Below are 55,206 nucleotides of genomic sequence, written 5' to 3' on the forward strand. Positions count from 1 at the left end.
CGGGCGCTCCTTCGTGCGCAAGGCCATGGAACTGCCGCTGGCGGTCGCGGCGGATTTCGTCTGGAGCAAGCAGCGGCTGATGGAGATCTATCTCAACATCGCCGAATGGGGCCCGGGTATCTACGGCATCGAGGCGGCGGCCCAGCACCATTTCAATGTGCCGGCGGCAAAGCTTTCGCGCCGGCAGGCGGCTCTGCTCGCCGTCTCGCTGCCCAATCCCTACGAGCGCAATGCCGGCAAGCCGGGACGCGGGCTGCAGCGTCTTGCACGGCTCATCGAACGGCGGGCGAGCGGCTCGGGCGATTATATCAAATGCCTTTATGAGTGACGTCAGGGCTTTTCATTGGCGCTGTAGCCGCTGAACCTCTACGGTCCCCGCTCGCAAGGAGCATCCTATGTCGGACCTCATCCTCTATGTCGGCAACAAGAACTATTCCTCGTGGTCCTTCCGGCCCTGGATCGCGATGGAAGCGGCGGGCGTCGCCTTTACGGACCGGGTGATTCCCTTCGATTTTGCCGCTGGCAATCCGCAGTTCCGCGACATCTCCCCGACGGGCAAGGTGCCGGTGCTGCATCATGGCGCGGTGCGGGTCTGGGAATCGCTCGCCATCATCGAATATGTCGCCGAGCTTTTTCCGGAGAAGGGCATCTGGCCGAAGGACGCGGCCATGCGTGCCGAGGCGCGGGCGATCTCTATGGAAATGCTCTCCGGTTTCCGCGCCATCCGTAATGCCTGCCCGATGAACATCCGCCGCAAGCCGGGCGCAATCGACCTGCCCGAGGGCGTGATGGGCGACGTCGCGCGCATCGAGACGATCTGGAAGACGGCGCTTGCCCGCTCCGGCGGTCCGTTCCTCTTTGGCGCGTTTTCGGCGGCGGATGCGATGTATGCGCCGGTCGTCAGTCGCTTCGAGGCCTATTGCCTGACCAGGGACGATACGATACTCGCCTATATGGCTCGGATAAAAGCCCACCCGGCCTGGCAGAAGTGGCAGGCAGCGGCCGAGGCCGAGCCCTGGATCGTTCCGGAAGACGAAGTCTGACCCCGGAATCGAAAAAAACGGTTCGGGGACTGGTCAAGCGGGGTTTTGCTGTGTATAAGCCGGCCCAATTTCCGAGATAAAGACATGTCCCTTGTCAGCCATTCGGTGGCGTGAGGATGTGTTTGCCCGATAAGTGGAGTTAGTGAAATGGCTGTACCTAAAAGAAAAACGAGCCCGTCCAAGCGCGGTATGCGCCGTTCCGCAGACGCTCTGAAGGGTTCGACCTACGTCGAAGACAAGAATTCTGGCGAACTGCGCCGTCCGCACCATATCGACCTGAAGACCGGCATGTATCGCGGTCGCCAGGTCCTGACGCCGAAGGAAAGCGCATAATCTGCGCTTCGGCATCTGCTGAGATCAAGGCCCGCGAAAGCGGGCCTTTTCTTTTGGCCTGGCCTTTCCGGCAGGCGTGACATTTTCTCGAACCGAATCTTCCGCTAAGACCACGGGAACGCCGCCAGATCCGTGCGGCCACTGGAGCCCTTGCCGATGCTTTTGGCTATACCGCTGCTGATCATCCCCTTCGCCCTCTACAACCTCGCCATGACAGGGCTGTTCGGCGATGGCGGCATCGCCGTGCTCGACAACGAGGTGCTGGCGGTCAACATGCTCTCGGGCACGACCTGGACCATGGCCTTCGGCGACCTGCTCATCTTCATCGCACTCGTGCTGCTCTTCGTGGAAATCCTGAAGGCCACGCGGCCGGGCTCGCGGGCTCTTCTCGATCACATGCTGTCGATGGTGCTGTTCGTGGCCGCACTGGTCGAGTTCCTGCTGGTGCAGGCCGCAGCGACGCAAATCTTCTTCATTCTCATGACGATCTGCTTCATCGACGTCATTGCCGGCTTTGCGGTATCGATCCGCACGGCGGGCCGGGATCTTTCGATCGGGCTTTGAGGCGGCGCGGGCTTGCCCGCGCCAACCCGGTTTCCTCAGCTCAGATTGTCGAGCTTCGTCTGGAGCGCGCGCAGCTGTTCCTTCAGCTCGTCGAGATCCTTCGGCTCCGCCTTGCGCGTTTCCTTCGGCGGCGCGGCATTGGCGAAGGGCGTAAACATCTTCATCGCCTGCTGGAAGAGTTCCGTGTTGCGCCGCGTCGTTTCCTCGATGAGCGCCATCGGCACCTGCAGGTTCTTGGCGAGCGGCGTGTCGCCCAGCGCCTTGTTGATCTGCTCGCGCATCTGCGACTGCTGGTCGGTGAAAGCCTGCATGGAGTGCTCGAGATAGCTCGGCACCACCATCTGCATCTGGTCGCCGTAGTAGGAGATCAGCTGGCGCAGGAACGAGATCGGCAGAAGCGTGTTGCCGGTCTTGGATTCCTGCTCGAAAATGATCTGGGTCAGCACCGAATGGGTGATGTCCTCGCCGGATTTCGCGTCCTGTACGGTGAAGTCCTCGCCCTTCTTCACCATGACCGCGAGATCGTCGAGCGTCACATAGGTGCTCGTGCCGGTGTTGTAGAGGCGCCGGTTCGCATATTTCTTGATGACGATCTGACCGTCGTTCCTGGCCATTAGGGTCTCCTCATCCCCGTTTTCTAGTTCTTTTTGATCCGGCGGAGTATCCGCAAAAAGTCGGCGGCTGACAATCGAATTGTGCGATGCGGCGAGGAATGCTGCGCAACATGGATTTTCATGCTGCGGGCCTCCCGCATGAAATTTTAGCGGCACGGGATATCCCGTTTGACTCTCCCCGTTCGCTTTGCCAGTTTTGATTTCGGGAGAACCGCCGGCTCGCGCCGTTCGTGCGTCGAGGCCGGTTCCAAGACCGACCATCCGGTCGCAGAATTGAGGAAGCACACCATGAGCACTCCGTCCATCGTCATCGCCAGCGCCGCCCGTACCGCGGTCGGGTCCTTCAACGGATCCTTCGCCAACACGCCTGCCCACGAACTCGGGGCGACGGTCATTTCGGCGGTTCTGGAGCGCGCGGGCGTTGAAGCGGGCGAGGTCAACGAGGTGATCCTCGGACAGGTTCTGCAGGCGGGCGAAGGCCAGAACCCGGCCCGACAGGCCGCCATGAAGGCCGGTGTCCCGCAGGAGGCGACCGCCTGGAGCATGAACCAGCTCTGCGGCTCGGGGCTTCGCGCCGTGGCGCTCGGCATGCAGCAGATCGCCACCGGCGACGCCGGCATCATCGTGGCCGGCGGCATGGAGTCCATGTCGATGGCGCCGCATTGCGCGCATCTGCGTGGCGGCGTGAAGATGGGCGACTTCAAGATGATCGACACGATGATCAAGGATGGCCTGACCGACGCCTTCCATGGCTACCACATGGGCATTACCGCCGAAAACGTCGCCAAGCAGTGGCAGCTTTCCCGCGACGAGCAGGATATTTTTGCCGTCGCCTCGCAAAACAAGGCCGAGGCCGCCCAGAAGGAGGGCCGCTTCAAGGACGAGATCGCTGCCTTCATCGTCAAGGGGCGCAAGGGCGACGTGTCGGTCGATGCCGACGAATATATCCGCCATGGCGCGACGCTCGAGCAGATGGCCAAGCTTCGCCCCGCCTTCGACAAGGAAGGTACGGTCACTGCCGCCAACGCGTCGGGCCTCAACGACGGTGCCGCCGCGGCGCTTCTGATGTCGGAAGCCGAAGCCTCGCGCCGCGGCATCCAGCCGCTCGCCCGCATCGTTTCCTGGGCGACGGCCGGCGTCGATCCGAAGATCATGGGCACCGGCCCGATCCCGGCGTCGCGCAAGGCGCTCGAGCGCGCCGGCTGGAAGATCGGCGACCTCGACCTCGTGGAAGCCAACGAAGCCTTTGCGGCGCAGGCCTGCGCGGTCAACAAGGATCTCGGCTGGGATCCCGCCATCGTCAACGTCAACGGCGGCGCCATCGCCATCGGTCACCCGATCGGTGCCTCCGGCGCCCGTATCCTCAACACGCTCCTCTTCGAGATGAAGCGTCGCGGCGCCCGCAAGGGTCTCGCCACGCTCTGCATCGGCGGCGGCATGGGCGTGGCGATGTGCGTCGAGAGCCTGTAAGCATCGACTGACATTCTGCTTTACCAAGACCTGCCGCCCGCAGGGCGTCAGGCCGACTCAAAAAAACAGTTTAGGGGAGTGAGCCAGATGAGCAGGGTAGCGTTGGTAACGGGCGGATCGCGCGGCATCGGTGCCGCCATTTCGGTGGCGCTGAAGGCGGCCGGATACAAGGTGGCGGCAAGCTATGCCGGCAATGACGATGCCGCCAACGCCTTCAAGGCGGAAACGGGCATTCCGGTCTACAAGTGGGACGTCGCAAGCTACGAATCCTGCGTCGAGGGCATCGCCAAGGTGGAGGCCGACCTTGGCCCCGTCGAAATTCTCGTGAACAACGCGGGCATCACCAAGGACGCGATGTTCCACAAGATGACGCCGGACCAGTGGGGCGCGGTCATCAACACCAACCTGACCGGCCTCTTCAACATGACCCATCCGGTCTGGACCGGCATGCGCGACCGCAGTTTCGGCCGCGTCATCAACATTTCCTCGATCAATGGCCAGAAGGGCCAGATGGGCCAGGCGAACTATTCCGCCGCCAAGGCCGGCGATCTCGGCTTCACCAAGGCGCTCGCCCAGGAGGGGGCCGCCAAGGGGATTACGGTCAATGCCATCTGCCCCGGCTATATCGGCACGGAGATGGTGCGCGCCATTCCGGAAAAGGTGCTGAACGAGCGGATCATCCCGCAGATCCCCGTGGGTCGCCTCGGCGAGCCGGAAGAAATCGCCCGCGTCGTCGTTTTCCTTGCCTCCGACGATGCCGGCTTCATCACCGGCTCGACCATCTCGGCGAATGGCGGGCAGTTCTTCGTCTGACCGTCGGCCATGAAACGGAACACGGCGCCCTCGGGCGCCGCTTTCACGTGGTATCATGAGAAAAAGCGAGGGCGCCATGAAACAGGAAAAGCTTGATGAAGCGACGATCGCCGAGGCGTTGAAGGGTCTCGATGGATGGACGCGCGCCGATGACGGCATCGCCATCGAAAGGAAATTCAAGTTCAGGACGTTCCGCGAGGCCTTCGGCTTCATGACCGAGGCGGCGCTGGCGGCGGAGAAACTCGATCACCATCCCGAGTGGTTCAACGTCTACAACCGTGTCGACGTGCGGCTCACCAATCACGATGCCGGCGGCCTGACCGAACTCGACTTCAAGCTGGCGAGCGTGATGGACAAGGCTGCGGTCCTTCGCACGAAGAGTTGAAGGCGCGTGAAGGCATCCCCATATGCTTCCGTGCCGGGCTTTGCCGGCGCTGCCACCCGAGGGAGGCCTGAATGGATGATGTGAAGATCGGAGAGATCCTTCTCCCCGGAGACCCGGACGAGCAGGAGCGTCAGAGGGGCCGCGTGAAGAAGCGGTTCTGGCCGGTTTTGAAGCGCGCGATGCGGCAGGTGCCGTTCTCGCGCGATCTCGTTGCATCCTACTATTGCGCGCTCGACCCCCGCACACCGGCAAAGGTGCGCGGTATCCTGCTCGCGGCGCTCGCCTATTTCGTGCTGCCGCTCGACGGCATTCCGGATTTCTTCGCCCTCGTCGGCTTTTCCGATGACATTGCGGTCCTCACCGCCGCCTTCGCGGCCATCCGCGGCCACGTTCGCGAGGACCACTACAGATCGGCCGACAAGGCGCTTCAGGATGAGCCGGACATGCAGCCTGCGGGCTAGTGTGGTTGTGCCGGTTTTGCCCGCAACTTCGCGGGTCAAATTCTTGCCCTAATCGTTGTGCCATTAGTGAGTTTCGACGGGTTCTATCTCACCAAATGGGGACTGGGCATGCTTAGCCTTTCAGGCAAGGGCAAGCGCGGGTTTCAACGCAAATTTGTCCCGGTGCGGCACGGAAGACCTTCGGAAACTGGGTGCATGTTGACGGTTTGGTAACCTGAATTAAGTCAAAATGAACCAAATCGTCATCATGCAAGGCCGACACCGGCGTGGCAGGCATCTGCCTTCGGCCGGCAATCACTGGCAAGACAACCGGCAGGAAAACATGTTCGTAAGAAAGCTCGCAACCGCACTCGCCCTCGTCATCGCGACCGCAGGCGTTGCCTCGGCCCAGTCGCCGACGCGCATTCAGCAGTTCAACGCCTGGGGCGCCTATTCCTATCAGGCGAATGGCGGCAAGGTCTGCTACGTTCTGTCCGTGCCGAAGGAAAAGACGCCCCCCGGCGTCGATCACGGCGATGTCTTCTTCCTCGTCTCGCAGCGCCCGGGCCAGAACATCAGCTACGAGCCGCAGGCGATGATGGGCTATCCGCTGCAGGAAAACTCCAAGGTCAACGTCGTCATCGACGGGCGCACCTTCGTGATGTTCACCAAGGGCAATTCGGCCTGGGTGGAAAACGCCGCCGAAGAGCCGGCGCTCGTCAACGCCATGAGGACCGGCAAGGACATGCAGGTGCAGGCGAAATCGCGCCGCGGCACGGGCACGGCCTATTCCTATTCGCTTTCGGGTATTTCGGCTGCACTGAAGCAGATCGAAGGCTGCCGCTAAGGCACGCACGCATGCACAGCAAAAGGGCCGGCGTAATGCCGGCCTTTTCCGTTTCGAAGCCGGAGTCTTCCATGAAAACCCTTCTGCTGCTGCGTCACGCAAAATCCGCCTGGCCGGAGGGTGTCGACGATCATGACCGCCCGCTCGCCGACCGTGGCCGCCGCGACGCGCCGCGCATGGCTGCCTATATCGCCGAGGTGGGTCTCCAGCCGGATTTCGCTCTGGTCTCGTCCGCGCGGCGAACGCTGGAAACCTGGGCGCTGGTCGAGCCGGCGCTTGGCAAGGCCTGTCCGTCCCAGACCGTAGCCTCGATCTACGAGGCGGAACCGGCAGCCATCCTCGCGGCGATCCATGCGGCTCCACAGCAAAGCGAAACGCTGCTCGTCATCGGGCACAATCCGGGCTTCGAGGATCTGGCTGCGATGCTGGCGACGGCCGGGGATGCGGATGCAATCGGTCGGCTCAAGACAAAGTATCCGACGGCAGGCTTGGCCGTGATCCGCCTGGACATCGAAAGGTGGAGCGATGTCGTGCCGGGAACCGGGACGCTCGATATGTTCGTAACACCGAAGACATTGCCGTAGCGCCGACCATCCGGCGGTACGAAGCCACCGCCGGCGATTGCCGCGAGCGGGACGAATGCCGTTTTGCCGCAGGTTTCTATCAGAAAATGTGATTGATGAAGCTTGATCCGAGAATTGATCTGAAGGGCCGTTTTGCCTAGAACCGCCCTGAAATCATTCTAGGGAGACCCTTCATGCGTCAACTTCTCCTCGCTCTCGCGGCCACGGTCGCGATTTCGCTGCCGGCACAGGCCGAAAACGTCACGGTTGCCGTGACCGCCATCGTCGAACATCCGGCCCTCGATGCCGCGCGTGACGGCGTCAAGGAAGCGCTGGAAGCGGCCGGCTACAAGGAAGGCGAGAACCTGACATTCATCTACGAGTCGGCGCAGGGCAACCCCGCGACGGCCGCGCAGATCGCCCGCCAGTTCGTCGGCGAAGAGCCGACCGTGATCGTGCCGATCTCCACGCCGTCGGCGCAGGCCGTGGTTTCCGCCACGAAGGACATTCCGGTCGTCTTCACGGCCGTGTCCGATCCGCTCGGCGCGCAACTCGTCACCGACATGGACAGGCCCGGCGGCAACGTCACCGGCCTTTCCGACCTGTCGCCGGTCGCCGAGCATCTGGCGCTGATCAAGGAAATCCTGCCGAACGCCAAGACGGTCGGCTTCCTCTACAATTCCGGTGAAGCCAACTCCGTGTCGCTGCTTGCCGTTCTGAAGGCTGAAGCCGAAAAGGCCGGCCTCACGGTCGTCGAATCCGCCGCCACCAAGTCGGCTGAAGTGCAGGGTGCTGCCCGCGCGCTCATCGGCCGCGCCGACGCGATCTACGTGCCCACGGACAACACGATCATTTCCGCTCTCGAAGGCGCCGTCGCCGTTGCCGAAGAGGCGAAGCTCCCGCTCTTCACCGCCGATACGGATTCCGTTTCGCGTGGTGCCATCGCGGCCCTCGGCTTCAACTACAAGGATGTCGGCAAGCAGACGGGTGAAATCGTCGTGCGCATCCTCAAGGGTGAAAACCCGGGCGACATCGCCGTGAAGGTAGCCGCCGGTACGGACCTCGTCGTCAACAAGGGTGCTGCCGCCAAGATGGGCGTCACCCTGCCGGAAGCCCTTGTCGGTCGCGCGACCCGCGTCATCGAATAGGCTTCGATTTTACATCGTTATGAGGAATCAACCGCTGCCGGGTCGCCGGCAGCGGTTGATCTGTTAAAGGACCCATCCCGCAAGACCTGCGGAACGGGTGACAAAGAGAAAGCCGAGAGCCGTGAGCCTGATTGCCTTCTGGGGCGCCGTCGAACTGGGGCTGGTCTATGCCTTCGTCGCCATCGGCGTTTACCTTGCCTTCCGCGTGCTGGATTTTCCCGACCTGACCGTGGATGGCTCTTTCCCGCTCGGCGCGGCCGTCACGGCCGTGCTGATCATCGCGGGCGTGAACCCCTGGCTTGCCGCTTTCATCGCCATGCTGGCGGGTGCGGGTGCCGGTCTCGTCACGGCGATGCTCAATGTGCGTTTCCGCATCCTGAACCTGCTTGCCTCGATCCTGACGATGATCGCGCTCTTCTCGGTGAACCTGCGCGTCATGGGCAAGCCGAACGTCGCGCTGATCAACGCCGAGACGATGCTGAGCCCGTTCTTCGGCCATGGTCTCCGCGATTTCTACGTGCGCCCGCTCTTCATCGGCATTCTGGTCGTCGTCGCCGTGATCCTCGTCTGGCGCTTCCTTGAAAGCGATGCGGGTCTTTCGATGCGTGCGACCGGGGCGAACGCCCGCATGGCGCGCGCGCAGGGTGTCGACACCAACCGCCAGATCTATCTTGGCATTGCGCTCTCCAATGCGCTCGTCGCTCTCGGCGGCGCGCTCTTCGCCCAGACGAACGGCTTTGCCGACGTCACCTCCGGCGTCGGTACCATCGTCGTCGGTCTTGCGGCCGTCATCATCGGCGAGACGCTCTTTGGCACGCGCGGCATTCTCATGGCCTTGATCGGCTGCGTGCTCGGCTCGATCCTCTACCGCATCGCCATCCAGCTCGCGCTGTCCTCCGATGTGCTCGGTCTTCAGGCCTCCGACCTCAACTTCGTGACGGCGCTGCTCGTCACCGTGGCGCTCGTTCTGCCACGCCTTCGCCGTGGGGGAGCCGCCTGATGATTTCCGTCTCCGATATCAAGGTCACCTTCGGCAAGGGCACCCCCCTCCAGAAGCAGGCGCTGAACGGTGTCAGCCTCACGATCGAAGAGGGGCAGTTCGTTACCGTCATCGGGTCCAACGGCGCCGGCAAGTCGACGCTGCTCGGCGTTCTCGCCGGCGACGTCATCGCGACTGAGGGACAGGTGAAGATCGGCACGACCGACGTCACCCGCCAGGGCACCGCCGCCCGCGCCGGCCGCGTCGCCCGCGTCTTCCAGGATCCGCTGACGGGAAGCTGTGGGGCGCTTTCCATCGAGGAGAACCTCGCGCTCGCTGCCCGCCGCGGTGAGCGCCGTGGCCTGTCCTCGGCGCTCGGCCCCCAGCGTCGCGCGCATTTCCGCGAGCGTATCGCCGAGCTCAATCTCGGCCTCGAGAACCGTATGCGCGATCGTATGGATCTCTTGTCCGGCGGCCAGCGCCAGGCCGTCTCGCTCGTCATGGCAACGCTTGCCGGTTCGGACGTGCTGCTGCTCGACGAACATACGGCAGCGCTCGATCCCGGCATGGCGGAGTTCATCATGACCCTCACGCAAAAAATCGTTTCCGAACGCAAGCTGACGACACTAATGGTCACGCATTCCATGCGTCAGGCACTCGACTATGGGCACCGCACCGTCATGCTGCATGGCGGCGAGATCGTGCTGGACGTGGCGGGCGACAATCGCAAGACCCTTCAGGTTGAAGACCTCATCGCCATGTTCCGCAAAATGCGCGGCCAGACGCTGGATGACGACGCCCTGTTGATCGGCTGAGACCGCCGCACGATGTCACAATAGGACAAAGGCCGACTGTCATTGCAGTCGGCTTTTGTCGTTATAGGTATTGTTTCCAATTGGTTAGCCGCAAGCCGAGGAGCGGAATCCGGCTGCAACAAAGGTGCAACAAAACTGTCGCACAGCGCCGCTATAGAGCGCGGATCGTGATGCAAGCTACGGTGTTGGAAGCGCCAAGGGCGGTCTACAGACTGGAGAGGTTTTGTCCGCTCGAGAAGCCTTTGCGTGTCCTGTTCGTGCGCAAGGCCCCGAAAAACATGCTGCAGCAGTATTTTCCCGGTGAACGCGTGCGCTCGCGCAATAGCGTGCCTGCCCCGCTCTGAATTCTACACGAAATGGGCGCCCTGGCTGCTGGCCGATGGCCGGTCGCGCATCTATTACGCAGACAGTCCGCGTCCATGTTTCATTCAGGCATTCTGCGCGCGCTTTCGCAGCCCTACCGTTGATCTCGTGCAGACCCGGCCCGATATTCCACTGAGCTTCCTGATGGTCCCATCCCCCCCCGGCTCGCGCGCATCGGCGGATGCCGAGCGCTCCATTCCCTCGTGGTTCCAATCCCGCCCGACCCTCTATACGAAAATGGCGATCCTCTCGTGAGCGCATCGAAGATCCGGCCTATGAGATTCTACCCTTCGACATCATGAAGAATGTCGACAATAACGAGAACCGCCGCCGCATCCTGCGGTTCGCGCGCTCCAGTCCCAATCTCTATCGCCGGATGGTGGTGCGCCGCCTCGTGCCGATCCGCTCGCCCATCGCGGGCGTGATTGTGACGTTCGATTGGGCGCCGGTCATGCGGACCATCGTGAGCGTCTGCCAGGAGCTTGGCTTCCGACGGTCCTCATTCCGCATGAATCGGTCTTCGTCAACCGGAGCAAGTATTACTGGGCCCCCTCCAGCCAAGCGTCGATCCCGCTTTCGGATGTCATCCTCGGTTGGGGCAGCCTGCAGAAAGAAATCTTCGCCGGGCGTGGTTATGCGCTGATCGATCTCGCCGACATTGTTTTCGTTGTCTCGTCGCTCACCGGTTTCGAGGCGCTGATGGCCGGCCGGCAGGTCTATTGCTACGGCGCGCCCTTCTATTCGGGCTGGGGCGTGACGGTGGATCATTGCGCAACCGGGCGCCGCAGCCGCAGGCGCACGATCGAGGATATCTTCCACTTCGCCTATATCGAAGCGTCGCGCTACGTGAACCCGCAGACCAACGAGCGGGTCGATGTCGAGGAGCTCGTCGATTTCGTGAGCCGGAAGAAAGCCGAGCTTGCCGCCGCCGAAAGACCCGTTCCGGCCCGCCTGCCGGAGCAGCGGAGCCTTGCGGCGCTCAGCGCCTGATGCCGTCCGTCACCGCGCCTGCGTAAGCAGGATTTTCGCCGCGAAGACTGAAAAGACACCGGCGAAGGTGTAGTCGATGCTGCGCAGGATCTTCGGGTTTTGCTGCAGCCAGGTGGCGAGCTTGTCGGCGGCGAGGATGACGATCGTGTTCACGGGCACGCCGATGGCGATGAAGAGCAGACCGAGCACGATGAGCTTGCCGGTAATGTCGGGATCGCCCGCCGAGATGAACTGCGGCAGGAAGGTCATGAAGAAGATGATGACCTTCGGGTTCAGCAGATTGACCCAGAAGCCGGACGAAATGTTGTTGAGGGCCGTGCCGCGCGGGCCGGTCGCGGCCTTGACCGTCAGGGTCGAGCCGTAGCGGATCGCCTGGATGGCAAGCCACAGCAGATAGGCGGCGCCGCCGGTCTTCAGGATCAGGAATGCTGTCGGCGAGGCTGTGATGAGCGCGGAAATGCCGAAGGCGACGAGCAGTGTGTGCACCACGATGCCGAGGCTGGTGCCGACGACCACATAGAGCGCCGGACCGCGGCCCTGCGACAACGCGCGGCTGATCGACAGCGTCATGTCGGGGCCGGGTGTCATCGCAAGCAGCAGGCTTGCGGCGGTGAAGGCGAGAAGCGTTGCGAGCGTGGGCAGGTAGTCCATGGCAAATCCCCGAAAGCCGGTGCGCACCGAGATGTCGTCCGGTCGTAAGCCGGCTTCCGGAAAATTACCAATCAAGCTTTGTGATGGGCGTTTATCGGTCTTCCAGGAAGGTCCGGAAGGCCTCGGAATAGTCCTTGTGCCAGCGCGACAGCGGCGGGCGGTTCTCGATGATATCGCCGATCGCCCAGGCCATGCGGTTTTCATCGAGTTTACGCGATACATCGTTGTCGGGGCACAGAATGTAGAAATCGCCGCGGGCGAGGCTCTCCAGCATGAAATCCACGGTCTGGGCAGGCGTCCAGGCGGCATCCGGTTTTTCCGTGCGGTCGCCCTTCGTCAGCGCGGTATAGACGAAGCCGGGGATGAGGAGATGGGCAGAGAGTTTTGCGCCCTCGGTATTGCGCAGTTCGTGCTGCAAGGCCTCGGTGAAGACCTTCACGCCGGCCTTGGAGACGTTGTAGGCGGGGTTGCCGGGCGGTGTGGTGATGCCCTGCTTGGAACCGGTGTTGATGATGAGGCCGGGTTCGCCATGGGCCAGCATGTTCGGCCCGAAAACCTGCGTGCCGTGAATGACGCCCATCAGGTTGACGGCGAGGATATGGTCCCAGTTGGCTTCGGCACTGAAGATCGAGGTGTCCGGCTGGATGCCGGCATTGTTCATGAGAACATGCACACGGCCGAAGCGCTGCAGCACGGCGCGTTCCAGTGCTTCCAGCTGGTGGCGGTGGGCGACGTCCGTCTCCACCGCCATGACATTGGCCTCGCCGGCGATCGCCTCCAGTTCGAGGCGGGCTTTGCCAAGCCGGTCGCCGCCGAGATCGGCGATGGCGACGGCCATGCCGGCCTCGGCAAAGCGGCGTGCGGCGGCAAGTCCGATGCCGGAGGCGCCGCCGGTAATGACGGCGACGTTGTCGCCCTTGATGATGTCCTTGAGGTCGGTCATGGGTTCATCCCTTTCCATGGTCCAGTCCTCGCGCAATATGGGGTCGCTTGCGGCGGCGTTAAACCCGCTCGAAGGAAGTACAAGCCCTTAATTGCGCTGAAAGCGAGATATGGAAAGAAAGCCGGCTTGATGCCGGCTGAAATGCTGTCGGTCGATCGAATTCAGGCGATCCCCTATAGCTTGTCGCTCATTTCCGGGTCGATCAGGTTTGCAGCCTGTCCGGCCTCTACACCAAACAGCCGTTGGAATGCCTCATCGCCCAGCAGCAATGCTGCCTGGTCGATGAAATGCTGATTTCTGGCATTCAACGCGGCAACGCCGGGTGGTTCGAACCCCGGTACCTTTACGCTTATATAGGCTTGCACCTCGGTCCTGAGATGAAGCAGTGCCCTCAGTTGTTCTGGGTTATCGGCAAGAGCAGCGGAGGCGAGCTCGTCGAAATCGTCCGGTAAATCAATCATGTGCTGTGTTCCCGTCCCTCCGCTGCGTCTGATCAGTCGGGGGGCGACTGCGCCGCAGCCCTGTAGTTTGGCCCGCCAAGCCGTTTGCTGGGCGCCATATGTTCCATAGAGGAACGTGCTTAGCGCGTAGCCTCGAGCTTGCTTGACCGTCAAAGGTCGTGCTGAGCTTGTCCTCGTTGCATAAAGCACTTGATTGGCCAATTGATGGCAGACACCATCGAGGCCATAAGTAAAGATCGTGCCCTGAGCCGGTGGATTGGGTTTGGTCTCGACATTGGGTCGAACGAGGCATTTGGCGAGTGTGCGGGAGCCGGATTGTTTACCCAATGCGCCGGTTGCGTTGGCGGGAACTCCGCCCTTTTCATGATAGGCGCCCCAGCAAAACCAATAGTTGAAGCCTGCTTTTGCAACTTTTGTCGCGTCAGGATATTGGTTCGTTTGATTGTCGAAGTCGGTCACCCATGTGTGGTCTAGCCAAGACTCGCTGAACCATGCAGGAACCGCCCAGGCGTAAAGTTTAGCCATTCCATCCTCCCTTGGTGTGCGAACAGCTTACGCTTGCACCCAGGGATTGCAATTGGCTCTTTTGTCTTTTCGGCTCCAGCCGCCTCCCTTGCGCAGGCGGATAATCTCGCTAAAAGTGCCACGAAATTTCATTTCGGCTGTTGCCGATCCACTGCGGACCTCATCATCATGGCATCACATAAAGACGTGAAGAAAGTCGTTCTCGCCTATTCGGGCGGCCTCGACACCTCGATCATCCTGAAGTGGCTTCAGACCGAGCTCAACGCTGAAGTCGTGACCTTCACGGCCGACCTCGGCCAGGGCGAAGAACTCGAGCCGGCGCGCAAGAAGGCCGAGATGCTCGGCATCAAGGAAATCTTCATCGAGGACGTGCGCGAAGAATTCGTGCGCGATTTCGTCTTCCCGATGTTCCGCGCCAATGCGGTCTATGAAGGCGTCTACATGCTCGGCACGTCGATTGCCCGTCCGCTGATCTCCAAGCACCTGATCGAGATCGCCGCCAAGACCGGCGCCGATGCCATCGCCCATGGCGCGACCGGCAAGGGCAACGACCAGGTCCGCTTCGAGCTTTCGGCCTATGCGCTGAACCCCGATATCAAGATCATCGCGCCCTGGCGCGACTGGTCGTTCAAGAGCCGCACGCACCTGCTCGAATTCGCCGAAGAGCACCAGATCCCGGTCGCCAAGGACAAGAAGGGCGAAGCGCCGTTCTCGGTCGATGCGAACCTCCTGCACTCCTCCTCCGAGGGCAAGGTGCTGGAAGACCCGGCCGTCGAGGCTCCCGAATACGTGCACATGCGCACCATTTCGCCGGAAGCCGCGCCCGACAAGGCGACCACCATCAAGGTCGGCTTCGAGCGTGGTGACGCGGTCTCGATCAACGGCGTGCGCATGTCGCCGGCAACGCTGCTTGCGGCGCTGAACAACTATGGCCGCGACAACGGCATCGGCCGTCTCGACCTCGTGGAAAACCGCTTCGTCGGCATGAAGTCGCGCGGCGTCTACGAGACGCCCGGTGGCACGATCCTGCTGGCCGCGCACCGCGCTATCGAGAGCATCACGCTCGACCGGGGTGCGGCGCACCTCAAGGACGACCTGATGCCGCGTTATGCGGAGCTCATCTACTACGGCTTCTGGTTCTCGCCGGAGCGCGAGATGCTGCAGGCGCTGATCGACCGCAGCCAGGAGCATGTCGAGGGCGAAGTGACACTGAAGCTCTACAAGGGCAATGTCATGGTCACCGGCCGCGAATCCGACAAGTCGCTCTATTCCGACAAGCTCGTCACCTTCGAGGACGACCAGGGCGCCTACGACCAGAAGGATGCCGCGGGCTTCATCAAGCTGAACGCGCTGCGCCTGCGCACGCTCGCCGCCCGCAACAAGCGCGGTTGATTAAGACAATATCGATCAAAAGGCCCGCTGCCGGGGACGGCAGCGGGCCTTTTTCGTTTAAGGAGATTTATTCTGCCGGTTCCGTCGCAAGCTGCGCCTCGCGGCTGCACACCGCGCGATACCAGGCATAGGAGAGGATCGCCATCAGGCCCATCAGGGGAATGATCGTGCCGAAGGCGAAGAGCGGCATGCCGATGGCGGCGGCGATCAGGCCGGCGATGAAACCGGAGCCCATCTGGATGAAGCCCATGGCGGCGGAGGCGGAGCCTGCGATATGCGGGAAGGGCTCCATGGCGGCGGTCATCATATAGGGCATGACGAAGGCGATGCCGAAGGCATAGAGGCCGACAGGGCCCATGACGCTGATGAAGCTCGGGGTGTCCACGAGATGCGAGGCGAGCGCGATGAAAACGCTGGCGACGCCGATGAAGCAGAGACCGGCCGGCACAAGCCGGTCGGGTGCGAATTTGCGCATCGAGAGGCGCACCGCGACGGTGCCGGCGAAGAAGAAGCCCGACTGCATCAGCATGCCGACGCCGAACTGGGTCGGCGTCAGGCCGACGCGGTCGATCAGCACGAAGGGCAGCATGGTCGCCTGGCCGTAGAGCGCGCCGACGGCGCCCGCCATGACGAGCGTGGCGGAGACGAAGCGGCTGCTGGCGGCAAGGTCGCCATAGCCCCGCAGGATCGGGCCGATATGGCCCTTGGCCGGATCGGGCGTTGTCGTCTCGCTCATGCAGAAATAGACCGCCCCGCAGGCGGCAAGCGCAAAGCCGACCATCAGGAAGAAGATCGACTGCCAGCCGAACAGGCCGAGCGCGAAGCCGCCGAGCGTCGGCGAGATCGCCGGGCCGATGGCAAGCATCATGCCCACCATGTTCATGATGCGGGCGGCCTTGGTGCCGGTGAACTGGTCGCGCACGATGGCGCGCGAGACGGTCATTCCGACGGAGGCGCCGATGCCCTGGACGAGGCGTCCGGCGAGCAGCACGCCGACCGTGGGCGCGAAGGCGGCCATCAGGCTGCCGACGAGATAGACGGCCATGAAGATCAGCGTCGTCTTGCGGCGCCCGAGCACGTCGGACATGGTGCCGGAAACCAGCTGCGCCAGCGCGAAACCGGCGAAATAGAGCGACAGCGTCAGCTTGATCGCCGATTCCGTCGAGGAAAAGGCATGCACCAGCTGTGGCATGGCCGGCGTATAGAGCGCCATGGAAACCGGACCGAGCGCCACGAGGAAGGCGGCGATGATGCTGGTGCGCCGTTCGCTCATGCGCGGCAATGTCATTGCGCCAGTTCTTTCACGAGGTTCAGCGCGGCGCTGTCTTCTTCCAGGGCGGACAGGTTGGCGCGCAGCCGCTTCAGCTTTTCGCGCATCGCCTCGAGGTCCTGTTCGCCGATGCCGCTCGTCACATGCCGCATCAGCTCGATCTGCTCGTCGCGGATGTTGCTGATCAGCGCGCCGGCGGTCAATGTCGTGTAGATCAGCTTGGCGCGGCGGTCGGACGGGTCCGGGCGGCGTTCGATGAAGCCGAGGCTCTGCAGCCGGTCGAGATAGGTCGAAAGCGTCATCGGTTCGATGCCCATGCGCTGGGCGATATCGAGCTGGCGGCTGCCTTCCAGCGTGGCGATACGCACGAGCGTGCGGGCTTCGCCTGGTGTCAGCCCGAGGCCGGCGGTGGCGATACGGCGCTCGAAGGCGCTGCGGAGCATGCGGGCAACGTCGATGAGGACGAAACCGAGAGAGTCGGGATCGGGTCTGGAGGGCATGTTCACTTTCTAGCTTATTATAAGCTTAACTTACTATAGGGTGCCCAAACAGACAACTGTCAAGCTAGAGCCGCATTGCATGGCTGCTCTGCGAAACGGCAGATGCACCCTTGACGAAACACGCCGCCCGGATTGGAATGTCTTGCGATTCAAGGGGATTTCTTCATGACCAGCTCGATGCTATTCGGCGCCTTCATGGCTGCCTTGCTTTACGTGCTTATCCCGGGCCCGGCGTTTCTCGCGCTTCTCGGCATCGGGGCGGGACAGGGGCGCAAGGCGGGCGCGCTTTTCATGGGCGGGCACCTTGCCGGCGACCTGCTCTGGTCGACCCTGGCGCTGGTCGCCATCGTCGGCGCCAAGACGATAGGCACCATGGTGTTCGACGTGCTTGGCCTGTTGTGCGGTTTTTATCTCGCCTGGATCGGCTGGTCGGCGCTGCGTGCCAAGCCGCGGCAGGATGGCGGGGCCGTCATGACCGTCGAACGACCGCTGCGCCGCGGCCTCGTTTTCGGCCTTACCAATCCCAAAGGCTATCCGGTGGCGCTGGCGACGTTCACGGCACTGCTCGCGGGCTCCTCCAATGCGCTTGATTTCGATGCGTTGCCGGCGCTTCTCGGCGTCTCCTTCTTCGGCTTCCTGATGGCGGACATCATCCTGATCGGCATCATCGGCGCCGGCATGGTGCGTCGTTTCTATCGCCGGCATGAGCTGGCGATCGTGCGCATGTCCGGCCTGCTCTTCATGGGCTTTGCCGTTCAGGCCGTCTGGCACGCCGCCCCCGGCCTGTTGGGCTGGCGCAAACCCTAAAGCATGTCCGGCCGGAGCGGCTTCGCTTCGGCGGCAGGGAAGCGGATCGTCACGCGAAGACCCCGCTCGTTCGTGCCGCTTTCCAGTGCCATGGTCGCCTCGAAGAGGGTTGCGATTTCCTCCACGATCGGCAGGCCGAGGCCCATGCCGGGTGCATCGCGGTGTTCGCCGCGCGAAAACCGCTGGCGCACGAGGCTGCGGCGCTCGGGTGCAATGCCCGGACCGTTGTCCTCGACGGTGAGCAGCACGGCATCGGCGGCCCGGCGCACGCTCACGGTCACGATCGCGCCGTCGCCGGCATAGGCCAGCGCATTTTCCACGAGATTGCGCAGCAGTTCGCCGAAAAGCAACGGCTCGGCGCGGGCGAAAGCCGGGCCGTCGCCTTCGTAGCCAAGGTCGATGCCGGCTTCGGCGGCCGAAGGCACGCGGTCGGCGGTGAGCTGCTGGGCGAGAGCGGCGATATCGATCGGGGCGGGCTTCTGCGGCTCGTTGGATCCCGCCGCATCGATCTTCGCCATGAGCAGAAGCTGGGCGAGGATGCGCTCCGCATGGGCGACGGCGGCATCTCCCTTGCGGGCCGCCTCCTGCGCCTCGGCAAGCGTGCCGGCACGGCTGGCGAGCGCCAGCTGCGTGCGGATGATGGCGAGTGGCGTTCTGAGCTGGTGGCTGGCATTGCCGGAGAAATGCCGGAGCGCATCGAGTGCCGATTGCAGGCGCACCATGAAGGAGTTGACGGTCTCGACGAGGCCCTGAACCTCGCTCGGCACACGGTGCTCGATCGGGTGCAGGTCGTTCGGGCTGCGCTCGGCGATGGCGTCGCTGAGGCGGTAGAGCGGACGCAGAGACACGGTGACGGCGATCCAGACGATGGTGGCCGCACCCGCGATCATCATGGCGAGGCGCAGTGCCGAGCGGATCAGGATCGCCTGGGCGAGCTGTCGGCGGGCGATGGTGGTTTCGGCGACGGTGACGGCGAAGGGCACGGAGTTGATGCCTGTCGAGGCCGAGCGCTGCAATACGGCGATGCGGATCGGTTCGCCGCGGAAGGTTGCGTCCTGGTAGGCGGTCGATTGGCCTTGCATGTCGGCAATTGTCGGCAGCGTCTGGTAACCGGTGATGAACCGCCCGGGCGGGCCGTCGACACGGTAGAAGACGCGGTCCTGCGCGGCCGAGGTCAGCATTTCCAGCGCGACATAGGGAATGTCGACTTCCAGTGCACCATTTTCCGCCACAACGACGCGCTCCGCGATGGCGAGCGCCGAGCCGGCGAGCACGCGGTCGGAGACGACGTTGGCGGTCTTGACGGCCTCGCGATAGGTGTCGATCAGGGCGACGATACCGATCACCGCCGTCGAGACGAGCAGCCAGGCGAGCAGGCGGCGACGGAGGGAGGAGGCAGGAAAGAGGGTCAAGCGACAGGCGCCTTGTCGAGGTAGTAGCCGATGCCGCGGGCGGTGCGCACGGTCAGCCCATGTGGGGCGAGGCGTTTCCTGAGCCGGCTCACATATTGTTCGATGGCATTGGCGGAGAGATCGTCGTCGAAGGCGGCGAGCGATTGCATGATCGCCTCCTTGGCGACCACCTTGCCGGCGCGCATGAAGAGGATTTCGAGCAGGCCGACTTCGCGGGCGGGAATATCGAGCGGCGCGCCCTCGGCGGAAAACGTGCGGGAATTGAGATCGAGCGCCACGGCGCCGAAGGTGATGGCGGAGGAGCGCAGGCCGGCCTGCCGGCGCAGCAGCATGCGCACGCGCGCCTCGAATTCCGAGATGTCGAACGGCTTGATCATGTAGTCGTCGGCGCCGAGATCGAGGCCGCGCACCCGTTCTTCCGGTGCGCCGCGGGCGGTCAGGATCAGCACCGACGCCTTGTCCTTGCGGGCGCGCATGGCGCGCAGCACGTCGAGGCCATCCATTTCCGGCAATGTCAGGTCGAGGATGACGAGGTCGAAATTTTCCGACGCGATGGCCGCATCCGCAGACGCGCCGTCGCGCACCAGGTCGACGGCATGGCCGGTCCCCTTGAGGATGGCGGACAGGCCGTCCGCCAGGGCTTCGTTGTCCTCGACCAGTAGAATGCGCACGCGTTTCGTCCTCCCGCCAGGACCTTAGCGGCGCCGCGCGCACTTGTGAACGGGCGTGCGCTTTGGCAAGGTCGCGCCATGCGTCTTGTCCTCACCCTTCTCCTGCTTCTTGCCGCGCCGCTTGCCGCCTTCGCCAATGCGACGTCGTATCCCGCCAAGGATGGCAACGCCGACGCGCCTTTGCTTGTCGTGTATTCCTCGCTCGACGAGCCGCTTGCCCGGCCGATGATCCGGGGTTTCCAGGCGGCCAATCCCGATGTCGCCGTGCGCTATGAGGAAATGCTGACCGGCGAGGTCCACGACCGCATCGTGCGCGAGACTGATGCCGGCGAAAAAACAGCGGATTTCGCCTTCTCCTCGGCGATGGACCTTCAGGTGAAGCTGAGCAATGACGGCTACGCCCAGCGCAGCGACCTGCCGATGAGCGAGCGCTGGCCGCAATGGGCAAACTGGCGCAACACGGCCTATGCGCTGACCTTCGAGCCGGCCGTCTTCGTCTACCACAAGCCGAGCTTCAAGGATGAAAAGCCGCCCGCCTCGCGCGCCGAATTCGTCGAATACCTGAAACGGCAGGGCGAGAAGGTCTATGGCCGCATCGGCACCTATGACATCGAGCGTTCGGGGGTCGGCTTCCTCTTCATGGCGCGCGATCAGGAGCAGTTCGGTGATATCTGGACGGTGATCCAGGCGATGGGTGCGGCCGGCGTCAAACTCTATTCGACCAGTTCGGCGATCCTGGAGCGTGTCGCCGACGGACGCTTCGTTCTCGGTTACAACATTCTCGGTTCCTACGCGGCGGACTGGGCTTCGCGCGATCCGAATGTCGGCATCATCCTGCCGAAGGACTATACGGTCGTCATGTCGCGCATCGGCCTTGTGCCGCAGGCGGCGGCGTCTCCCGAACTCGGCCGGCGCTACCTTGCCTTCTTCATGTCGAAGGAGGGCCAGGAGATCCTGTCGCGCGAATTGCAGATCGCGGCCGTCAGCCCCGAAGTCTCCGGCTCCAACACCGCGCGTACGATGAACGCGCTGCTTGGCGCGCAGCTGAAGCCCGTGCCCGTCAGCCCCGGCCTCATGGTCTATCTCGATCAGGTGAAACGGGCGCGGCTGATTGCCCGCTGGAACGAAGTTCTACGCACGCAATAAGTTCGGTTTTGCGCATGCAATAGCCCGTTTTGCCACTCGACAACCGACATCGGCGTCCCATGTCAGTTAGATGTCAGCTTCTTGTGCTGGTTTAGGGCTCTTCATCGTCCGTGGAGGCGGATGGAAGACCGGGAGGAGACTTCAGCCGACATTTGTGCGCCCACGAACCGATGTGTTCGTGCCGGTGTGGTTGGCCATCCTCTCGTCACAAGCAACGACGCGCGAAAAAAACGCGCCTGACGGAGGACACACTCTTGAAACATTTCTTCCTGGCATCCCTGATTGCCGGCGCCATGGCGCTTCCGGCCTTTGCCGCCGATTATTCGATCATCGCACCGGCAGGTCCCGGCGGCGGCTGGGACCAGACGGCCCGCTCGCTGCAGACGGTTCTGCAGGATGAGAAGATTTCCGGCAGCGTCCAGGTGGTGAACGTTCCGGGCGCCGGTGGCACGATCGGCCTTGCCCAGTTCGCCAGCCAGAATTCCGGCAATCCGAACGCGCTCATCGTCGGCGGCTACGTCATGGTCGGCGCAATCCTCACCAACCAGTCGCCGGTGACCCTCAAGGACGTCACGCCGATCGCCCGCCTGACCGGCGAGTACGAAGCGATCGTCGTTCCGGCCGCGTCGCCGATCCAGACCATGGACGATCTCGTCAAGGCGCTGAAGGCCGATCCGGGTGCCGTTTCCTGGGCTGGCGGTTCGGCCGGCGGCACGGACCACATCGCAGTCGGCCTGATCGCAAAGGCAGCCGGCGTCGACCCGACCAAGATCAATTACATCGCCTATTCCGGCGGTGGCGAAGCGCTTGCCGCGATCCTCGGCAACCAGGTGACGGCCGGCATTTCCGGCTACGGCGAGTTCGAAGCCCAGGTCAAGGCCGGCACGCTGCGCCTGATCGCCATCTCCAGCGCCGAGCGTGTCGAAGGCATCGATGCCCCGACCATCAAGGAAGGCGGCCTCGACGTCGTCGTCGAAAACTGGCGCATGGTTGCCGCAGCTCCGGGCCTTTCGGCCGAGCAGGTTGCCGCGGTCAATGCCGATATCGAAAAGGTTGTGAACTCCGACGCCTGGAAGGGCATCTTGAAGACCAAGGGCTGGCAGAACACCTATCTCGCCGGTGACGCCTTCAACGCCCAGCTCGACAAGGACATTGCTTCGACCGCAAGCATCCTCAAGGACATCGGGCTCGTCAAATGAGCGAGGTCCAGTCCTCCAACGAAAAGCGCCGCCCTGACAGGGCGGCGCTGGTCATCGCACCGGTCCTCTTCATCATCGCTGCCGTGATCTGGTGGGATGCCGGCCGCCTTGCGGAGATGAGCAACTATTCGCGCATCGGCCCCGCCACCGTGCCGCATGTCGTCGCCATCGGCCTGGCGCTGCTCGCCATCTGGACGGCGTTTGAAGCCTGGCGCGGCGATTTTCCCGAGCGCGAACCGATCGAGGTGCAGCCGGTGGTCTTCATCGTCGCGGGCCTTGCCGGGCAGATGCTCCTGCTCAAGACCGCGGGTTTCTCCATTGCGACGGGCGTGCTGTTCGCGCTGACGGCCTTCGGTTTCGGCCGGCGCAAGCTGTGGATCTCGTTGCCGATCGGCATCGCCTTCAGCTTCGTCGTCTTCATCATCTTCGGCCGCTTCCTGCAGCTCTCGCTGCCTGCCGGGCCGCTCGAGCACCTGTTCTTCTGAGGGCCTGACAATGGGTACTTTCGAATTCCTGCTGCAGGGCATCGCCATCGCCGCGCAGCCGATGAACCTGCTCTATGCGCTGATCGGCGTCACGCTCGGCACCGCCGTCGGCGTTCTGCCCGGCATCGGCCCGGCACTGACAGTCGCGCTGCTTCTGCCCGTCACCTACAAGCTCGATCCGGCCGGATCGCTGATCATGTTTGCCGGCATCTATTACGGCGGCATGTATGGCGGTTCGACGACGTCGATCCTGCTCAACACGCCGGGTGAAAGTGCCTCGGTCGTCACCGCGCTCGAAGGCAACAAGATGGCCCGCGCCGGTCGCGGCGGCCCTGCGCTCGCGACGGCGGCGATCGGCTCCTTCGTCGCCGGCCTGATCGCGACACTCGGCCTTGCCTTCATCGCGCCCTTCGTCGTGAAATTCGCGCTCTCCTTCGGCCCGCGCGAATATTTCGCGCTGATGGTGCTCGCCTTCGTGACCGTCTCGGCCGCTTTCGGCGATTCGACGCTGCGCGGCCTTACCGCCCTCTTCGTCGGCCTCGCTCTTGCCGTCATCGGTATCGACCAGCAGACCGGCCAGGCGCGGCTTTCCTTCGGTATTCCCGACCTGCTCGACGGCATCGAGGTGACGACGCTTGCCGTTGCCATGTTCGCCATCGGCGAGACGCTCTACGTCGCCTGTCAGGGCTCCCGCATCCCCGAGAAGGTGGAGGCGGTCAAGGGTTCGGTCTGGATGAGCAAGCAGGACTGGGCGCGCTCGTGGAAACCGTGGCTGCGCGGCACGTTCATCGGCTTCCCGATCGGCGCCATGCCGGCCGGCGGCGCGGATATTGCAAGCTTCCTGTCCTATTCGACGGAAAAGCAGTTCTCCAAGCACAAGGACGAGTTCGGCAAGGGCGCCATCGAGGGCGTTGCCGGTCCTGAAGCGGCGAACAATGCATCCGCTGCCGGCACGCTCGTGCCGCTGCTCTCGCTCGGCCTGCCGACGACGGCGACGGCGGCGATCATGCTCGCCGGCTTCCAGCAATACGGGCTCCAGCCCGGCCCGCTGCTGTTTGCCACCAATCCGCAGCTCGTCTGGGGCCTCATCGCCAGCCTGCTGATCGCCAACTTCATGCTGCTGGTGTTGAACCTGCCGCTGATCGGCCTCTGGGTGAAGCTTCTGACGATCCCCAAGCCCTGGCTCTATGCCGGCATCCTGCTGTTTGCAACGCTCGGCACGATCGGCGCCAATCCGTCGGTGTTCGAGCTTGGCATGCTGCTCACCTTCGGCCTGCTCGGCTTTGCCATGCGCCTCTTCGGCTATCCGATCGCGCCTGTCGTCGTCGGTCTCATCCTCGGGCCTATGGCGGAACAGCAGCTGCGCCGCGCGCTGGCAATCAGCCAGGGCGATGTGACCTCGCTGTTTATGTCGCCAATCGCCGCTGTGCTCTTCGTGCTGGCCGTGCTCGCCGTCGTCGTGCCGCTCATCCTGCGGGCGCGCGGCAAGGGTGAAGTTCTCTCGCAATTTGCAGCGAACGAAGACTAGATCTCGGTTCCTCCCGGGATCGAAAGCAGTGCAGGCCGGAAACCCTCGTTTCCGGCCTGCATTCGTTGCATGGCTGGGCTGACAAACCGTCAGTTGTTCTTTCGGGCCGCAAGCATCATCTTCTGCTCGTAAGCTAAAACAGAAAGCGAGCAATCAAATGACCACCCTCCGCAACTCCTTCGCCCAGGGCTTCTTCGGCCGGGCCTTCGCCGTACTGAGCGCTGCCAATGCAGCCGCCGCGGCTGTCGAAGGGCACCGCCGCCCGAAGGAACGCGACCTGAAGACGCTCGGCATCAACCCTGCCGACTTCCCGCGCGTCTAACGCGAAGTATAGAATTCTCTGAATGAAAAGGCCCGCTGATCGCAAGATCAGCGGGCCTTCTGTGTTTTGGGATTTGCGTCCGTTTTGATCTCACTTTGTTGGACGCTGTCTCTCTCTCTATCGTCATGGTCGGGCTCGACCCGACCATCCGCGCGACGCCCGCGGCCTGGATCCTCGGGTCAGGCCCGAGGATGACGGAGGAGAGGGTTTCAAAGTGCAATGGCCGGCCGCCGAAACGGCCGGCTCAATGTTCGTTACGCGTTGTTCTCGCCAAGCTGGGCCGACACGCGGTCCGAGCCGTGGCCGGCATGGCTGCCCAGTTCGCGTTCACGCCTGTTGTAGCGGATCGACGACCAGAGCGAGATACCGATCAGCGTTGCGCCACCAAGGCCGGTGATGACTTCCGGAATGTGCACCAGCGTCTGGAAGTACATGACGACCGACAAGACCAGGATCGCGTAGAACGCGCCGTGCTCCAGGTAGCGGTATTCGGCAAGCGTGCCCTTCTCCACCAGCATGATCGTCATCGAGCGCACATACATGGCGCCGATACCGAGGCCGATGGCGATGATGAAGAGGTTCTGCGTCAGCGCGAAGGCGCCGATGACGCCGTCGAAAGAGAAGCTGGCATCGAGCACTTCAAGATAGATGAACGCGCCGAGGCCACCCTTGGCCGCTTCCGACATCGCCTTCTGCGAGGCATCGAGCAGGCCGCCGACGACTTCCACTGCAAGGAAGGTCAGGAGGCCGTAGATGGCGGAGAAGACGAAGGTATTGGCGTCTTCACCCTCGAGCAGGTTCGAGAAGACGAGGATGAGCGCGAGAACAAAGGCGATCTCGATGCCCTTGACGGTCGCCGAACGGGCCATGTGCTTCTCGATGAAGCCGATCCAGTGCACGTCCTTCTCATGGTTGAAGAAGTAGGTGAGGCCGACCATCATCAGGAAGGTGCCACCGAAGGCAGCAATCGGCAGGTGGGCGTCGTTCATGATGCGGGCATATTCCGCAGGCTCGCGCGCGGCGAGAATGATCGCTTCGATCGGGCCGATGCGGGCGGCGATGACGACGATCAGCAGCGGGAAGACGATACGCATGCCGAAGACGGCAATCACGATGCCCCAGGTCAGGAACCGGTGTTGCCAGACCGGCGTCATGTCCTTCAGCTTGTTGGCATTCACGATTGCGTTATCGAAGGAGAGCGAAATCTCCAGAACCGCGAGAACCGCGCAGATGAAGAAGACGGTCGCCATGCCGGCGAGCGTGCCTTCGGTCTGCCAGCCGAGCAAGGCGCCGAGCGCCAGGCCGATGACGGTGGAGATGATGGCCCATTTCAGGTAGGAAAGAGTGGTCTTGCCTTCGCCGTTGCCGATCATGACAGCGCCTCCATGCTGGAGGAAATGCGGGAAGCGAGGTTGTGCATACCACAACGGGCATGCGGGTAAGGCATGGTCAGGATTTTCATGTGCGTTTGAATCCGCCGGCTAATTGCTGGCGGTACCGACATCACGAGAGCGCCGTAAAAACTCTCGCCAGAGGGGCCCGGCACCAGGGTTCACCGCGGCAGGATGTCAAAAGCCGCGATAAGGGCTGTTTTCACCGAAGTTGCCCTCCACGTCAAGAGGCAGGGTGCCGCATCGCCCTCAACGCGTTTGCGCGACCCCTGTTCCCTTATTTTCTGCCGGCGCCCTGTACCAACACGCTGCTCCGTTCCTATATTCGCCGCACAGTGATTTGCCAGAAGGAACCGCCCGCATGACTGAAACGCGCATCGATCCCGCCCTCGTCGAGTGGACCGGCCTCAACGGCCTGCCGCGTTTCGATCGCGTCAAGGACGAGGCCTTTGCCGCGGGCTTCGATGCGGCGCTGGTAGCGCATGAGGCGGAGATCGACGGGATTGCCAACAACGCGGAGCCGGCAACCTTCGAGAACACGATCGTCGCGCTGGAAATTGCCGGCGACCAGTTGTCGCGCGTCTCCGCTCTGTTCTGGAGCCGGGCGGGCGCCAACACCAACGACACGATCCAGGCGCTGGAACGCGAGATTGCGCCAAAAATGTCGCGGCACTATTCGAAGATCGGCACCAATGCCGCACTCTTCCAGCGTATCGATGCGCTGTGGGAAGGCCGCGACGCACTGAACCTCTCGCTGGAGCAGACCCGCGTGCTGGAGCGGCACTGGAAGGGTTTCGTGAAATCCGGCGCCAAGCTCGAAAAGCCGGAGCAGGAGCGGTTGTCGACGATCAACGAGACGCTCGCCGGGCTCGGCGCGAAATTCGGCCAGAACGTGCTGGCCGACGAGAAGAGCTGGGTGCTGTTCCTCGACGAGGGCGATGCGCTCGACGGCCTGCCGGATTTCCTGAAGGATGCCATGGCATCCGTGGCGCGCGAGCGCGGCGAGGACGGGCGCTATGCCGTCACGCTGTCGCGCTCGATCATCGAACCCTTCCTGACGTTTTCGGCGCGCCGGGACCTGCGCGAACAGGCTTTTCGTGCCTGGGTGGCGCGCGGCGAGAACGAAGGCGAGACGGACAATCGCGGTATCGTCAAGGACACGCTGGCGCTGCGGGCGGAAAAGGCGGGCCTGCTCGGCTACGAGAACTTTGCCGCGCTGAAGCTCGACAACACGATGGCGAAGACGCCTGACGCGGTGAACGGGCTCCTGATGCAGGTTTGGGAAAAGGCCGTGGCGCGGGCGCGGGAAGAGGAGGCGGACTTGGCGGTGCTCGTCGCCGACGAAGGCCGCAACCACGCGGTCATGCCGTGGGACTGGCGCTATTACGCGGAAAAGCTGCGAGCGAAAAAGTTCAACTTCTCCGAGGCCGAGCTGAAACCCTATCTCCAACTCGAAAAGATCATCGACGCCTGCTTCGACGTTGCCGAGCGGCTGTTCGGCGTCCGGGCGATCGAGAAGAAGGATGTGCCGGTCTATCATCCTGACGTGCGCGTCTTCGAGATCCGCGACCGCGACGACAAGCTTGTCGCCATGTTCCTCGGCGATTACTTCGCCCGGTCCTCCAAGCGCTCGGGCGCCTGGATGAGCTCCTACCAGAGCCAGCACCGGCTGCCGCTTGCGAACGGTTCGATCGGCGAAATCCCGATCATCTACAATATCTGCAACTTCGCCAAACCCGCCGAGGGCAAACCGGCGCTGCTGTCGATCGACGATGCGCGCACGTTGTTCCACGAATTCGGCCATGCGTTGCACGGCATGTTGTCGGACGTCACCTATCCGTCGGTGTCGGGCACCGGCGTTTCGCGTGACTTCGTCGAATTGCCCTCGCAGCTCTACGAACACTGGCTGACGGTACCGGAAATTTTGACGCGCTATGCCGTGCACTACCAGACCGGCGAGGCGATGCCGGCAGCGCTGCTCGACAAGGTGCTTGCCGCCCGCACCTTCAATTCCGGCTTCGCGACGGTGGAGTTCACCTCTTCGGCGCTGGTCGACATGGCGTTTCACACGCGCGGCGCCGTCGAGGATCCGATGGCGGTGCAGGCCGAGGTGCTGGAAAAGATCGGGATGCCGGCGTCCATCGTCATGCGCCATGCCACGCCACACTTCCAGCACGTCTTCTCCGGCGACGGCTATTCGGCCGGCTACTATTCCTACATGTGGTCGGAAGTGCTGGACGCGGACGCCTTCGCCGCCTTCACGGAAACCGGCGATGCCTTCAACCCGGCCATGGCCGAGCGGCTGAAGACCTATATCTACGCCGTCGGCGGTGCCGTCGACCCGGAAGACGCCTACAAGGCCTTCCGCGGCAAGCTGCCGAGCCCGGAGGCGATGCTGGAGAAAAAGGGGTTGGCGGCTTAGGGACGGCCCATCGCCGTCATCGTCCCGTCACTGAACTTTCGGTGAATCGTCATCGTCCCGTTACCGGACTGACATGGCCGGGACTCATGGTCTGCCCGCCTGGCGTTTCGATTCGCGGGTCAGGCCGGAGGTGGCATGGCGATTGTTCCGGAGACGCTGACGCGGCGTTCTTTCCTTCTGACCGCAGGGGCCGGCGCGCTTGCGACGTCCTCGGCGCTGGCGGTGCCCTATTATGCGCGGCGTCATGGCAGCCCGGTCTTTTCCCACGGTGTGCAGTCGGGCGATGTCGATTGTTCGTCCGGCATGGTCTGGGCGCGGGTCGACCGGCCGGCCGAGGTGACGCTGGAATATTCGACCACCGAGAGTTTTCTCGATGCGGCACGCCTGCCGTTGCAGAAAGCGACGATGGGCACGGACAACACCGTCAAGGCGATGCTGCAGGGCCTGCTGCCGGACCAGGATATTTTCTATCGTTTCACCGCAAGCGATCCCTATTCCAGCCATCTGATCTCCGAGCCGGTCGTCGGACGCTTCCGAACGGCGCCGATGCGCAAGCGCTCGGTGCGTTTCGTCTGGTCTGGCGATACGGCAGGCCAAGGCTGGGGCATCGACGATGTCGGCATGAAGACCTATTCGACCATGCTGCGCCACGAGCCGGATTTCTTCATCCATTCCGGCGATACCGTCTATGCCGACGGCCCGATCCCGGACGAAATTCCGCTGCGCGACGGCGGCGTGTGGAAGAACCGCATCGTGACCGACGAAAAACGCAGCGTGGCGCGCACGCTGGAAGAATTTCGCGGCCAGTGGAAATACAATCTGCTCGACGACCACCTGCTGTCCTTCAACACCCAGTGCCCGACCTTCTTCCAGTGGGACGACCATGAGGTTTTGAACAACTGGTCGGAATCGAGCGACCTGACCGGCGATCGGCGCTATCCGGACAAGGATATCGGTGTCTACGAGGAGCGTGCGCGGCGTGCCTTCCATGAAATGACGCCAATCCGCTATTTTCCCACCGAGCCCGGCCGCATCTTCCGCAAGGTCGCCTATGGCCCGCTGCTCGATGTGTTCTTCGTCGACCTGCGCTCCTATCGCAGTCCCAACCGGGGTGGCACGGAAAACGGCCTGTTCGGCTGGCGGCAGGCGGACTGGCTGCGCCGAGAGCTGGCCGCCTCTCAAGCCGTCTGGAAGGTCATCGCCTGCGACATGCCGCTCGGCCTCGTCATCTGGGACGATTATGCCAACAGCCTTGGTTATGAGGGGGTTGCGGACGGTCTCAACGGTCCGCCGGCGGCGCGCGAGCGCGAAATCGCCGACCTGCTTTCCTTCATGCGGGAGAATGCGATCCACAATGTCGTCTGGCTGACGGCGGACGTGCACTACACCGCCGCGCACCACTACGACCCGTCGCGCGCAAAATTCCAGGAGTTCAATCCGTTCTGGGAATTCGTCTCCGGGCCGCTGCATTCTGGAACCTATGGGCCGAAGCCGCTCGACATGACCTTCGGGCCGGAAGTCCGCTTCATCAAGTCTTCGGCGGGCGGTATCGACAGCAATCTGCCGCCCTCCGCCGGCCTGCAATTCTTCGGTCTGGTTGACATCAACGGGTCGAGCGAGGAGATGACCGTGCGGCTGATGGACCGGGAGGATCAGGAGCTTTGGCGCGTCGTGCTGCCGCCCGTGCGTTCATCATGATGCGAAGCCCTGCGCCATCGGAGCAACAGAGTTGCGGTCCGCCCCTTTCGCATTTGCGGAAAAACATGTAAGAGCCCGGCCATTGAAGACGGCGCCCTCATACCCTGCGCGCCCCGAACCTCAGAGATTAAACCATGTCTATCCGCAATATCGCGATTATCGCGCACGTCGACCATGGCAAGACCACGCTCGTTGACGAGCTTCTCAAGCAGTCCGGTTCGTTCCGTGAAAACCAGCGCGTCGCCGAGCGCGTGATGGACTCCAACGACATCGAAAAAGAACGCGGCATCACCATTCTCGCCAAGGCGACCTCGGTGGAGTGGAAGGGTGTTCGCATCAACATCGTCGACACCCCCGGCCACGCCGACTTCGGCGGCGAAGTCGAGCGTATCCTCTCGATGGTGGACGGCGCGATCGTTCTCGTCGATTCGTCTGAAGGCCCGATGCCGCAGACCAAGTTCGTGGTCGGCAAGGCGCTCAAGGTCGGCCTGAAGCCGATCGTCGCGATCAACAAGATCGACCGCCCGGACGGCCGTCACGAGGAAGTGCTGAACGAGGTCTTCGACCTCTTCGCCAATCTCGACGCCACCGACGAACAGCTCGACTTCCCGATCCTCTACGGTTCGGGCCGCAACGGCTGGATGAACGTCAATCCGGAAGGCCCGCAGGACGAAGGCATGGCGCCGCTGCTCGATCTCGTGCTGAAGCACGTGCCGGAGCCGACGGTTGCCGACGGTCCGTTCCGTCTGATCGGCACGATCCTCGAAGCCAACCCCTTCCTCGGCCGCATCATCACCGGCCGCATCCATTCCGGCTCGATCAAGCCGAACCAGGCCGTCAAGGTTCTCGGCCAGGACGGCAAGCTCATCGAAACCGGCCGTATCTCGAAGATTCTCGCCTTCCGCGGCATCGAGCGCACGGCGATCGACGAAGCCCATGCGGGCGACATCGTCGCCATCGCCGGCCTTTCCAAGGGCACGGTTGCCGACACGTTCTGCGATCCGGCGGTCACCGAGGCCATGACGGCGCAGCCGATCGACCCGCCGACCGTCACCATGTCCTTCATCGTCAACGACAGCCCGCTCGCCGGTACCGAGGGCGACAAGGTGACGAGCCGCGTCATCCGCGACCGTCTGTTCAAGGAAGCCGAAGGCAATGTCGCGCTGAAGATCGAAGAGGCCGAAGGCAAGGATTCGTTCTACGTCTCCGGCCGCGGCGAACTTCAGCTTGCCGTTCTGATCGAGACCATGCGTCGCGAAGGTTTTGAGCTTGCCGTGTCGCGTCCGCGCGTCGTCATGCACAAGGACGAGAACGGCACCACCATGGAGCCGATCGAAGAAGTCGTCGTCGACGTCGACGAAGAGCATTCTGGCATCGTCGTGCAGAAGATGTCAGAGCGCAAGGCCGAGATGACGGAGCTTCGTCCGTCGGGCGGCAACCGTGTTCGCCTGAAGTTCCTGGCGCCGACCCGCGGCCTGATCGGCTACCAGTCGGAACTCCTGACCGACACGCGCGGCACGGCTGTCATGAACCGCCTGTTCCACGACTACCAGCCCTTCAAGGGCGCCATCGGTGGTCGCGTCAACGGCGTTCTGCTGTCGAACGCTTCGGGCGAAGCCGTCGCCTATGCCATGTTCAACCTCGAAGACCGCGGCCCGATGATCATCGAGCCGGGCGAAAAGGTCTATGCGGGCATGATCATTGGCATCCACTCGCGCGACAACGACCTCGAGGTCAACGTGCTCAAGGGCAAGCAGCTCACCAACATCCGCGCCGCCGGCAAGGATGAAGCGGTGAAGCTGACCCCGCCGATCCGCATGACGCTCGACCGCGCGCTGTCGTGGATCCAGGACGACGAACTGATGGAAGTGACGCCGAAGTCGATCCGTCTGCGCAAGATGTTCCTCGACGCCAACGACCGCAAGCGATTCGACAAGCAGCGTGCGGCCGGCGCCGCCTAAGCGCGTCTTCCCGAAACGGGACAATAGTGAACCCCGGTCGCAAGGCCGGGGTTTTTCATGTGTGTGCCATCGTTTTACGACTTGTGACGTTTGTTAAAAAAGCGTTAACTTTTCCGGGTGCCATCCGGAACACGCCTGTGGGCAATGGAGGCCTTCGTGTAGGCGCGGGATTCCGGTGGAATCGGTGCGGGAATAAGAGTGGTGTTATGAAGACACTGTCGATCGATGTGCGGCGCGCCGAGCCGCAGGACGCGCGCGCGATATCCGAGACGCATCGGGTATCGTGGCTGCAGGCCTATGGCGGCCTCATTCCGCATATCCCGCTCAACCAGATGGTCGACCGCCGCAACGAGACCTGGTGGCGCAAGGCGACGCGCGGCCCCGCGACGCTGCTCGTGCTCGATGTCGCCGGCACGGTGGCCGGTTACGCCACGCTCGGCCTCAACCGCGCCCGCGCGCTGCCGCAGGAAGGCGAGATCTACGAACTCTACCTGAGGCCCGAATACCAGGGCATCGGTCTTGGCCGGCAGCTGTTCGGCGAAGGGCAGCGGCTTTTGAAGTCGCTCGGCTGCAATGGCATGATCGCCTGGTGCCTGGAGGACAGCGAACACGCCGACCGCTTCTTCCGCTCGGCCGGTGGACGCGACATTGCGGAGGGCATGGAGAATTTCGGCGACAAGGAATTGAAGAAGGTCGGCTTCGTCTGGCCTTGAGGCTTTCCACTTACTCCACCATGTCAGGCAACGTGCGTGACGGCTCGCCTGCCAGCTTTCCCCGTTTGCCATGCCATTGCGGCCCGCTCGTGCCGCAGACGAAGCCGGCGGCTTCTTCATCCGCCACCATGCGGGCGCGCGTGTTGGCATCCTTGTTCTCAAGCGCATCGACATAGCCGACGACGCAGCTCACCGGATTGGCCTTCGTGGCGACCGTGGAGACGACGAGAACCTGGCCTGTCCTGGAATTGGCTTCGCCCGTCGTTTCCGGATCGGCGATGAACCAGCGCACGATGGTGCCGAGCGGTGCGCCGTCCGCGCCAAGCCGCCATTCGATCTTGGCGCCCGTGTGATTGAACGGCCCGAAGGTCTCGAAGGCTTCGTCGAGATAGGCCTTGCTGACCGGGCCATAGGCAATGCTCTGCCGAAGGTCGCCTTCCTTGAAGTAGACGGGGAGATCCTTGTAGCCGGCGCATCGCAGGCTGACGCTCGCGCCTTCCTCCACTTGCGACAGCGTCTTGCAGGCATCGAGGTCGCGCTCCGTATAGACGCTCTCGTTGGCCTGCGCGGCGACGGCCGTCGAGGCGGCGAGGGCGGTGGAAAGAAGAAGGGGTATCAGGCGCATGGAACGGTCCTCCGGTCGGAAGGAAGACGGCACATCCGGCCTGTCTATTCGAAAGTCATGTTGCGCCGCAGCGGGATTCGCTTTAGGAAGCCCGAAAATCACTGTATCTCACTGAGGGAGCCCCCATGCGTATCGATGCGATTTCCGTTGGCAAGAATCCGCCTGAAGACGTGAACGTCATTGTCGAGGTGCCGGTCGGCGGCCACCCGATCAAGTACGAAATGGACAAGGAAGCCGGCGCACTCGTCGTCGACCGTTTCCTCTACACGCCGATGACCTATCCGGGTAACTACGGCTTCGTGCCGCACACGCTTTCGGAAGACGGCGACCCGATCGACGTTCTGATCGCCAATACCCGTCCGCTCGTGCCGGGCTGTGTGATCAATGTGCGCCCGATCGGCGTTCTGGTCATGGAAGACGACGGCGGCAAGGACGAGAAGATCATCGCCGTGCCGGTGCCGAAGCTGACGCGCCGCTACGACAAGGTCGAGAACTACACCGACCTGCCGGAGATCACGCTCAAGCAGATCGAGCACTTCTTCACGCACTACAAGGACCTGGAGCCCGGCAAGTGGGTGAAGATCGCCGGCTGGCAGGATGTCACCGTTGCCAAGAAGATGATCCTGGAAGCCGTCGAACGCTACAACGCATCGAAATAAGCGCAAGCGCGCTTTCGGGCCTGAAAACAGCATCCTCCGGGTCGCCAGCGATCCGGAGGATTTTTTATGCTGAAGCGATGGTCACAGAACGGCAGGCGCCAGAACCGTGCGGATGATCTGTTCGAGGAAGAACAGGATGACGAGCACGACGAGCGGCGACAGATCGACGCCGCCGAAATTCGGCAGGACGCGGCGGATCGGGCGATAGATCGGTTCGGTCAGCTGGTAGAGCGAGCGGCCGATGGTCGCGATCACCTGATTGTTCGCGTTGATGACATTGAAAGCGTAGAGCCAGGAAAAGATCGCCGAGGCGATGACCAGGAACCATGCGATGCTGATGATGAACAATAGGGTGTTGATGACCGCTATCATTGACGTCTCCAATTGGTTTCGTCCCGACATGTAGCCATTGCCGGCCCCGCCAGCAAGGCCGGCGCCGGACAGTGCGGCAACATGTTTAATGTTGGGGCTCAGGCTTCCTGAAAAATGCGGTCGAGGAAGGATGTCATCCAGAGACGCAGCGCCGTGTCGTGCAGCAGGCGTCCGTCGAGATGCAGGCTGCCGATCTGGGCGCCCGGCAGTTCGAAGCGATGCGCGCCGCGCACGACCCAGCGGTGCATCATGGCCAGCGTCAGTTCACCATGGAACTGGATGCCCCAGGCATTGTCGCCATAGCGGAAGGCCTGGTTTTCGTAGTGGTGGCCGGTGGCAAGCAGCGTTGCGCCGACCGGAAGATCAAAACCTTCCCGGTGGAACTGGTAGACCATATCGGGCCAGGGCATCAGCGCCGTCCCGGCCTCGGTCGCCTGCAGGGGATACCAGCCGATCTCGGTCCAGCCCTCCGTGTGCCCGAAAACCGTGCCGCCGAGATTTTTCACGAGCATCTGCGCGCCGAGACAGATGCCGAGAAAGGGGCGGTTCTCCTTGAGCGGGACGTGCAGCCAGTCGATTTCCTCGCGCATATAGGGCTCGTCGTCATTGGCGCTCATCGGCCCGCCGAAGACGACGGCGCCGGCATGCTGCTCCAGCGTTGCCGGCAGGGGATCGCCGAGCACGGGGCGGCGAATGTCGAGTGCATGACCCATCTGCTGCAGGATCTGGCCGACACGCCCGGGGCTGGACGTCTCCTGATGCAGCACGATCAGGACCGGGCGTTTGGTGCGCGGCTTGTGTGGGAAATCGAGCATGGCTCAGACCTCGTCCGGCTCCTGCTTTCCGGCCGACGCGCCCACACGCTCGGCCACTTCCTGCCGTTTCATGATGCGCTCCCGGCCGGAGACGCCGAGCAGGTCGGCGATGCGCCAGATGGCATGGTCCTCCATTTCGCTGCGCTCGCCATCCGCATAGACGATTTCCCAGAGCAGACCGATGAGGCCGACGCGCTGTTCTTCCGAGAGCTCGCGCTTCAGCTCGGAGGTAAAGCGGAAGAAATCGATCGCCTCGCTCTCCGCGTCGGCGCCGGCATCGACCAGCGCCTCCAGTTCCTTTTCGTCGACGCTGTAGAGCTCCTTGAAATGGTCGCGCAACGCCTTCTTCTCGATATCCAGCACCTTGCCATCCGCTTCCATCACCTGGATGCAGAGGGCCATGACCGCGACCCGCGGATCGTCGGCGGCGAAGGACGGTTTGCTGTCGCCACCGGAAAGGCTCGCCAGAAACTGCTGCAAGCGTTCAAACATCGATATTTAAGCCCCGTTCCCTCAAGCTTTCAGAACAGTCTGAAGCCGCTTGTGCCGTCCCGTTTCACAGCCGCGCCGTCCTTGACACCCGGGTCGTCCGGCATGCCAAAGAAAGGACGCTCCTCATTCTCTGCCGGTGCTGTTTGCTTGGCAGTCTCCACCTTGGCAGGGATCGGTTCGACGACCGCCGTCACCACGACGGGTTTTTCGACCGGCGTCTTCTCTGCCTTGACCACCTCTTCGATCCTGACGGCTGGCTTCGCCTCGATGGCGAGCGGCGGCAGGGTACGGATCGCCTCGTCGACGGCGTCCGTCGAACCCTCCTCGACGGGTCCTTCCAGCGCGCTGACGGGTGTCTTCCATTCGAAGGCGTCGAGACGGCCGGTAACAGGCGAGATGGCGCGCCATTCCGGCGCGGTAATGCCGTCGGCGGTCCAGGCGGGATCGCGCGGGGCCTTCAGCGCCTGGTTCATCCAATGGCGGATGCGGCCCTGGTCGCCGGTCTCGGCATCCTCGATATCGGCCAGCAGCAGGAAGGCGCTTTCGCGCGGCGACAGGCGTGCGGCGGCCTCGGCCTTTGCACGGGCAAGCGTGAAGTTCCGGGTTTCCAAAGCCGCTTCCGCAACGGCATAGAGCGCCTCGGCATTGTTCGGACGCAGTGCTTCCAGCTTTTCCGCCCGCTTTAGCCGGTCGGCGGCCGAATCGCCGCTGCGGGCACGGACATAGAGTTTTGCCACGTCGCCATGTGCCGTCGTCTTCCAGAGCCTTTCCAGGATGGAGGCGGCCTTGCGCAGATTGTCTTCACGCAGATAGGCCCTGGCCTCGATAAGCCCTGCCGGCACGAAATTCTCGTCGAGCTTCAGCGCCTGGTGCGCATCGTCGCGCGCACCCTTCGGGTCCGCGTCGAGCCTGGCGCTGGCACGGGCGGTGAGGAGAACGGCCTTGCGGCGGGCATAGGCCTTCTTCTCTTCGGCCGAACCGGAGCGGCCGTCGCCGAGCAGTTTCAGCGCTTCGTCCCAGTCGCCGGCCTCCGAACGGTATTCGAGGGCCGCTTCCGTCGCCCAGGGCAGCTGCGGCGCCTTTTCGGCGGCACGTTCGGCATATTGCCTGGCGGCTTCATTGGCGCCGAGGCGACGGGCTTCGAGATAGAGGCCGCGCAGGCCAAGCTCCCGTGTCTCCGGGTCGTCCGCCATCAACTCGAACTTCTTGCGCGCATCGTCGTAACGGCCCTCGATCATGGCGGCCTGCGCTTCGAGCAGATGGATGAGGGGTTCCTGATCCGCGCTGAGGAGGCCCTTGGTGCGGCCGAGCATTTTGCGAGCACCTGCGGCGTCGCCGGCGCCGGCGGCGATCAGGCCGGTCGAGAGCGCCTGATAACCGCGATCGCGCTTGCGGGCGCGAAAATAGCGCTGGATCGAGTGCGGCGAGGTCCAGACGACACGCACGATCCACCAGGAAAGCATCACGGCGGCGATCAGCGAGACGACCAGCGTGGCGGCGACCATCAGGCTCATGTCGGCGCGCTGGCCCTGCCAGATGATGGAGAGTTCGCCGGGACGGTCGGCAAGCCAGGCAAAACCGGCGGCGAGGGCGAGAACGAAGAGGGCGAAGACCAGAATGCGAATCATGAAGCCGTTCTCCTCAGCCCTGGTTGCCGGTGATGGCGCCGGAAACGGCGCTGCCGACCAGGCCTTCGACGGTAACGCGCGTGTCGAGCTTGCGCTTGTAGTCGGCCGCCGCGGCCTGGCCGTTTTCCGGCAGGGTCTGCCATTCGATCTGGGCGCCCTTGAAGTCACCGTTCTGCAGCTTGTTTTCGATGCGCGCGACGACGGCTTCGGGCGTATCGCCCTCGATGCTGCCGACGGGGCGCACGCGGATGGCCGAGGTAGCGCTCGACATCAGGCGGTTGAAAATGCCCTGGTCGCCGTCCGGCTGATGCACGGCGTCGAGAATGGCGTCGGCCGTGCCCTGGAAATCGCGCACGAGATCGGAACGCGAGGCGACGCCGATGGCCGCATGCTCGCGCAGCCCTGCCACGGAGGGATCATCCGGGGCGATGCTGGCAAAGGCTTCGAGTTCCGCGAGATAGGGGCCGCCGCGGTCGATGGCGGTCTTCAAGGCGCTTGCCGCGACGGCCCGCGCCATCTCGACGTCGCCGCGCGGTTCGTCGAGCTTCTGCTCGGCGGCGGCGATGCGCTCGGTCAGCTGGCTTTCCGTCGCGCTGACGGCTTCGGTGGTGCGGGCGATGGCGTCGCGCAGCGCCGCAAGCTCCGTCGTCAGGCGGGTCACGTCGGCTTCGAGCTTGCTGACGGTCTCGGGGTTGCCGCTCGCCGCGCTTCCCGCTTCGCCGGAGCCCCTTTCGAGCGCGGCAATACGGGTTTCAATGGGCTGGAGATCGACGGTGCTTGCTGCCGGTGTTTCGGCAAGGCGCGCCTTGAGGGCCTCGACCTCATTGGAAAGGCCGGTAAGGGCGCTGGTGTCGCCCACGCGCTCCGGGCCGAGAGCGGGCAGGTAGCCGCCATATTGCAGGCTGCCGGCGCCCAGAAGGGCGATCAGGCCGCCGAGAATGCCGGCTGCGAGCGGGCCCGCATTGCCGCGATGTGCGGGCGGTGCGGTCTGGGTGTAGACGGTTTCCTCATAGGTCGGGCGGGCCGGTTCGACCGGCTCCTGCTTTTCCTCAACGGTTTCGGGTTTGGAAGGGGTGGCGTCCGCCGTTGCCGTTTCGGCTGCCCCGATCTCCGCTTCCGCCTTGTCCTCGGCGGCCAGCGCTTCGCTGCTGTCGGACGCCGGAACCGCTTCGAGATCGATCGTCACGGGTTCGTCACTGGCCTTCTTGCGGCGGGACGGGGTTTCCGGTTCCATGGCGATCTCCTCGCGTTCATGTGCATTGCCTTAAACCTAGACAGCGAAGCCAGCGAGGGAAAGACCCTTGCGGCAATTTCGTCCGTGGGCCGCCTCCGCCTAGAGAAGATCGAGCAGGCTTTCCTCGTTCGGAGCGGAGGCGACGACGGTGAGTGCGGCAAAGCGCTGCGGCACGGCTTTGGCGACGTTGGCGCTCATGCACAGCATCAGTGTGGAGAGAAACCGTTCCGGGGTTTCGGCAAGCGGCGAGAGTTCGAAGAAGGTCCGGGCGGTTTCGCGCGAATAGAGCAGCACGGCATCCGGCACGGGCTTCAGAAGCACGGCTTCGGCGTCGGAGCGCTTCGGGATGATGGGCGCCATGCGGTAGCATTCGGCGGTGCGCAGCGGAATGCCGGCCTCCTTGAGCCGCGCCTCGAAGCCGGGCGCGCGGGGGTGGCCGGCGAGATAGAGGATCGGCTCGGCCGGCATGCCGAAATCCCGGCAATGCGCGACGATCATGTCGGCGAGGCCCTTGCCGTCGCCGCCGGGCGTCAGCACCGTTCGGAAGCCCGCATCTGAGGCTGCCTGTGCGGAGACATGTCCCACGGAAAAGACGGTTGTCAGCAGATGACGGTCGAGTGCCGGGCCGATCTTGCCGAGCAGGCGCGCCACTTCCGCACTGGTGATGGCGATGGCCGAGTGGCGTTCGGCAAGGGCTGCGCGCGCGGCCTCGACATCGTGTTCGGCCTGGGCAAGCGGCAGCGCTACCGGCTCGTGGCCGAGAGCCGCGAGCTTGCGCGCGGTGCGGGCGGCAGCGAGTGCGGGCCTTGTGACGAGAACGCGCAAGGCTCAGCCCCAGCTTTCGAAGAAATCCGCCCCCGCCTTGGCGCGGATCGCCTGCCCCGCCGCTTCGCCGAGGTCAGCGGCGCGACCTGCGGCGCCGCTCGTTTCGATTTCGTGGAACCGGATGCCATCGGGCGTCAGGATCATGCCGCGGAACTGGAGGTGATCGCCCTCGACGGTCGCATAACCGGCGATGGGCGTGCGACAGGAGCCGTCGAGCGTAGCGAGAAAGCCGCGCTCGCAGGAGACGGCCGCCCGTGTCGCGTGGTCGTCGATGGCGGCGAGGAGGTTGTTGATGCGGTCGTCGTCGACGCGGCTTTCGATGCAGATCGCGCCCTGCGCCGGGGCCGGCGGGAAGGAGACGGGATCGAGAAGTTCGGTCGGCACATCGAGCTTGCCGAGGCGTTTCAGGCCCGCATAGGCCAGCAGCGTCGCATCTGCCTGGCCTTCGGCGAGCTTGGCGAGGCGGGTATCGACCTGCCCACGGAAGACGATGACGTCGATGTCGGGCCGGAGCCTGCGGATGAGCGCCTGGCGACGCAGCGAGGCGGAGCCGACGGTGGCGCCCTTCGGCAGGTCGAGCAGGCGTCTGGCGGTGCGGCCGATGAACGCGTCGCGAATGTCCTCGCGCGGCAGGTAGGCAGAGAGGTGCAGGCCCTCCGGCAGTCTGGTCGGCATGTCCTTGGAGGAGTGCACGGCGAAGTCGAGTTCGCCGGAGGATAGCTGTGTCTCGATTTCCTCGGTGAACAGGCCCTTGCCGCCGATCAGCGCCAGAGAACGATCGGTGATGCGGTCCCCCTTCGTCGAGAGGACGACGACCTCGAACATCTCTTCCGGCAGGCCATGCGCCGCCATCAGGCGTGCGCGCGTCTCGTAGGCCTGGGCGAGCGCCAGCGGGCTGCCCCGGGTGCCGATCCTGAAAGGTTTTGTTTGCATCCGCCTTGATCCATTGTTACCGGGATGTCTCGTAACCGGGTTTCCGGCCTATCGCAATCAATCCTAGTGCTTCATGTCGTCCCAATTGACCATTCTCGGCATCGAAACGAGCTGCGACGAGACCGCCGCGGCTGTCGTGGTGCGCGATGCGTCGGGGAGAGGCGAGATTCTCGGCGAGGTCGTGCTGAGCCAGCTCGAAGAGCATAGTGCCTATGGCGGCGTTGTGCCGGAGATTGCCGCGCGCGCTCACGTCGAAGCGCTGGACAGTCTGATTTCCGAGGCGTTTTTGCGCGCGGGAAAATCGCTCGAGGACGTCGATGCCATTGCCGCAACAAGCGGCCCGGGGCTGATCGGCGGCCTCATCGTCGGGTTGATGACCGGCAAGGCGATTGCGCGGGCGACGGGCAAACCGCTCTATGCCATCAACCACCTCGAGGGCCACGCGCTGACGGCGCGGCTGACCGACGGGCTGTCCTTTCCCTATCTGATGCTGCTCGTTTCCGGCGGGCATACCCAGCTCGTGCTGATCCGTGGCGTCGACGACTACGAGCGCTGGGGCACCACCATCGACGACGCGCTGGGCGAGGCCTTCGACAAGACCGCCAAGCTGCTGGGGCTGCCCTATCCGGGCGGGCCGGCGGTCGAGCGCATGGCGAAGTCGGGCAATCCGGAGCGCTTCACCTTTCCGCGTCCGCTCGTCGGTGAGGCTCGGCTCGATTTTTCGTTCTCCGGCCTCAAGACGGCTGTGCGCCAGGCGGCGCAGTCGATCGAACCGGTGACTGAACAGGATATCGCCGATATCTGCGCCTCCTTCCAGCGCGCCGTCTCGCGCACGCTGAAGGACCGCATCGGCCGCGGGCTCGAACGGTTCCGCACGCTTTATCCCGATGTTGTCGCGCCGGCGCTCGTCGTTGCCGGTGGTGTCGCGGCCAATGCGGAACTGCGCGCCACGCTGCAGGCGCTCTGCGACAAGAACAGGTTCCATTTCATCGCGCCACCGCTCGCGCTTTGCACCGACAACGCCGCGATGATCGCCTGGGCCGGGCTGGAGCGCATGGCGGCCGGTTTTGCACCCGACGATCTAGCGGTTGCGCCACGGTCGCGCTGGCCGCTCGACAAGCAGGCGGCAAGCCTTCTCGGATCCGGCAAGCGGGGAGCCAAGGCATGACGATTTCAAAGCGCATCGCCGTGGTCGGTGCGGGCGCTTTCGGCACCGCGCTGGCCAGCGTCGCCGCGAGCGGCGGGGACGTCACGCTTGTCGGCCGCGATGCCGCAGTCGTCGAGGCCATGCGCGCGACGCGACGCAATGAAAAGGCGTTGCCGGGCATCGATTTGCCGGAAAAGCTTGCCTTCAGCGCCGATGTGGAGACCATTCGCGGCGCCGGAATCGTACTCTTCGCCATGCCATCGCAGGCGCAGCGCGAGGCCGCGAAAAACCTCGCGCCGCTGCTGGCGCCTGGCACGGCCGTCGTCATCTGCGCCAAGGGCATGGAAAAGGGCACCGGCCGGCTGCTGACCGAAGTGCTGGAAGAGGAGTTGCCCGGCCGCGAGGTTGCGGTGCTCTCCGGCCCCGGATTTGCCGCCGATATCGCCAGGGGCCTGCCGACGGCGATGGTGATCGCGGCGCGCACGGCCGAGATCGGCGCGGCCCTGGCGCAGGCGCTGTCTGGCCCGACCTTCCGGCTCTATCCATCGACAGACCGCATCGGCGTGCAGCTCGGCGGCGCGCTGAAAAATGTACTGGCGATTGCCTGCGGCATCATCGAGGGCGCCGAGCTCGGCGATTCGGCGCGGGCGGCGCTCATTTCGCGCGGACTTGCGGAACTGTCGCGTTTCGTCGAGGCGCATGGCGGCGAGGGTATCACGGTGACGGGGCTTTCCGGCTTGGGCGACCTCGTCTTGACCGGCACCAGCCACCAATCGCGCAATCTGCGTTTCGGCATCGCGCTGGGCCGCCATGGCACCGCCGCCGGCTGGTCCGGCGATCTCGTCGAGGGCGCCTTTGCCGCTTCCGTCGCCTCGGGCGTGGCGGCGCAGAAGGGTATCGACATGCCGATCACCGACGCGGTCGCCCGCATCGTCGACGGCACGCTCGACGTGAAGACAGCGATCGGGCAGCTGATGACGCGCCCGATCACCCAGGAATGACAAGGCCAGAAAAACAAGAGAAGGATTGTTTCATGCTTTTCGCATTCACCTGCGCTGACAAGCCCGGTGCGCTTCAGGTGCGCCTCGATACACGGCCTGAACACGTCGCCTATCTCAACGAACTCAATGCGGGCGGAAAGCTCGCCTTTGCCGGGCCGTTCCTCGGTGACGACGGCAAGCCGACCGGCAGCCTCGTCGTGGTCAAGGCCGAGACGATCGAAGAGGCGCGGCAGATCGCCGACAACGACCCCTATGCCAAGGCTGGCCTGTTCGCCTCCGTCGAGGTGAAAGCTTGGAACTGGGTCTTCAACAATCCGGAGGCGTAAGCTGAATGGCATTCTGGCTCTATAAATCCGAACCCTTCAAATGGTCCTGGCAGATGCAGAAGGATGCGGGCGAGGCCGGCACGGAATGGACGGGCGTGCGCAACTATCTCGCGCGTAACCACATGCGGGCCATGGCAATCGGCGACAAGGGCTTCTTCTACCATTCCAACGAGGGCCTGGAGATCGTCGGCTTTACGGAAGTCTGCGCGCTCTCGCATCCGGATTCGACCGCCGGCGAGGACCCGCGCTGGGACTGCGTCGACATCCGTGCCCTACGCGACATGCCAAGACCGGTGTCACTCAAGGACGTCAAGGCCAATCCGAAGCTTTCCAACATGGCGCTCGTTACCTCCATGCGCCTTTCGGTGCAGCCGGTGACCGAGGACGAGTGGATCGAGGTCTGCCGCATGGGCGGCCTCGACAACCCGCCACGCTGATGCTCCGCATCGCTTTCCAGCGTTTCGGAGTGACGCCGGCGTGAAAACCGATCCCGAATTTTTCATTCTGGAGAACACGGATGTGCTCGCCCCGCCGCATGTGCCGGAGGTAAAACTCCGCCTCGCCACGGAAGCACATGATCTCTGGCTGAAGACCGAGGACGAACTGGAGGCGATCGGCCTGCCGCCGCCCTTCTGGGCCTTCGCCTGGGCGGGTGGGCAGGGGCTTGCCCGCCATGTGCTCGATCATCCGCAGCTGGTCGCCGGCAAATCGGTGCTGGATTTTGCGAGCGGCTCCGGCCTTGTCGGCATCGCGGCGCGCATGGCGGCTGCTTCAGCGGTACTGGCGGCCGATATCGATCCCTGGAGCGCTACGGCGATCCGGTTGAATGCGGTGCTCAATGGCGTCGCCCTCGCCTCGACGTCCGACAATATGGTCGGCCGCGACGAAGGCTGGGAGGTGGTGCTCGCCGGAGACGTCTTTTACGACCGCGGCTTTGCCGACGTCCTCATTCCGTGGTTCTCGATGCTGGCGGCGCGGGGCGCGACGGTGCTCGTCGGCGATCCCGGCCGCGCCTATTGCCCGCGCGAGCGCATGGAGGCGCTGGCGACCTATACGGTTCCGGTGACGCGGGCGCTTGAGGACAGCGAGGTCAAGAAGACCACGGTGTGGCGCTTCAATAGCTCGGCCTGACGACGCAGACGCCCATTTCCCACGAGCAGCCATCCTGGCCCGGAACGACATGGATGACTTTCGGCCCGCCGCGGCTGAAGCGCGGTGCGTCGATCACTTCGGCATAATCGTCATTGCCGTCGATATAGAAGTAGGTGCCGTTGCCGCGGTCGCGATACGCGGTGATCGCCCCGCCATAAAAATTGCCGTCCCGCCAGCCGCGATGCTCACGGCGACGTTCGGCATAACGCGAGCCGCGGTCTTCGCGGTCGCGGTGCCGCCAGGACTCACGGTGATGGCGGTCCCTGTCGCGCCGCGTGATGGAGCCGCCGTCGATGTTCGGCTGAGACCAGCCGAAGCCGTCCTTGTTGCCGCCGGCCTGGGCGGCCGTCATGCCGCTGGTGGCGAGTGCGATTGCAAGTCCTAGAACTTTGGTCGCATGGCACGCTGAAAACAGAGTCATTCTGTCCTGCCTTCCGAATTACGCTTAACAAATCGTTAATGGCAGGATGAGGCAGGGAGCAGCAAAAGTCACGGATTTCTCCGGGAATTTCGGCGATATCGTTAATGGGCGGAAAGCGTCTCGAAATGGCGCAAACGGCGATTGCCGTATAATCGATTAAATTCATTTTGCAGTGCAATGAGGCTTGTGGTCCCGCCCTCTGGTGAGTAAACGTCGCAATCACTACATTGTGCACAACATACTGCAATTCCGGAGAAAATTTGTCCAGTTTTTGGCTCTCCGGGATTCCGCGAGGTTCAGATGGCGAATGTCACTCGAAGCCGGCCGCTCTCGCCGCATCTCCAGGTCTACAAACCGATCCCGACGATGGTCATGTCCATCGTTCATCGCATAACCGGTGCCGCACTGTACTTCGGTACCGTGCTGGTCGCCTTCTGGCTGATCGCGGCTGCGTCCGGTGAAGCCTATTTCGAATGGGCCAACTGGCTCTTCGGCTCGCTGGTCGGCCGCCTCGTGCTGTTCGGCTACACCTGGGCGCTGATGCAGCACATGCTGGGCGGCCTTCGCCACTTCATGTGGGACATGGGCCACGGTTACGAGAAGAATTTTTCCACCAAACTCGCCATCGCAACCCCGGTCGTCTCCGTCGCCCTGACGGTGCTGATCTGGATCGTGGCCTACCTGGCCCGCTGAGGAGAGCCCCATGGACATGCGCACGCCCCTCGGCAAGGTTCGCGGCCTCGGCTCGGCAAAGGACGGCACGGAGCATTTCTGGCGCCAGCGCCTGACGGCCGTCGCCAACGTTCCGCTCATCCTGTTCTTCATCGGTTTCCTGATCTGCTACAACGGCGCGTCCTACGCCGAAGTCACCGCAGCGCTCTCGAACCCGATCGTCGCCGTCCTCATGGGCCTCGTCGTCGTCTCCGGCCTCATCCACATGAAGCTCGGCATGCAGGTCATCATCGAGGACTACGTGCATGCGGAGGGCATCAAGATCGGCCTTCTCATGCTCAACACCTTCTTCGCGATTCTCGTCGGCGGGCTCTGTCTTTTCGCCGTCCTCAAAATCGCTTTCGCAGGATAATCCATCATGGCAGCGATCTCCTCCCCGGCGGCCAACGGCAAGGCCTATAACTATGTGGACCACTCCTTCGACGTGATCGTCGTCGGCGCCGGCGGTGCGGGTCTGCGCGCCACGCTCGGCATGGCCGAGCAGGGCCTCAAGACCGCCTGCATCACCAAGGTTTTCCCGACGCGTTCGCACACCGTCGCCGCCCAGGGCGGCATTGCGGCCTCGCTGCAGAACATGACGCCGGATAGTTGGCAGTGGCACCTTTACGACACCGTCAAGGGCTCCGACTGGCTCGGCGACGTCGATGCCATGCAGTATCTCGCCATGGAAGCGCCGAAGGCGGTCTATGAGCTGGAGCATTACGGCGTGCCCTTCTCGCGCAATGCGGAAGGCAAGATCTACCAGCGGCCGTTCGGCGGCCACATGCAGAACTACGGCGAAGGCCCGCCGGTGCAGCGCACCTGTGCCGCCGCCGACCGGACCGGCCACGCCATCCTGCACACGCTCTACGGCCAGTCGCTCAAGCACAATGCGGAATTCTTCATCGAGTATTTCGCGCTCGACCTGATCATGGCCCCCGATGGCCGTTGCACCGGCGTCGTCGCCTGGAACCTCGATGACGGCACGATCCATCGCTTCGCCGCCAAGATGGTGGTGCTGGCGACCGGCGGCTACGGCCGCGCCTACTTCTCCGCTACCTCGGCGCATACCTGCACGGGCGATGGCGGCGGCATGATCGCGCGTGCCGGCCTGCCGCTGCAGGACATGGAATTCGTGCAGTTCCACCCGACCGGCATCTATGGCGCCGGCTGCCTCATCACCGAGGGTGCGCGCGGCGAAGGCGGCTATCTCGTCAACTCGGAAGGCGAGCGCTTCATGGAGCGTTATGCCCCGTCGGCGAAGGACCTGGCGTCGCGCGACGTCGTCTCGCGCTGCATGACGATGGAAATCCGTGAAGGCCGTGGCGTCGGCAAGAACAAGGACCACATCTACCTGCATCTCGACCATCTCGACCCCGCCGTTCTGCACGAGCGCCTGCCGGGCATTTCCGAGAGCGCAAAAATCTTCGCCGGCGTCGACGTGACGCGCGAACCGATCCCGGTCCTGCCGACCGTGCACTACAATATGGGCGGCGTGCCGACCAACTATTGGGGTGAAGTGCTGAACGCCAACAGCGAGAACCCGGAACGCATCGCGCCCGGCCTGATGGCTGTCGGCGAAGCCGGCTGTGCCTCGGTGCACGGCGCCAACCGTCTCGGCTCGAACTCGCTGATCGACCTTGTGGTGTTCGGCCGCGCCGCCGCCATCCGCGCCGGCCAGGTGATCGACCGCGTCGGCGCCGTGCCGGCACTCGACATTGCCGCCTGCGACAAGATCATGGACCGCTTCGATCGCCTCAGGAACGCCAATGGCGGCACGCCGACGGCGATCCTGCGCGACAAGATGCAGCGCACGATGCAGGACGACGCGGCGGTGTTCCGCACGCAGGAATCGCTCGAAAGCGGCTGCAAGCGCATGACGGCGATCTGGAAGGAGCTGCCGGATATCAAGGTCACCGACCGTTCGATGATCTGGAACTCCGACCTCGTCGAGACACTGGAGCTGGAAAACCTGATGGCAAACGCCATCACCACGGTCTACGGTGCCGAAGCGCGCAAGGAGAGCCGCGGCTCGCATGCCCGCGAAGACTATGTCGACGGCCCCTTCGCCGGCCGCGACGACGTCAACTGGCGCAAGCACACTTTGTCCTGGGTAAACGAGGCGGGCGACGTGTCGCTCGACTATCGCCCGGTGCACACCGACCTCATCGCGGACGGGATCGATCCCCAAAAGATCGCGCCCAAAGCCCGCGTGTATTGATCCCGAGGAGAACAGGACATGGTTGAACTCGCTCTCCCGAAAAACTCGCAGATGACCGAAGGCAAGGTCTGGCCGAAGCCGGCCGGTGCCACGAACACCCGCGAGTTCCGCATCTACCGCTGGAACCCGGACGACGGGAAGAACCCGTCGATCGACACCTTCACCATCGACGTCGACGATTGCGGCCCGATGGTGCTGGATGCGCTGCTCTACATCAAGAACAAGATCGACCCGACGCTGACGCTGCGCCGCTCCTGCCGTGAAGGCATCTGCGGCTCCTGCGCCATGAACATCGACGGCACCAACACGCTCGCCTGCACCAAGGGCATGGACGAGGTGAAGGGTACGGTAAAGGTCTATCCGCTGCCGCATATGCCTGTCGTGAAGGATCTTATTCCAGACCTCACCAACTTCTACGCCCAGCACCGTTCGATCGAGCCGTGGCTCAAGACCGTGTCGCCGACGCCGGCCAAGGAATGGAAGCAGAGCCACGACGATCGCCAGAAGCTCGACGGCCTCTACGAGTGCATTCTGTGCGCCTGCTGCTCGACCTCCTGTCCGAGCTATTGGTGGAACGGCGACCGCTATCTTGGCCCGGCCGTCCTCCTCCAGGCCTATCGCTGGCTGATCGACAGCCGCGACGAAGCCACGGGCGAGCGCCTCGACAATTTGGAAGATCCCTTCCGCCTCTACCGCTGCCACACCATCATGAACTGCGCCCAGGCCTGCCCGAAGGGGCTGAACCCGGCCAAGGCCATCGGCGAAATCAAGAAGATGATGGTCGAGCGCCGTCTCTGACCTACATATTCGGCATTCACGAAACGTGAGAAGGCGGCTCGAACAATCGGGCCGTTTCGTCTTGATTCGTGTGGGCGATTCACGTTAATTCGGCGAGAAATGCTGCAGGGCAGCAGTATCGGGCAGATATTGGGAGTTTCGACATGCGGATTGTACATGTAGCAGGCGGACTGATGATGGCGCTTGCTCTGGCGGGTTGCCAGCGGACCTCGTCGATGGACAGCGTCAATACGCAGCAGAACATCCAGCCGCTGGAAGCGCAGCCGATCGGTACTGTTTCTTCGAGTCAGCTGCCTGATCCGACGACCGATACCTCCGGCCAGTTCCCCGAAAAGCCGACGACCGACACGGCGATGGCGACGGGCACTGGTGTTGCCGGTGATGCGGCCGCTTCGGCAGCGGGTCTCGAGGTCAAGAAGGAAGCCATGGTCGGCAACTGGCGTGTCGCGAGCGGCCCGTCCTCCTGCGACATGTTCCTGACGCTGACCAATCTCGGTGGCGGTTCGCGTGGCGGTACGCGCGGTTGCGCGGGCGAGCTGACGGCGATGGGCTCCTGGGAAGTGGCGGGCAAGCAGGTCGTGCTGAAGGACCGCAACGGCAGCCCGATCGCGCGTCTTTACAAGACGGCCGATTCCCAGTTCAACGGTACGACCAATTCGGGTCAGCCCGTCAGCCTCTCGCGTTGATCCGCATTTTCATACGACACGGATAAAAGCCGTCCATGGGCAAGAACTGGGACAGCGGGTCGACGCATCCGGACAAGGGCGTCTCGGATAGGCTGCAGGCCCTTGTCGCCAGTGGAGACTTGACGCCGGACCTGGCGCAGAAGGCGATGGCGGCGCGTTTCGACCGTCTGCTCGTCGATCTTCATGCCCAGCGCCCGGCGCGCAAATCAAGCGCGCTCGGCTGGCTCTTCGCCTCCCGCAAGCCCGAAAGCGTCAGCGCCCCGAAGGGTCTCTATCTCTATGGCGGCGTCGGGCGCGGCAAGACCATGCTCATGGACATGTTCTTCGAGCAGGCGCGGGTGAAGCGCAAGCGGCGGGCGCATTTCCATGAATTCATGGCCGATGTGCATGACCGCATCCACAAGCATCGCCAAAGGCTGAAGGCCGGTGAGACCAAGCAGGCAGATCCCGTGCCGCCGGTCGCCGAAAGCCTTGTCGAGGAGGCGCGGCTCCTCTGCTTCGACGAGTTTTCCGTAACCGATATCGCCGATGCGATGATCCTGTCGCGCCTCTTCGGCGAGCTTTTCCAGCGCGGCTGCATCCTTGTCGCGACATCGAATGTCGAGCCCGACAACCTCTACAGGGACGGGCTCAACCGCGGCCTCTTCCTGCCCTTCGTCGACCTGCTCAAGAAGTATGTCGAGATCGTGCCGCTGGATTCCTTGACGGACTATCGCATGGAAAAGGACAGCGGCCTGCCGGTCTTCCGCCATCCACTGGGCGATGAGGCCGACATGGCCATGAATGCCGCTTGGCTGCGCGAGACTTCGGGCATGGCCGCCGCTCCGGCAACCATTTCTTTCCGGGGGCGCACCATTGCCGTGCCGCGGGCGGCGGGACGCATCGCGCGCTTTTCCTTCACGGATCTCTGCGAAAAGCCGCTCGGCGCGGCCGACTATCTCGAAATCCTGGCGCATTACGACACGTTGTTCGTCGACCATGTTCCCTTGCTCGGGGCGGAGAAACGCAACGAGACGAAGCGCTTCATCAATCTCGTCGACACGATTTACGACCATCGCGCGCGGCTTTTCGCATCGGCTGCGGCAGCGCCCGAAAACCTGCTCGTCACGCGCAAGGGCACCGAAGGCTTCGAATTCGATCGGACAGTGTCGCGCCTCATCGAGATCCGCAGCACGGAATATCTGGCGGACCACAAGGCCCGTTACAGCAAAGACGTGACGGAAGCATGACGGATTTTCTTACGTTTACGTAAGATTTTTTGCATCTAACCGATTGAAAAACTTCAGTCCAAAAGTATGTGTTGAAATTTTAACCTTAGAAGCGTAAGCCCTTGCGCCGAAAGGTCCTGCAATTGCGACATTCGGGGCCTGTTGATCGGAGCAAAGGAAGCTTTCATGGCCCGCAAGAAGATCGCACTTATTGGTTCTGGAATGATCGGTGGCACGCTGGCGCATCTCGCCGGCCTGAAGGAACTGGGCGACATCGTCCTCTTCGACATCGCCGACGGCATTCCGCAGGGTAAGGGCCTCGACATCGCCCAGTCCTCGCCGGTCGAAGGTTTCAATGCCTCGCTGACGGGTGCAAGCGACTACGCCGCAATCGAAGGCGCCGATGTCTGCATCGTCACCGCCGGTGTTGCCCGCAAGCCCGGCATGAGCCGCGATGATCTGCTCGGCATCAACCTCAAGGTCATGGAACAGGTCGGCGCCGGCATCAAGAAATATGCCCCGAACGCCTTCGTCATCTGCATCACCAACCCGCTCGACGCGATGGTCTGGGCGCTGCAGAAGTTCTCCGGCCTGCCGAAGAACATGGTCGTCGGCATGGCCGGCGTGCTGGACTCGGCCCGTTTCCGCCTCTTCCTCTCCGAAGAATTCAAGGTCTCCGTCCAGGACGTCACCGCCTTCGTTCTCGGCGGCCACGGCGACACGATGGTGCCGCTCGCCCGCTACTCGACCGTCGGCGGCATTCCGCTGACCGACCTCGTCAAGATGGGCTGGGTCACCAAGGAACGCCTCGAAGAAATCATCCAGCGCACCCGTGACGGCGGCGCCGAAATCGTCGGCCTGCTCAAGACCGGCTCGGCCTATTACGCACCGGCCGCTTCGGCGATCGAAATGGCCGAATCCTTCCTCAAGGACAAGAAGCGCGTGCTGCCTTGCGCTGCCTATCTTTCCGGCCAGTACGGCGTGAAGGACATGTATGTCGGCGTGCCCACCATCATCGGCGAAGGTGGTGTCGAGCGCATCATCGAGGTCGAGTTCAACAAGGCCGAACAGGAAGCTTTTGAGAAGTCGGTTGGTGCCGTTGCGGGTCTTTGCGAAGCCTGCATCAACATCGCGCCTTCGCTGAAGTAATCCGGTATCAGGATAGGATTCCCCTATGAACATTCATGAATATCAGGGCAAGGCTCTGCTGAAGAGCTTTGGCGCCCCGGTCGCCGAGGGCGTTGCCATCTTCTCCGCCGACGAGGCGGAAGCGGCTGCGAAGTCGCTTCCCGGCCCGCTCTACGTGGTCAAGAGCCAGATCCACGCCGGCGGCCGCGGCAAGGGCAAGTTCAAGGAACTCGGCCCCGACGCCAAGGGTGGCGTGCGCCTCGCCTTCTCGATCGAGGAAGCCAAGGCCCACGCCAAGGAAATGCTCGGCAACACGCTGGTCACCGCGCAGACCGGCCCGGCCGGCAAGCAGGTGAACCGCCTCTATATCGAGGATGGCGCCGACATCGACCGTGAACTCTACCTGTCGCTGCTCGTCGACCGCTCCGTCGGCCAGGTTGCCTTCGTCGTTTCGACCGAAGGCGGCATGGACATCGAGGCTGTCGCCCACGACACGCCGGAAAAGATCCTCACCGTCGCGATCAACCCGGAAGCCGGCGTTACCGCCGACGACCTGGCGAAGCTCACCTCGGCCCTGAAGCTTGAAGGCGAAGCCAAGGCTGACGCCGAAAAGCTCTTCCCGATCCTCTACAAGGCCTTTGTCGAGAAGGACATGAGCCTGCTCGAGATCAACCCGCTGATCGTCATGAAGAACGGCCGCATGCGCGTTCTCGACGCCAAGGTCTCGTTCGACGGCAACGCGCTGTTCCGCCACGACGACATCAAGGCGCTGCGCGACGAAACCGAAGAAGACGCCAAGGAAATCGAGGCCTCCAAGTGGGATCTCGCCTATGTGGCGCTCGACGGCAACATCGGCTGTATGGTCAACGGTGCCGGCCTCGCCATGGCGACGATGGACATCATCAAGCTGTACGGCAAGGAGCCGGCGAACTTCTGCGACGTCGGTGGTGGTGCCGGCAAGGAGAAGGTCGCTGCGGCCTTCAAGATCATCACGGCCGACCCGAAGGTCGAGGGCATCCTCGTCAACATCTTCGGCGGCATCATGAAGTGCGATGTCATCGCTGAAGGCGTCGTCGCAGCGGTGCAGGAAGTGGGCCTCAAGGTTCCGCTGGTCGTTCGTCTCGAAGGCACGAATGTCGAACTTGGCAAGAAGATCCTGAACGAATCGGGCCTGGCGATCACCGCCGCCGACGATCTGGACGATGCTGCCAAGAAGATCGTTGCCGCGATCAACGGCTAATTGAAGGACCTGACCTCATGTCGATTCTCGTCAACAAGAACACCAAGGTCCTCGTTCAGGGCCTGACCGGCAAGACCGGTACTTTCCACACCGAGCAGGCGCTCGCCTATTACGGCACGCAGATGGTCGGCGGCATCCATCCGAAGAAGGGCGGCGAAACCTGGAGCGGCTCGAAGGGCGAAAGCCTGCCGATCTTCGCCTCGGTTGCCGAAGCCAAGGAAAAGACCGGTGCGGACGCTTCCGTGATCTACGTTCCGCCGGCAGGTGCTGCGGACGCCATCATCGAGGCGATCGAAGCGGAAATCCCCTTCATCACCTGCATCACCGAAGGCATCCCGGTTGCCGACATGGTGCGCGTCAAGGCTCGCCTCGACCGCTCCTCCTCGCGCCTGCTCGGCCCGAACTGCCCGGGCATCCTGACGCCGGAAGAATGCAAGATCGGCATCATGCCGGGCTCGATCTTCCGCAAGGGTTCGGTCGGTATTGTTTCGCGCTCCGGCACGCTTACCTATGAAGCCGTCTTCCAGACCTCCAACGAAGGCCTCGGCCAGACGACGGCTGTCGGCATCGGCGGCGACCCGGTCAAGGGCACCGAATTCATCGACGTGCTGGAGATGTTCCTGGCGGACGACGCCACGACCTCCATCATCATGATCGGCGAAATCGGCGGCTCGGCTGAAGAAGATGCGGCGCAGTTCCTCATCGACGAAGCCAAGAAGGGCCGCAAGAAGCCGATGGCCGGCTTCATCGCGGGCCGCACCGCACCGAAGGGCCGCACCATGGGCCACGCCGGCGCTGTCGTTTCCGGCGGCAAGGGCGACGCGGAATCCAAGATTTCCGCGATGGAAGCCGCGGGCATCCGCGTCTCGCCGTCGCCGGCACGCCTTGGCAAGACGCTGGTCGAAGTCCTGAAGGGCTGAGACATCAGAACTGGATGGGCCGGCTGAAAATGCCGGCCGGTCCGTCTCTTCCCGGCGCGGTGCGGACAGGCACGCGACGGGTGGCAAGCCGGGAAAGCCCGGTCAACACGATCGTTCGGGAGGCGGGTGCTACGCCCGCGAAACACCATGGCACGACTAGACGCCAACGAACAATTTCTCGCCACGTCCTTCCTCGACGGCGCGAACGCAGCCTATATCGAACAGCTCTACGCGAAGTACGAGGCGGACCCCGCTTCCGTCGGCGAAGAGTGGCAGGCCTTCTTCAAGGCCCTCGAAGACCAGCCCTCTGACATTGTGAAGGCCGCCAAGGGCGCCTCGTGGCAGCGGGCGAACTGGCCGATCGTCGCCAATGGCGAACTCGTCTCGGCGCTCGACGGCAACTGGGGCGTCGTCGAGAAGGTGCTTGAGAAGAAGGTCCAGGCAAAGGCGGAAACCGTTGCCGCCAAGACCGGTGCGCCGGTCAACCAGGCCGACGTCAACCAGGCGACGCGCGACAGCGTGCGCGCCATCATGATGATCCGCGCCTACCGCGCCCGCGGCCACCTGCACGCCAAGCTCGACCCGCTCGGCATTGCCGCACCCGTCGAGGACTATCACGAGCTGTCGCCGTCGAACTACGGTTTCACCGATGCCGACCTCGACCGCAAGATCTTCATCGACAACGTGCTCGGCCTCGAATATGCGAGCATTCGCGAAATGGTCGAAATCCTCGAGCGCACCTATTGCTCGACGATCGGCGTCGAGTTCATGCACATCTCCAACCCGGAAGAGAAGGGCTGGATCCAGGAACGCATCGAAGGCCCGGACAAGGGCGTCGACTTCACGCCGGAAGGCAAGAAGGCGATCCTGCAGAAGCTGATCGAGGCGGAAGGCTTCGAACAGTTCATCGACGTCAAGTACAAGGGCACCAAGCGCTTCGGCCTCGATGGCGGCGAAGCGCTGATCCCGGCGCTCGAACAGATCATCAAGCGCGGCGGCCAGCTCGGCCTCAAGGAAATCGTGCTCGGCATGGCCCACCGCGGCCGCCTCAACGTTCTGACGAACGTGATGGCGAAGCCCCACCGCGCCGTCTTCCACGAGTTCAAGGGCGGCTCCTACGCGCCGGACGAAGTGGAAGGCTCGGGCGACGTGAAGTACCACCTCGGTGCCTCCTCGGACCGCGAGTTCGACGGCAACAAGGTGCATCTGTCGCTCACCGCCAACCCCTCGCACCTCGAAATCGTCAACCCGGTCGTCATGGGCAAGGCACGCGCCAAGCAGGACCAGATGGCGAAGATCTTCGAGGGCGACATCATTCCGTTGTCCGAGCGGGCCCAGGTCATGCCGCTGCTGCTGCACGGCGATGCGGCCTTTGCCGGCCAGGGTGTCACGGCTGAAATCCTCGGCCTGTCGGGCCTGCGCGGCCATCGCGTCGCCGGCACGGTTCACGTGATCATCAACAACCAGATCGGCTTCACCACCAATCCGGCCTTCTCGCGCTCCTCGCCCTATCCGTCGGATGTCGCGAAGATGATCGAGGCGCCGATCTTCCATATCAACGGCGACGATCCGGAAGCGGTGACCTACGCTGCGAAGATCGCCACCGAATTCCGGATGAAGTTCCACAAGCCGGTCGTGCTCGACATCTTCTGCTACCGCCGCTTCGGCCACAACGAAGGCGACGAGCCGGCGTTCACCCAGCCGAAGATGTACAAGGCGATCCGCGCGCACAAGACCGTGGTCAGCCTCTATGGTTCGCGCCTCGTTGCCGAGGGTGTGATCAGCGAAGGCGAATTCGAG

Annotated in this window: 59 protein-coding genes (2 of these 59 running past the window's edge); 41 read left to right on the forward strand and 18 right to left on the reverse strand. The window is 63.4% G+C overall.

All coding sequences use genetic code 11. The annotated features are described in order from the left end of the window. The 4 genes from mtgA to MUO32_RS21785 all read left to right on the forward strand — a co-directional run. Positions 1-328, forward strand: the final stretch of a protein-coding gene (mtgA, locus tag MUO32_RS21770) for a monofunctional biosynthetic peptidoglycan transglycosylase (protein WP_374708703.1). 428 nt of this gene lie to the left of the window's left edge; the window shows 328 of its 756 coding nt (coding positions 429-756); its start codon lies beyond the left edge, outside the window; its stop codon occupies positions 326-328. A gap of 67 nt (positions 329-395) precedes the next feature. Continuing rightward, positions 396-1,043, forward strand: coding sequence for a glutathione S-transferase family protein (locus MUO32_RS21775; RefSeq protein WP_257950481.1), 648 nt, complete (start codon positions 396-398; stop codon positions 1,041-1,043). Positions 1,044-1,190: 147 nt separating this feature from the next. Then, a complete protein-coding gene (rpmF, locus tag MUO32_RS21780; RefSeq protein WP_024271259.1) occupies positions 1,191-1,376 on the forward strand; it encodes a 50S ribosomal protein L32 in 186 nt (61 codons plus the stop codon). A 156-nt stretch (positions 1,377-1,532) separates the two neighbouring features. Next, positions 1,533-1,940: a hypothetical protein gene (locus MUO32_RS21785; protein ID WP_257950482.1), complete on the forward strand. Its 408-nt coding sequence runs from the start codon at positions 1,533-1,535 to the stop codon at positions 1,938-1,940. 35 nt (positions 1,941-1,975) lie between these two features. On the opposite strand, the gene phaR is transcribed toward MUO32_RS21785, so the two are convergent. Further along, positions 1,976-2,554: a polyhydroxyalkanoate synthesis repressor PhaR gene (gene phaR / locus MUO32_RS21790; protein ID WP_257950483.1), complete on the reverse strand. Its 579-nt coding sequence runs from the start codon at positions 2,552-2,554 to the stop codon at positions 1,976-1,978. A 288-nt stretch (positions 2,555-2,842) separates the two neighbouring features. On the opposite strand from phaR, the gene MUO32_RS21795 reads away from it, so the two are divergent. The 10 genes from MUO32_RS21795 (at position 2,843) to MUO32_RS21840 (ending at position 11,367) form a co-directional block, all read left to right on the forward strand. Next, positions 2,843-4,024 carry an acetyl-CoA C-acetyltransferase gene (locus MUO32_RS21795; protein ID WP_257950484.1) on the forward strand — a complete coding sequence of 394 codons (1,182 nt, stop codon included), beginning with the start codon at positions 2,843-2,845 and terminating at the stop codon, positions 4,022-4,024. A gap of 87 nt (positions 4,025-4,111) precedes the next feature. Beyond that, a complete protein-coding gene (locus tag MUO32_RS21800; RefSeq protein ID WP_257950485.1) occupies positions 4,112-4,837 on the forward strand; it encodes a beta-ketoacyl-ACP reductase in 726 nt (241 codons plus the stop codon). Between the two features lie 76 nt (positions 4,838-4,913). Continuing rightward, complete coding sequence (locus MUO32_RS21805; RefSeq protein ID WP_257950486.1) at positions 4,914-5,222, forward strand: 4a-hydroxytetrahydrobiopterin dehydratase; 309 nt, start codon at positions 4,914-4,916, stop codon at positions 5,220-5,222. A gap of 71 nt (positions 5,223-5,293) precedes the next feature. Then, positions 5,294-5,683, forward strand: coding sequence for a YkvA family protein (locus tag MUO32_RS21810; protein ID WP_257950487.1), 390 nt, complete (start codon positions 5,294-5,296; stop codon positions 5,681-5,683). Positions 5,684-6,005: 322 nt separating this feature from the next. Beyond that, a complete protein-coding gene (locus MUO32_RS21815; protein ID WP_257950488.1) occupies positions 6,006-6,509 on the forward strand; it encodes a DUF1176 domain-containing protein in 504 nt (167 codons plus the stop codon). A gap of 71 nt (positions 6,510-6,580) precedes the next feature. Next, positions 6,581-7,093, forward strand: a complete 513-nt coding sequence (locus MUO32_RS21820) for a histidine phosphatase family protein (protein WP_257950489.1) — start codon at positions 6,581-6,583, stop codon at positions 7,091-7,093. 173 nt (positions 7,094-7,266) lie between these two features. Beyond that, positions 7,267-8,220 carry an ABC transporter substrate-binding protein gene (locus tag MUO32_RS21825; protein WP_257950490.1) on the forward strand — a complete coding sequence of 318 codons (954 nt, stop codon included), beginning with the start codon at positions 7,267-7,269 and terminating at the stop codon, positions 8,218-8,220. A 121-nt stretch (positions 8,221-8,341) separates the two neighbouring features. Beyond that, positions 8,342-9,220, forward strand: a complete 879-nt coding sequence (locus tag MUO32_RS21830; protein WP_257950491.1) for an ABC transporter permease — start codon at positions 8,342-8,344, stop codon at positions 9,218-9,220. Then, on the forward strand, positions 9,220-10,014 hold the full coding sequence (locus MUO32_RS21835; RefSeq protein WP_257950492.1) for an ABC transporter ATP-binding protein: 795 nt from the start codon (positions 9,220-9,222) through the stop codon (positions 10,012-10,014). Before MUO32_RS21830 ends, MUO32_RS21835 begins: the two co-directional genes overlap by 1 nt. An 801-nt stretch (positions 10,015-10,815) precedes the next feature. Continuing rightward, positions 10,816-11,367: a hypothetical protein gene (locus tag MUO32_RS21840; RefSeq protein WP_257950493.1), complete on the forward strand. Its 552-nt coding sequence runs from the start codon at positions 10,816-10,818 to the stop codon at positions 11,365-11,367. A gap of 9 nt (positions 11,368-11,376) precedes the next feature. Here the strand turns inward: MUO32_RS21840 and MUO32_RS21845 are convergent, their stop codons facing one another. The 3 genes from MUO32_RS21845 to MUO32_RS21855 all read right to left on the reverse strand — a co-directional run bounded on the left by MUO32_RS21845 (position 11,377) and on the right by MUO32_RS21855 (position 13,947). Further along, positions 11,377-12,018: a LysE family translocator gene (locus MUO32_RS21845; protein ID WP_257950494.1), complete on the reverse strand. Its 642-nt coding sequence runs from the start codon at positions 12,016-12,018 to the stop codon at positions 11,377-11,379. Positions 12,019-12,109: 91 nt separating this feature from the next. Then, positions 12,110-12,961: an SDR family NAD(P)-dependent oxidoreductase gene (locus MUO32_RS21850; RefSeq protein ID WP_257950495.1), complete on the reverse strand. Its 852-nt coding sequence runs from the start codon at positions 12,959-12,961 to the stop codon at positions 12,110-12,112. A 173-nt stretch (positions 12,962-13,134) separates the two neighbouring features. Then, the gene (locus tag MUO32_RS21855) at positions 13,135-13,947 is read right to left on the reverse strand and encodes a hypothetical protein (RefSeq protein ID WP_257950496.1); all 813 of its coding nucleotides are present in this window, start codon (positions 13,945-13,947) and stop codon (positions 13,135-13,137) included. 168 nt (positions 13,948-14,115) lie between these two features. Here MUO32_RS21855 and MUO32_RS21860 point away from each other — a divergent pair, with 168 nt between their 5' ends. Then, the gene (locus MUO32_RS21860; protein ID WP_257950497.1) at positions 14,116-15,339 is read left to right on the forward strand and encodes an argininosuccinate synthase; all 1,224 of its coding nucleotides are present in this window, start codon (positions 14,116-14,118) and stop codon (positions 15,337-15,339) included. A 67-nt stretch (positions 15,340-15,406) separates the two neighbouring features. Here the strand turns inward: MUO32_RS21860 and MUO32_RS21865 are convergent, their stop codons facing one another. Together MUO32_RS21865 and MUO32_RS21870 are read right to left on the reverse strand one after the other, a co-directional pair. After that, a complete protein-coding gene (locus MUO32_RS21865) occupies positions 15,407-16,627 on the reverse strand; it encodes a multidrug effflux MFS transporter (RefSeq protein ID WP_257950498.1) in 1,221 nt (406 codons plus the stop codon). Beyond that, complete coding sequence (locus tag MUO32_RS21870; RefSeq protein ID WP_257950499.1) at positions 16,624-17,109, reverse strand: MarR family winged helix-turn-helix transcriptional regulator; 486 nt, start codon at positions 17,107-17,109, stop codon at positions 16,624-16,626. Before MUO32_RS21870 ends, MUO32_RS21865 begins: the two co-directional genes overlap by 4 nt. Before the next feature lie 165 nt (positions 17,110-17,274). On the opposite strand from MUO32_RS21870, the gene MUO32_RS21875 reads away from it, so the two are divergent. Next, positions 17,275-17,916, forward strand: a complete 642-nt coding sequence (locus tag MUO32_RS21875) for a LysE family translocator (protein WP_257950500.1) — start codon at positions 17,275-17,277, stop codon at positions 17,914-17,916. On the opposite strand, the gene MUO32_RS21880 is transcribed toward MUO32_RS21875, so the two are convergent. Together MUO32_RS21880 and MUO32_RS21885 are read right to left on the reverse strand one after the other, a co-directional pair. Further along, a complete protein-coding gene (locus MUO32_RS21880) occupies positions 17,913-19,328 on the reverse strand; it encodes a sensor histidine kinase (RefSeq protein ID WP_257950501.1) in 1,416 nt (471 codons plus the stop codon). The two genes, MUO32_RS21875 and MUO32_RS21880, sit on opposite strands and share 4 nt — an antisense overlap. Continuing rightward, on the reverse strand, positions 19,325-19,999 hold the full coding sequence (locus MUO32_RS21885) for a response regulator transcription factor (RefSeq protein WP_257950502.1): 675 nt from the start codon (positions 19,997-19,999) through the stop codon (positions 19,325-19,327). Before MUO32_RS21885 ends, MUO32_RS21880 begins: the two co-directional genes overlap by 4 nt. 78 nt (positions 20,000-20,077) lie before the next feature. Here MUO32_RS21885 and MUO32_RS21890 point away from each other — a divergent pair, with 78 nt between their 5' ends. The 5 genes from MUO32_RS21890 to MUO32_RS21910 all read left to right on the forward strand — a co-directional run bounded on the left by MUO32_RS21890 (position 20,078) and on the right by MUO32_RS21910 (position 24,679). Further along, the gene (locus tag MUO32_RS21890) at positions 20,078-21,145 is read left to right on the forward strand and encodes an ABC transporter substrate-binding protein (RefSeq protein WP_257950503.1); all 1,068 of its coding nucleotides are present in this window, start codon (positions 20,078-20,080) and stop codon (positions 21,143-21,145) included. A 254-nt stretch (positions 21,146-21,399) separates the two neighbouring features. After that, the gene (locus MUO32_RS21895) at positions 21,400-22,344 is read left to right on the forward strand and encodes a tripartite tricarboxylate transporter substrate binding protein (RefSeq protein WP_257950504.1); all 945 of its coding nucleotides are present in this window, start codon (positions 21,400-21,402) and stop codon (positions 22,342-22,344) included. Next, positions 22,341-22,829: a tripartite tricarboxylate transporter TctB family protein gene (locus MUO32_RS21900; protein ID WP_069060736.1), complete on the forward strand. Its 489-nt coding sequence runs from the start codon at positions 22,341-22,343 to the stop codon at positions 22,827-22,829. Before MUO32_RS21895 ends, MUO32_RS21900 begins: the two co-directional genes overlap by 4 nt. Positions 22,830-22,839: 10 nt before the next feature. Further along, positions 22,840-24,357, forward strand: a complete 1,518-nt coding sequence (locus tag MUO32_RS21905) for a tripartite tricarboxylate transporter permease (protein ID WP_257950505.1) — start codon at positions 22,840-22,842, stop codon at positions 24,355-24,357. Between the two features lie 157 nt (positions 24,358-24,514). Next, positions 24,515-24,679, forward strand: a complete 165-nt coding sequence (locus MUO32_RS21910) for a hypothetical protein (RefSeq protein ID WP_171902425.1) — start codon at positions 24,515-24,517, stop codon at positions 24,677-24,679. 254 nt (positions 24,680-24,933) lie between these two features. Here the strand turns inward: MUO32_RS21910 and MUO32_RS21915 are convergent, their stop codons facing one another. Beyond that, entirely contained in the window at positions 24,934-26,052 is a 1,119-nt protein-coding gene (locus MUO32_RS21915) for a DUF475 domain-containing protein (protein WP_069060738.1), read from the reverse strand. A 379-nt stretch (positions 26,053-26,431) separates the two neighbouring features. Here MUO32_RS21915 and MUO32_RS21920 point away from each other — a divergent pair, with 379 nt between their 5' ends. The 4 genes from MUO32_RS21920 (at position 26,432) to MUO32_RS21935 (ending at position 32,864) form a co-directional block, all read left to right on the forward strand. Next, positions 26,432-28,492: a M3 family metallopeptidase gene (locus MUO32_RS21920; protein WP_257950506.1), complete on the forward strand. Its 2,061-nt coding sequence runs from the start codon at positions 26,432-26,434 to the stop codon at positions 28,490-28,492. A 135-nt stretch (positions 28,493-28,627) separates the two neighbouring features. Further along, positions 28,628-30,190, forward strand: coding sequence for an alkaline phosphatase (locus tag MUO32_RS21925; protein WP_257950507.1), 1,563 nt, complete (start codon positions 28,628-28,630; stop codon positions 30,188-30,190). 134 nt (positions 30,191-30,324) lie between these two features. After that, positions 30,325-32,151: a translational GTPase TypA gene (gene typA / locus MUO32_RS21930; RefSeq protein WP_257950508.1), complete on the forward strand. Its 1,827-nt coding sequence runs from the start codon at positions 30,325-30,327 to the stop codon at positions 32,149-32,151. Positions 32,152-32,357: 206 nt separating this feature from the next. Continuing rightward, a complete protein-coding gene (locus MUO32_RS21935) occupies positions 32,358-32,864 on the forward strand; it encodes a GNAT family N-acetyltransferase (protein WP_257950509.1) in 507 nt (168 codons plus the stop codon). Positions 32,865-32,874: 10 nt separating this feature from the next. Here MUO32_RS21935 and MUO32_RS21940 read toward each other — a convergent pair whose 3' ends face one another. After that, a complete protein-coding gene (locus MUO32_RS21940) occupies positions 32,875-33,489 on the reverse strand; it encodes a hypothetical protein (RefSeq protein WP_257950510.1) in 615 nt (204 codons plus the stop codon). 125 nt (positions 33,490-33,614) lie between these two features. Here MUO32_RS21940 and ppa point away from each other — a divergent pair, with 125 nt between their 5' ends. Then, on the forward strand, positions 33,615-34,148 hold the full coding sequence (ppa, locus tag MUO32_RS21945) for an inorganic diphosphatase (RefSeq protein WP_257950511.1): 534 nt from the start codon (positions 33,615-33,617) through the stop codon (positions 34,146-34,148). An 81-nt stretch (positions 34,149-34,229) separates the two neighbouring features. Here the strand turns inward: ppa and MUO32_RS21950 are convergent, their stop codons facing one another. The 7 genes from MUO32_RS21950 to hemC form a co-directional block, all read right to left on the reverse strand. Further along, the gene (locus MUO32_RS21950; protein ID WP_257950512.1) at positions 34,230-34,520 is read right to left on the reverse strand and encodes a YggT family protein; all 291 of its coding nucleotides are present in this window, start codon (positions 34,518-34,520) and stop codon (positions 34,230-34,232) included. A gap of 98 nt (positions 34,521-34,618) precedes the next feature. Then, positions 34,619-35,335, reverse strand: coding sequence for a glutamine amidotransferase (locus MUO32_RS21955; RefSeq protein ID WP_257950513.1), 717 nt, complete (start codon positions 35,333-35,335; stop codon positions 34,619-34,621). Positions 35,336-35,338: 3 nt separating this feature from the next. Beyond that, entirely contained in the window at positions 35,339-35,827 is a 489-nt protein-coding gene (locus MUO32_RS21960) for a TerB family tellurite resistance protein (protein ID WP_257950514.1), read from the reverse strand. Positions 35,828-35,856: 29 nt separating this feature from the next. Beyond that, positions 35,857-37,455, reverse strand: a complete 1,599-nt coding sequence (locus MUO32_RS21965) for a heme biosynthesis protein HemY (RefSeq protein WP_257950515.1) — start codon at positions 37,453-37,455, stop codon at positions 35,857-35,859. Positions 37,456-37,468: 13 nt separating this feature from the next. Further along, positions 37,469-38,689 (reverse strand): COG4223 family protein, encoded by a 1,221-nt coding sequence (locus MUO32_RS21970; protein ID WP_257950516.1) that lies wholly within the window; start codon positions 38,687-38,689, stop codon positions 37,469-37,471. Positions 38,690-38,788: 99 nt separating this feature from the next. Next, positions 38,789-39,514, reverse strand: a complete 726-nt coding sequence (locus MUO32_RS21975; protein ID WP_257950517.1) for a uroporphyrinogen-III synthase — start codon at positions 39,512-39,514, stop codon at positions 38,789-38,791. A gap of 3 nt (positions 39,515-39,517) precedes the next feature. Then, the gene (gene hemC, locus MUO32_RS21980; protein WP_257950518.1) at positions 39,518-40,447 is read right to left on the reverse strand and encodes a hydroxymethylbilane synthase; all 930 of its coding nucleotides are present in this window, start codon (positions 40,445-40,447) and stop codon (positions 39,518-39,520) included. 73 nt (positions 40,448-40,520) lie between these two features. On the opposite strand from hemC, the gene tsaD reads away from it, so the two are divergent. The 5 genes from tsaD to MUO32_RS22005 are packed head-to-tail and all read left to right on the forward strand — an operon-like array spanning position 40,521 to position 44,052. Beyond that, a complete protein-coding gene (gene tsaD / locus MUO32_RS21985) occupies positions 40,521-41,615 on the forward strand; it encodes a tRNA (adenosine(37)-N6)-threonylcarbamoyltransferase complex transferase subunit TsaD (RefSeq protein WP_257950519.1) in 1,095 nt (364 codons plus the stop codon). Positions 41,616-41,617: 2 nt separating this feature from the next. Further along, entirely contained in the window at positions 41,618-42,595 is a 978-nt protein-coding gene (locus MUO32_RS21990; protein WP_257950593.1) for an NAD(P)H-dependent glycerol-3-phosphate dehydrogenase, read from the forward strand. Positions 42,596-42,627: 32 nt separating this feature from the next. Next, the gene (locus tag MUO32_RS21995) at positions 42,628-42,921 is read left to right on the forward strand and encodes a YciI-like protein (RefSeq protein WP_257950520.1); all 294 of its coding nucleotides are present in this window, start codon (positions 42,628-42,630) and stop codon (positions 42,919-42,921) included. Between the two features lie 5 nt (positions 42,922-42,926). Continuing rightward, entirely contained in the window at positions 42,927-43,358 is a 432-nt protein-coding gene (locus MUO32_RS22000; protein WP_257950521.1) for an EVE domain-containing protein, read from the forward strand. Between the two features lie 40 nt (positions 43,359-43,398). Continuing rightward, a complete protein-coding gene (locus tag MUO32_RS22005; RefSeq protein WP_257950522.1) occupies positions 43,399-44,052 on the forward strand; it encodes a methyltransferase in 654 nt (217 codons plus the stop codon). Here MUO32_RS22005 and MUO32_RS22010 read toward each other — a convergent pair. Continuing rightward, positions 44,036-44,494: a hypothetical protein gene (locus tag MUO32_RS22010; RefSeq protein ID WP_257950523.1), complete on the reverse strand. Its 459-nt coding sequence runs from the start codon at positions 44,492-44,494 to the stop codon at positions 44,036-44,038. The genes MUO32_RS22005 and MUO32_RS22010 overlap by 17 nt on opposite strands. 300 nt (positions 44,495-44,794) lie before the next feature. Between MUO32_RS22010 and sdhC the strand changes: the two genes are divergently transcribed. From sdhC to MUO32_RS22060, 10 genes are all read left to right on the forward strand, one after another. Further along, positions 44,795-45,187, forward strand: coding sequence for a succinate dehydrogenase, cytochrome b556 subunit (sdhC, locus tag MUO32_RS22015; RefSeq protein ID WP_257950524.1), 393 nt, complete (start codon positions 44,795-44,797; stop codon positions 45,185-45,187). 10 nt (positions 45,188-45,197) lie between these two features. Continuing rightward, positions 45,198-45,578, forward strand: a complete 381-nt coding sequence (gene sdhD, locus MUO32_RS22020; protein ID WP_256119432.1) for a succinate dehydrogenase, hydrophobic membrane anchor protein — start codon at positions 45,198-45,200, stop codon at positions 45,576-45,578. A gap of 6 nt (positions 45,579-45,584) precedes the next feature. Further along, entirely contained in the window at positions 45,585-47,426 is a 1,842-nt protein-coding gene (gene sdhA / locus MUO32_RS22025; protein WP_257950525.1) for a succinate dehydrogenase flavoprotein subunit, read from the forward strand. Between the two features lie 18 nt (positions 47,427-47,444). Further along, on the forward strand, positions 47,445-48,224 hold the full coding sequence (locus MUO32_RS22030; RefSeq protein ID WP_257950526.1) for a succinate dehydrogenase iron-sulfur subunit: 780 nt from the start codon (positions 47,445-47,447) through the stop codon (positions 48,222-48,224). Positions 48,225-48,367: 143 nt separating this feature from the next. Beyond that, the gene (locus MUO32_RS22035) at positions 48,368-48,910 is read left to right on the forward strand and encodes a protease inhibitor Inh/omp19 family protein (RefSeq protein WP_257950527.1); all 543 of its coding nucleotides are present in this window, start codon (positions 48,368-48,370) and stop codon (positions 48,908-48,910) included. A 35-nt stretch (positions 48,911-48,945) separates the two neighbouring features. Further along, on the forward strand, positions 48,946-50,139 hold the full coding sequence (gene zapE / locus MUO32_RS22040) for a cell division protein ZapE (protein WP_257950528.1): 1,194 nt from the start codon (positions 48,946-48,948) through the stop codon (positions 50,137-50,139). 165 nt (positions 50,140-50,304) lie between these two features. Then, complete coding sequence (gene mdh / locus MUO32_RS22045; RefSeq protein ID WP_069060766.1) at positions 50,305-51,267, forward strand: malate dehydrogenase; 963 nt, start codon at positions 50,305-50,307, stop codon at positions 51,265-51,267. A 25-nt stretch (positions 51,268-51,292) separates the two neighbouring features. Further along, positions 51,293-52,486 (forward strand): ADP-forming succinate--CoA ligase subunit beta, encoded by a 1,194-nt coding sequence (gene sucC, locus MUO32_RS22050; protein ID WP_069060767.1) that lies wholly within the window; start codon positions 51,293-51,295, stop codon positions 52,484-52,486. Between the two features lie 17 nt (positions 52,487-52,503). Then, on the forward strand, positions 52,504-53,406 hold the full coding sequence (gene sucD / locus MUO32_RS22055; RefSeq protein ID WP_257950529.1) for a succinate--CoA ligase subunit alpha: 903 nt from the start codon (positions 52,504-52,506) through the stop codon (positions 53,404-53,406). Between the two features lie 147 nt (positions 53,407-53,553). Next, positions 53,554-55,206 carry the 5' portion of a 2-oxoglutarate dehydrogenase E1 component gene (locus tag MUO32_RS22060; RefSeq protein ID WP_069060770.1) on the forward strand. Its footprint extends 1,344 nt past the window's final position, so the window shows 1,653 of its 2,997 coding nt (coding positions 1-1,653); it begins with the start codon at positions 53,554-53,556; its stop codon lies beyond the right edge, outside the window.

This window comes from Shinella sp. CPCC 101442 (assembly GCF_024704725.1).
Classification (GTDB): domain Bacteria; phylum Pseudomonadota; class Alphaproteobacteria; order Rhizobiales; family Rhizobiaceae; genus Shinella.

What these genes read in the sequence shown, in the direction of transcription:
- hemC (WP_257950518.1), bottom strand. Translation starts at nt 40,447, where the DNA reads ATGCAAACAAAACCTTTCAGGATCGGCACCCGGGGCAGCCCGCTGGCG.
- MUO32_RS21805 (WP_257950486.1), top strand. Translation starts at nt 4,914, where the DNA reads ATGAAACAGGAAAAGCTTGATGAAGCGACGATCGCCGAGGCGTTGAAG.
- MUO32_RS21845 (WP_257950494.1), bottom strand. Translation starts at nt 12,018, where the DNA reads ATGGACTACCTGCCCACGCTCGCAACGCTTCTCGCCTTCACCGCCGCA.
- MUO32_RS21910 (WP_171902425.1), top strand. Translation starts at nt 24,515, where the DNA reads ATGACCACCCTCCGCAACTCCTTCGCCCAGGGCTTCTTCGGCCGGGCC.
- MUO32_RS21850 (WP_257950495.1), bottom strand. Translation starts at nt 12,961, where the DNA reads ATGACCGACCTCAAGGACATCATCAAGGGCGACAACGTCGCCGTCATT.
- mdh (WP_069060766.1), top strand. Translation starts at nt 50,305, where the DNA reads ATGGCCCGCAAGAAGATCGCACTTATTGGTTCTGGAATGATCGGTGGC.
- MUO32_RS21955 (WP_257950513.1), bottom strand. Translation starts at nt 35,335, where the DNA reads ATGCTCGATTTCCCACACAAGCCGCGCACCAAACGCCCGGTCCTGATC.
- MUO32_RS21800 (WP_257950485.1), top strand. Translation starts at nt 4,112, where the DNA reads ATGAGCAGGGTAGCGTTGGTAACGGGCGGATCGCGCGGCATCGGTGCC.
- sucC (WP_069060767.1), top strand. Translation starts at nt 51,293, where the DNA reads ATGAACATTCATGAATATCAGGGCAAGGCTCTGCTGAAGAGCTTTGGC.
- zapE (WP_257950528.1), top strand. Translation starts at nt 48,946, where the DNA reads ATGGGCAAGAACTGGGACAGCGGGTCGACGCATCCGGACAAGGGCGTC.
- MUO32_RS21785 (WP_257950482.1), top strand. Translation starts at nt 1,533, where the DNA reads ATGCTTTTGGCTATACCGCTGCTGATCATCCCCTTCGCCCTCTACAAC.
- MUO32_RS21860 (WP_257950497.1), top strand. Translation starts at nt 14,116, where the DNA reads ATGGCATCACATAAAGACGTGAAGAAAGTCGTTCTCGCCTATTCGGGC.
- ppa (WP_257950511.1), top strand. Translation starts at nt 33,615, where the DNA reads ATGCGTATCGATGCGATTTCCGTTGGCAAGAATCCGCCTGAAGACGTG.
- phaR (WP_257950483.1), bottom strand. Translation starts at nt 2,554, where the DNA reads ATGGCCAGGAACGACGGTCAGATCGTCATCAAGAAATATGCGAACCGG.
- typA (WP_257950508.1), top strand. Translation starts at nt 30,325, where the DNA reads ATGTCTATCCGCAATATCGCGATTATCGCGCACGTCGACCATGGCAAG.
- MUO32_RS21820 (WP_257950489.1), top strand. Translation starts at nt 6,581, where the DNA reads ATGAAAACCCTTCTGCTGCTGCGTCACGCAAAATCCGCCTGGCCGGAG.
- MUO32_RS21950 (WP_257950512.1), bottom strand. Translation starts at nt 34,520, where the DNA reads ATGATAGCGGTCATCAACACCCTATTGTTCATCATCAGCATCGCATGG.
- MUO32_RS21825 (WP_257950490.1), top strand. Translation starts at nt 7,267, where the DNA reads ATGCGTCAACTTCTCCTCGCTCTCGCGGCCACGGTCGCGATTTCGCTG.
- sdhD (WP_256119432.1), top strand. Translation starts at nt 45,198, where the DNA reads ATGGACATGCGCACGCCCCTCGGCAAGGTTCGCGGCCTCGGCTCGGCA.
- MUO32_RS22030 (WP_257950526.1), top strand. Translation starts at nt 47,445, where the DNA reads ATGGTTGAACTCGCTCTCCCGAAAAACTCGCAGATGACCGAAGGCAAG.
- MUO32_RS21905 (WP_257950505.1), top strand. Translation starts at nt 22,840, where the DNA reads ATGGGTACTTTCGAATTCCTGCTGCAGGGCATCGCCATCGCCGCGCAG.
- MUO32_RS21965 (WP_257950515.1), bottom strand. Translation starts at nt 37,455, where the DNA reads ATGATTCGCATTCTGGTCTTCGCCCTCTTCGTTCTCGCCCTCGCCGCC.
- MUO32_RS21835 (WP_257950492.1), top strand. Translation starts at nt 9,220, where the DNA reads ATGATTTCCGTCTCCGATATCAAGGTCACCTTCGGCAAGGGCACCCCC.
- MUO32_RS22000 (WP_257950521.1), top strand. Translation starts at nt 42,927, where the DNA reads ATGGCATTCTGGCTCTATAAATCCGAACCCTTCAAATGGTCCTGGCAG.
- MUO32_RS21995 (WP_257950520.1), top strand. Translation starts at nt 42,628, where the DNA reads ATGCTTTTCGCATTCACCTGCGCTGACAAGCCCGGTGCGCTTCAGGTG.
- MUO32_RS21875 (WP_257950500.1), top strand. Translation starts at nt 17,275, where the DNA reads ATGACCAGCTCGATGCTATTCGGCGCCTTCATGGCTGCCTTGCTTTAC.
- MUO32_RS21855 (WP_257950496.1), bottom strand. Translation starts at nt 13,947, where the DNA reads ATGGCTAAACTTTACGCCTGGGCGGTTCCTGCATGGTTCAGCGAGTCT.
- MUO32_RS21935 (WP_257950509.1), top strand. Translation starts at nt 32,358, where the DNA reads ATGAAGACACTGTCGATCGATGTGCGGCGCGCCGAGCCGCAGGACGCG.
- MUO32_RS21960 (WP_257950514.1), bottom strand. Translation starts at nt 35,827, where the DNA reads ATGTTTGAACGCTTGCAGCAGTTTCTGGCGAGCCTTTCCGGTGGCGAC.
- sucD (WP_257950529.1), top strand. Translation starts at nt 52,504, where the DNA reads ATGTCGATTCTCGTCAACAAGAACACCAAGGTCCTCGTTCAGGGCCTG.
- MUO32_RS21810 (WP_257950487.1), top strand. Translation starts at nt 5,294, where the DNA reads ATGGATGATGTGAAGATCGGAGAGATCCTTCTCCCCGGAGACCCGGAC.
- rpmF (WP_024271259.1), top strand. Translation starts at nt 1,191, where the DNA reads ATGGCTGTACCTAAAAGAAAAACGAGCCCGTCCAAGCGCGGTATGCGC.
- sdhC (WP_257950524.1), top strand. Translation starts at nt 44,795, where the DNA reads ATGGCGAATGTCACTCGAAGCCGGCCGCTCTCGCCGCATCTCCAGGTC.
- sdhA (WP_257950525.1), top strand. Translation starts at nt 45,585, where the DNA reads ATGGCAGCGATCTCCTCCCCGGCGGCCAACGGCAAGGCCTATAACTAT.
- MUO32_RS21915 (WP_069060738.1), bottom strand. Translation starts at nt 26,052, where the DNA reads ATGATCGGCAACGGCGAAGGCAAGACCACTCTTTCCTACCTGAAATGG.
- MUO32_RS21815 (WP_257950488.1), top strand. Translation starts at nt 6,006, where the DNA reads ATGTTCGTAAGAAAGCTCGCAACCGCACTCGCCCTCGTCATCGCGACC.
- MUO32_RS21795 (WP_257950484.1), top strand. Translation starts at nt 2,843, where the DNA reads ATGAGCACTCCGTCCATCGTCATCGCCAGCGCCGCCCGTACCGCGGTC.
- MUO32_RS21925 (WP_257950507.1), top strand. Translation starts at nt 28,628, where the DNA reads ATGGCGATTGTTCCGGAGACGCTGACGCGGCGTTCTTTCCTTCTGACC.
- MUO32_RS21775 (WP_257950481.1), top strand. Translation starts at nt 396, where the DNA reads ATGTCGGACCTCATCCTCTATGTCGGCAACAAGAACTATTCCTCGTGG.
- MUO32_RS21970 (WP_257950516.1), bottom strand. Translation starts at nt 38,689, where the DNA reads ATGGAACCGGAAACCCCGTCCCGCCGCAAGAAGGCCAGTGACGAACCC.
- MUO32_RS21940 (WP_257950510.1), bottom strand. Translation starts at nt 33,489, where the DNA reads ATGCGCCTGATACCCCTTCTTCTTTCCACCGCCCTCGCCGCCTCGACG.
- MUO32_RS22035 (WP_257950527.1), top strand. Translation starts at nt 48,368, where the DNA reads ATGCGGATTGTACATGTAGCAGGCGGACTGATGATGGCGCTTGCTCTG.
- MUO32_RS21920 (WP_257950506.1), top strand. Translation starts at nt 26,432, where the DNA reads ATGACTGAAACGCGCATCGATCCCGCCCTCGTCGAGTGGACCGGCCTC.
- tsaD (WP_257950519.1), top strand. Translation starts at nt 40,521, where the DNA reads ATGTCGTCCCAATTGACCATTCTCGGCATCGAAACGAGCTGCGACGAG.
- MUO32_RS21890 (WP_257950503.1), top strand. Translation starts at nt 20,078, where the DNA reads ATGCGTCTTGTCCTCACCCTTCTCCTGCTTCTTGCCGCGCCGCTTGCC.
- MUO32_RS21870 (WP_257950499.1), bottom strand. Translation starts at nt 17,109, where the DNA reads ATGCCCTCCAGACCCGATCCCGACTCTCTCGGTTTCGTCCTCATCGAC.
- MUO32_RS21865 (WP_257950498.1), bottom strand. Translation starts at nt 16,627, where the DNA reads ATGACATTGCCGCGCATGAGCGAACGGCGCACCAGCATCATCGCCGCC.
- MUO32_RS22010 (WP_257950523.1), bottom strand. Translation starts at nt 44,494, where the DNA reads ATGACTCTGTTTTCAGCGTGCCATGCGACCAAAGTTCTAGGACTTGCA.
- MUO32_RS21900 (WP_069060736.1), top strand. Translation starts at nt 22,341, where the DNA reads ATGAGCGAGGTCCAGTCCTCCAACGAAAAGCGCCGCCCTGACAGGGCG.